At 67.6% G+C, this 55250-nt stretch carries 56 protein-coding genes, 1 pseudogene and 1 riboswitch (1 of these 58 running past the window's edge); of the genes and pseudogenes, 28 read left to right on the top strand and 29 right to left on the bottom strand.

Translation table 11 applies throughout. The annotated features are described in order from the left end of the window. The 5 genes from garD to kdgD all read right to left on the bottom strand — a co-directional run. On the bottom strand, positions 1-579 hold the 5' end (the start) of the coding sequence (garD, locus tag MFF22_RS09085; RefSeq protein ID WP_238248648.1) for a galactarate dehydratase. Its footprint begins 993 nt before the window's first position; the window shows 579 of its 1572 coding nt (coding positions 1-579); the start codon lies at positions 577-579; its stop codon lies beyond the left edge, outside the window. Between the two features lie 95 nt (positions 580-674). Next, positions 675-2246, bottom strand: coding sequence for an aldehyde dehydrogenase (NADP(+)) (locus MFF22_RS09080; RefSeq protein ID WP_238248647.1), 1572 nt, complete (start codon positions 2244-2246; stop codon positions 675-677). 25 nt (positions 2247-2271) lie between these two features. Continuing rightward, positions 2272-3624: a glucarate dehydratase gene (gene gudD, locus MFF22_RS09075; RefSeq protein WP_238248646.1), complete on the bottom strand. Its 1353-nt coding sequence runs from the start codon at positions 3622-3624 to the stop codon at positions 2272-2274. Positions 3625-3694: 70 nt separating this feature from the next. Continuing rightward, entirely contained in the window at positions 3695-5050 is a 1356-nt protein-coding gene (locus MFF22_RS09070; RefSeq protein WP_238248645.1) for an MFS transporter, read from the bottom strand. A gap of 118 nt (positions 5051-5168) precedes the next feature. Then, positions 5169-6083, bottom strand: coding sequence for a 5-dehydro-4-deoxyglucarate dehydratase (gene kdgD / locus MFF22_RS09065; RefSeq protein WP_238248644.1), 915 nt, complete (start codon positions 6081-6083; stop codon positions 5169-5171). Between the two features lie 107 nt (positions 6084-6190). Here kdgD and MFF22_RS09060 point away from each other — a divergent pair, with 107 nt between their 5' ends. Further along, complete coding sequence (locus tag MFF22_RS09060; RefSeq protein ID WP_238248643.1) at positions 6191-7084, top strand: LysR family transcriptional regulator; 894 nt, start codon at positions 6191-6193, stop codon at positions 7082-7084. Between the two features lie 24 nt (positions 7085-7108). On the opposite strand, the gene MFF22_RS09055 is transcribed toward MFF22_RS09060, so the two are convergent. The 3 genes from MFF22_RS09055 to MFF22_RS09045 form a co-directional block, all read right to left on the bottom strand. Then, the gene (locus MFF22_RS09055; RefSeq protein ID WP_238248642.1) at positions 7109-7906 is read right to left on the bottom strand and encodes a HesA/MoeB/ThiF family protein; all 798 of its coding nucleotides are present in this window, start codon (positions 7904-7906) and stop codon (positions 7109-7111) included. A 62-nt stretch (positions 7907-7968) separates the two neighbouring features. Further along, a complete protein-coding gene (gene infC / locus MFF22_RS09050) occupies positions 7969-8490 on the bottom strand; it encodes a translation initiation factor IF-3 (protein ID WP_238248641.1) in 522 nt (173 codons plus the stop codon). A gap of 271 nt (positions 8491-8761) precedes the next feature. Then, the gene (locus MFF22_RS09045; protein ID WP_238248640.1) at positions 8762-9985 is read right to left on the bottom strand and encodes a glycosyltransferase family 4 protein; all 1224 of its coding nucleotides are present in this window, start codon (positions 9983-9985) and stop codon (positions 8762-8764) included. A gap of 188 nt (positions 9986-10173) precedes the next feature. Between MFF22_RS09045 and MFF22_RS09040 the strand changes: the two genes are divergently transcribed. Next, complete coding sequence (locus MFF22_RS09040; RefSeq protein WP_306424669.1) at positions 10174-10917, top strand: alpha/beta hydrolase; 744 nt, start codon at positions 10174-10176, stop codon at positions 10915-10917. A gap of 2 nt (positions 10918-10919) precedes the next feature. Here MFF22_RS09040 and MFF22_RS09035 read toward each other — a convergent pair whose 3' ends face one another. Both MFF22_RS09035 and MFF22_RS09030 read right to left on the bottom strand, forming a co-directional pair. Further along, a complete protein-coding gene (locus MFF22_RS09035; RefSeq protein ID WP_238248638.1) occupies positions 10920-11204 on the bottom strand; it encodes a BQ00720 family protein in 285 nt (94 codons plus the stop codon). 121 nt (positions 11205-11325) lie between these two features. Next, positions 11326-11754: an Hsp20 family protein gene (locus MFF22_RS09030; protein ID WP_238248637.1), complete on the bottom strand. Its 429-nt coding sequence runs from the start codon at positions 11752-11754 to the stop codon at positions 11326-11328. Positions 11755-12173: 419 nt separating this feature from the next. Here MFF22_RS09030 and MFF22_RS09025 point away from each other — a divergent pair, with 419 nt between their 5' ends. The 7 genes from MFF22_RS09025 (at position 12174) to MFF22_RS08995 (ending at position 16322) form a co-directional block, all read left to right on the top strand. Then, positions 12174-12659: a hypothetical protein gene (locus tag MFF22_RS09025; protein ID WP_238248636.1), complete on the top strand. Its 486-nt coding sequence runs from the start codon at positions 12174-12176 to the stop codon at positions 12657-12659. A gap of 116 nt (positions 12660-12775) precedes the next feature. Beyond that, on the top strand, positions 12776-13168 hold the full coding sequence (locus MFF22_RS09020; RefSeq protein WP_370877542.1) for a Tat pathway signal protein: 393 nt from the start codon (positions 12776-12778) through the stop codon (positions 13166-13168). Positions 13169-13299: 131 nt separating this feature from the next. Beyond that, a complete protein-coding gene (locus MFF22_RS09015) occupies positions 13300-13989 on the top strand; it encodes a MotA/TolQ/ExbB proton channel family protein (protein ID WP_238248634.1) in 690 nt (229 codons plus the stop codon). A 42-nt stretch (positions 13990-14031) separates the two neighbouring features. Beyond that, the gene (locus tag MFF22_RS09010; RefSeq protein WP_238248633.1) at positions 14032-14526 is read left to right on the top strand and encodes an ExbD/TolR family protein; all 495 of its coding nucleotides are present in this window, start codon (positions 14032-14034) and stop codon (positions 14524-14526) included. Between the two features lie 4 nt (positions 14527-14530). Then, positions 14531-15523, top strand: a complete 993-nt coding sequence (tolA, locus tag MFF22_RS09005) for a cell envelope integrity protein TolA (protein ID WP_238248632.1) — start codon at positions 14531-14533, stop codon at positions 15521-15523. 212 nt (positions 15524-15735) lie between these two features. Beyond that, the gene (locus MFF22_RS09000; RefSeq protein ID WP_238248631.1) at positions 15736-16062 is read left to right on the top strand and encodes a hypothetical protein; all 327 of its coding nucleotides are present in this window, start codon (positions 15736-15738) and stop codon (positions 16060-16062) included. 8 nt (positions 16063-16070) lie between these two features. After that, the gene (locus tag MFF22_RS08995; protein ID WP_238248630.1) at positions 16071-16322 is read left to right on the top strand and encodes a BrnA antitoxin family protein; all 252 of its coding nucleotides are present in this window, start codon (positions 16071-16073) and stop codon (positions 16320-16322) included. Between the two features lie 133 nt (positions 16323-16455). Here MFF22_RS08995 and MFF22_RS08990 read toward each other — a convergent pair whose 3' ends face one another. Beyond that, positions 16456-17538 (bottom strand): adenylate/guanylate cyclase domain-containing protein, encoded by a 1083-nt coding sequence (locus tag MFF22_RS08990; protein WP_238248629.1) that lies wholly within the window; start codon positions 17536-17538, stop codon positions 16456-16458. A 166-nt stretch (positions 17539-17704) separates the two neighbouring features. Between MFF22_RS08990 and MFF22_RS08985 the strand changes: the two genes are divergently transcribed. After that, positions 17705-18544, top strand: coding sequence for an aldo/keto reductase (locus tag MFF22_RS08985; protein ID WP_238248628.1), 840 nt, complete (start codon positions 17705-17707; stop codon positions 18542-18544). A 45-nt stretch (positions 18545-18589) separates the two neighbouring features. On the opposite strand, the gene MFF22_RS08980 is transcribed toward MFF22_RS08985, so the two are convergent. Next, a complete protein-coding gene (locus MFF22_RS08980; protein ID WP_238248627.1) occupies positions 18590-20773 on the bottom strand; it encodes a transglycosylase domain-containing protein in 2184 nt (727 codons plus the stop codon). Positions 20774-21083: 310 nt separating this feature from the next. Here MFF22_RS08980 and MFF22_RS08975 point away from each other — a divergent pair, with 310 nt between their 5' ends. Both MFF22_RS08975 and MFF22_RS08970 read left to right on the top strand, forming a co-directional pair. Beyond that, the gene (locus tag MFF22_RS08975) at positions 21084-21572 is read left to right on the top strand and encodes a hypothetical protein (RefSeq protein ID WP_238248626.1); all 489 of its coding nucleotides are present in this window, start codon (positions 21084-21086) and stop codon (positions 21570-21572) included. Positions 21573-21614: 42 nt separating this feature from the next. After that, complete coding sequence (locus MFF22_RS08970) at positions 21615-21860, top strand: pilus assembly protein PilZ (RefSeq protein ID WP_238248625.1); 246 nt, start codon at positions 21615-21617, stop codon at positions 21858-21860. 34 nt (positions 21861-21894) lie between these two features. Here MFF22_RS08970 and MFF22_RS08965 read toward each other — a convergent pair whose 3' ends face one another. Continuing rightward, a complete protein-coding gene (locus MFF22_RS08965) occupies positions 21895-22296 on the bottom strand; it encodes an HNH endonuclease family protein (protein WP_238248624.1) in 402 nt (133 codons plus the stop codon). A 329-nt stretch (positions 22297-22625) separates the two neighbouring features. Then, a riboswitch (TPP riboswitch) is annotated at positions 22626-22731 on the top strand. 65 nt (positions 22732-22796) lie between these two features. Here MFF22_RS08965 and thiC point away from each other — a divergent pair. Beyond that, positions 22797-24686: a phosphomethylpyrimidine synthase ThiC gene (thiC, locus tag MFF22_RS08960; RefSeq protein WP_238248623.1), complete on the top strand. Its 1890-nt coding sequence runs from the start codon at positions 22797-22799 to the stop codon at positions 24684-24686. A gap of 24 nt (positions 24687-24710) precedes the next feature. Here thiC and MFF22_RS08955 read toward each other — a convergent pair whose 3' ends face one another. Next, positions 24711-25289 (bottom strand): TY-Chap domain-containing protein, encoded by a 579-nt coding sequence (locus tag MFF22_RS08955; protein WP_238248622.1) that lies wholly within the window; start codon positions 25287-25289, stop codon positions 24711-24713. A 269-nt stretch (positions 25290-25558) separates the two neighbouring features. On the opposite strand from MFF22_RS08955, the gene MFF22_RS08950 reads away from it, so the two are divergent. Then, positions 25559-25903 carry a FlaG family protein gene (locus MFF22_RS08950; RefSeq protein WP_238248621.1) on the top strand — a complete coding sequence of 115 codons (345 nt, stop codon included), beginning with the start codon at positions 25559-25561 and terminating at the stop codon, positions 25901-25903. Between the two features lie 5 nt (positions 25904-25908). Here the strand turns inward: MFF22_RS08950 and MFF22_RS08945 are convergent, their stop codons facing one another. The 3 genes from MFF22_RS08945 to MFF22_RS08935 all read right to left on the bottom strand — a co-directional run bounded on the left by MFF22_RS08945 (position 25909) and on the right by MFF22_RS08935 (position 27951). Continuing rightward, positions 25909-27051 carry a glycosyltransferase family 2 protein gene (locus MFF22_RS08945; protein ID WP_238248620.1) on the bottom strand — a complete coding sequence of 381 codons (1143 nt, stop codon included), beginning with the start codon at positions 27049-27051 and terminating at the stop codon, positions 25909-25911. Between the two features lie 128 nt (positions 27052-27179). After that, positions 27180-27578, bottom strand: a complete 399-nt coding sequence (locus MFF22_RS08940; protein WP_238248619.1) for a thioredoxin family protein — start codon at positions 27576-27578, stop codon at positions 27180-27182. Between the two features lie 70 nt (positions 27579-27648). Continuing rightward, positions 27649-27951: a hypothetical protein gene (locus MFF22_RS08935; protein WP_238248618.1), complete on the bottom strand. Its 303-nt coding sequence runs from the start codon at positions 27949-27951 to the stop codon at positions 27649-27651. Positions 27952-28231: 280 nt separating this feature from the next. Between MFF22_RS08935 and MFF22_RS08930 the strand changes: the two genes are divergently transcribed. The 5 genes from MFF22_RS08930 (at position 28232) to MFF22_RS08910 (ending at position 31703) form a co-directional block, all read left to right on the top strand. Next, a complete protein-coding gene (locus MFF22_RS08930) occupies positions 28232-28852 on the top strand; it encodes a TetR/AcrR family transcriptional regulator (RefSeq protein ID WP_238248617.1) in 621 nt (206 codons plus the stop codon). Positions 28853-28931: 79 nt separating this feature from the next. Continuing rightward, entirely contained in the window at positions 28932-29393 is a 462-nt protein-coding gene (locus tag MFF22_RS08925; RefSeq protein ID WP_238248616.1) for a DUF2852 domain-containing protein, read from the top strand. A 169-nt stretch (positions 29394-29562) separates the two neighbouring features. Continuing rightward, positions 29563-30198 (top strand): uracil phosphoribosyltransferase, encoded by a 636-nt coding sequence (gene upp / locus MFF22_RS08920; RefSeq protein ID WP_238248742.1) that lies wholly within the window; start codon positions 29563-29565, stop codon positions 30196-30198. Positions 30199-30275: 77 nt separating this feature from the next. Continuing rightward, the gene (locus MFF22_RS08915; protein ID WP_238248615.1) at positions 30276-31289 is read left to right on the top strand and encodes an NAD(P)H-quinone oxidoreductase; all 1014 of its coding nucleotides are present in this window, start codon (positions 30276-30278) and stop codon (positions 31287-31289) included. A 111-nt stretch (positions 31290-31400) separates the two neighbouring features. Next, complete coding sequence (locus MFF22_RS08910; RefSeq protein ID WP_238248614.1) at positions 31401-31703, top strand: hypothetical protein; 303 nt, start codon at positions 31401-31403, stop codon at positions 31701-31703. A gap of 123 nt (positions 31704-31826) precedes the next feature. Here the strand turns inward: MFF22_RS08910 and MFF22_RS08905 are convergent, their stop codons facing one another. The 7 genes from MFF22_RS08905 to MFF22_RS08875 all read right to left on the bottom strand — a co-directional run bounded on the left by MFF22_RS08905 (position 31827) and on the right by MFF22_RS08875 (position 37413). After that, positions 31827-32708, bottom strand: a complete 882-nt coding sequence (locus MFF22_RS08905; protein WP_238248613.1) for a 3-hydroxybutyryl-CoA dehydrogenase — start codon at positions 32706-32708, stop codon at positions 31827-31829. 275 nt (positions 32709-32983) lie between these two features. Next, positions 32984-33928, bottom strand: coding sequence for an electron transfer flavoprotein subunit alpha/FixB family protein (locus MFF22_RS08900; protein WP_238248612.1), 945 nt, complete (start codon positions 33926-33928; stop codon positions 32984-32986). A 71-nt stretch (positions 33929-33999) separates the two neighbouring features. Then, the gene (locus tag MFF22_RS08895) at positions 34000-34749 is read right to left on the bottom strand and encodes an electron transfer flavoprotein subunit beta/FixA family protein (RefSeq protein WP_238248611.1); all 750 of its coding nucleotides are present in this window, start codon (positions 34747-34749) and stop codon (positions 34000-34002) included. 164 nt (positions 34750-34913) lie between these two features. Continuing rightward, entirely contained in the window at positions 34914-35486 is a 573-nt protein-coding gene (locus MFF22_RS08890) for a cob(I)yrinic acid a,c-diamide adenosyltransferase (protein WP_238248610.1), read from the bottom strand. A gap of 45 nt (positions 35487-35531) precedes the next feature. Next, complete coding sequence (locus MFF22_RS08885) at positions 35532-36164, bottom strand: acyloxyacyl hydrolase (protein WP_238248609.1); 633 nt, start codon at positions 36162-36164, stop codon at positions 35532-35534. 136 nt (positions 36165-36300) lie between these two features. Beyond that, entirely contained in the window at positions 36301-36486 is a 186-nt protein-coding gene (locus MFF22_RS08880; RefSeq protein WP_238248608.1) for a twin transmembrane helix small protein, read from the bottom strand. 129 nt (positions 36487-36615) lie between these two features. Continuing rightward, positions 36616-37413: a zinc-ribbon domain-containing protein gene (locus MFF22_RS08875; protein ID WP_238248607.1), complete on the bottom strand. Its 798-nt coding sequence runs from the start codon at positions 37411-37413 to the stop codon at positions 36616-36618. A 201-nt stretch (positions 37414-37614) separates the two neighbouring features. Here MFF22_RS08875 and ftsE point away from each other — a divergent pair, with 201 nt between their 5' ends. The 3 genes from ftsE to MFF22_RS08860 all read left to right on the top strand — a co-directional run bounded on the left by ftsE (position 37615) and on the right by MFF22_RS08860 (position 40194). Beyond that, positions 37615-38307, top strand: a complete 693-nt coding sequence (gene ftsE / locus MFF22_RS08870) for a cell division ATP-binding protein FtsE (protein WP_238248606.1) — start codon at positions 37615-37617, stop codon at positions 38305-38307. Next, positions 38304-39266 carry a cell division protein FtsX gene (locus MFF22_RS08865; protein ID WP_238248605.1) on the top strand — a complete coding sequence of 321 codons (963 nt, stop codon included), beginning with the start codon at positions 38304-38306 and terminating at the stop codon, positions 39264-39266. Before ftsE ends, MFF22_RS08865 begins: the two co-directional genes overlap by 4 nt. A 262-nt stretch (positions 39267-39528) precedes the next feature. Continuing rightward, positions 39529-40194, top strand: a complete 666-nt coding sequence (locus MFF22_RS08860; protein WP_370877549.1) for a YdcF family protein — start codon at positions 39529-39531, stop codon at positions 40192-40194. 42 nt (positions 40195-40236) lie between these two features. Here the strand turns inward: MFF22_RS08860 and MFF22_RS08855 are convergent, their stop codons facing one another. From MFF22_RS08855 to MFF22_RS08845, 3 genes are all read right to left on the bottom strand, one after another. Beyond that, positions 40237-40566, bottom strand: a complete 330-nt coding sequence (locus tag MFF22_RS08855) for a hypothetical protein (RefSeq protein WP_238248603.1) — start codon at positions 40564-40566, stop codon at positions 40237-40239. Further along, positions 40566-41033, bottom strand: coding sequence for a PTS IIA-like nitrogen regulatory protein PtsN (gene ptsN / locus MFF22_RS08850; protein ID WP_238248602.1), 468 nt, complete (start codon positions 41031-41033; stop codon positions 40566-40568). The genes MFF22_RS08855 and ptsN overlap by 1 nt, the downstream gene beginning before the upstream one ends. A 146-nt stretch (positions 41034-41179) precedes the next feature. Further along, positions 41180-41776, bottom strand: coding sequence for a ribosome hibernation promotion factor (locus tag MFF22_RS08845; RefSeq protein ID WP_238248601.1), 597 nt, complete (start codon positions 41774-41776; stop codon positions 41180-41182). A gap of 167 nt (positions 41777-41943) precedes the next feature. Here MFF22_RS08845 and MFF22_RS08840 point away from each other — a divergent pair, with 167 nt between their 5' ends. From MFF22_RS08840 to MFF22_RS08810, 6 genes and pseudogenes are all read left to right on the top strand, one after another. Continuing rightward, on the top strand, positions 41944-42117 hold the full coding sequence (locus tag MFF22_RS08840; RefSeq protein ID WP_238248600.1) for a hypothetical protein: 174 nt from the start codon (positions 41944-41946) through the stop codon (positions 42115-42117). Between the two features lie 1495 nt (positions 42118-43612). Continuing rightward, positions 43613-44434: a hypothetical protein gene (locus MFF22_RS08835; RefSeq protein WP_238248599.1), complete on the top strand. Its 822-nt coding sequence runs from the start codon at positions 43613-43615 to the stop codon at positions 44432-44434. A 126-nt stretch (positions 44435-44560) separates the two neighbouring features. Continuing rightward, on the top strand, positions 44561-49048 hold the full coding sequence (locus MFF22_RS08830; RefSeq protein ID WP_238248598.1) for a beta strand repeat-containing protein: 4488 nt from the start codon (positions 44561-44563) through the stop codon (positions 49046-49048). Positions 49049-49183: 135 nt separating this feature from the next. Beyond that, positions 49184-51370, top strand: coding sequence for an autotransporter outer membrane beta-barrel domain-containing protein (locus MFF22_RS08820; protein WP_283206164.1), 2187 nt, complete (start codon positions 49184-49186; stop codon positions 51368-51370). An 821-nt stretch (positions 51371-52191) separates the two neighbouring features. Then, positions 52192-53003 (top strand): annotated as a pseudogene (locus tag MFF22_RS08815) (transposase); the annotation flags it as partial. 144 nt (positions 53004-53147) lie between these two features. Beyond that, entirely contained in the window at positions 53148-53453 is a 306-nt protein-coding gene (locus tag MFF22_RS08810; RefSeq protein ID WP_238248596.1) for a transposase, read from the top strand. Between the two features lie 435 nt (positions 53454-53888). Here the strand turns inward: MFF22_RS08810 and MFF22_RS08805 are convergent, their stop codons facing one another. Continuing rightward, on the bottom strand, positions 53889-54620 hold the full coding sequence (locus tag MFF22_RS08805; protein WP_238248595.1) for a class I SAM-dependent methyltransferase: 732 nt from the start codon (positions 54618-54620) through the stop codon (positions 53889-53891). Between the two features lie 340 nt (positions 54621-54960). Then, a complete protein-coding gene (locus tag MFF22_RS08800) occupies positions 54961-55170 on the bottom strand; it encodes a hypothetical protein (protein WP_238248594.1) in 210 nt (69 codons plus the stop codon). Positions 55171-55250 lie beyond the last annotated feature (80 nt).

Raw genomic sequence — 55250 nt, 5'->3', positions numbered from 1 at the left:
GGGGGCGTTGATGGCGACGCCGCAGCCATAGGCATGGGTCAGGCCGACCACGTCGTCCACGTGGGGGTAGCGCGGCAGCAATTCGTCCTTGATCCGGCGGATCGCGACGTCGAGGGTCCCGGCCACGCATTGCACGCTGATCGAGATCGCCAGGATGTTCTTGGTGCCGACCGTCCCGTCCGGATTGCGATACCCTTCGAAGGTGTAGCCTTCCAATGTGGGCAGGGCGGCCGGCGGGTGCGGCGTGAGATCGAGGGCGTCGAGGTCGGGGGCGGTGGGGGTCTCGACCCGGGATTCCTCCACCCAGCTGCCGGCGGGGATCGGCTCGATCGCGAGGCCGACGACCTCGCCGTAGCGGCGGACGGGCGCTCCGGCGGGAACATCCGCAAGGGCCACTTTGTGGCCCTGGGGCACGAACTCCCTAAGCACGACCCCGTCGGGCAGGATCGTGCCGGGGGGCAGGCCGAAGGCGTTGACGACGATGGCGACGTTGTCGTCCGGGTGGACGCGGATCGTCCGAGGGGCGTCGCCGGCTCCGGGCGCCGATGCCACGGACGACAAGCCCTGAATCGCGGTCATCTGCATCTCCATGGAAGCTGCCCCGGGCCGACCCCGCCGTCACGGGACTCCGCCGGCACCTGGGCCGCGCCGGCGGGAGGGGGGTTCGTCAGTGGTCAGGCTTCGTGGCGGCCGTCGATCCGCCGGGGGATCCCGAGGGGGTTGGCCTGCTGCAACTCCCTCGGCAGGAGGGTATCAGGCAGGTCCTGGTAGCAGACCGGCCGGAGGAAGTGCTGGATCGCGAGGCTACCGACGGAGGTGGTGCGGCCATCCGAGGTGGCCGGATACGGGCCGCCATGCACCATGGCATGGCCCACTTCGACGCCGGTCCCGAACCCGTTGACGAGGATGCGGCCGACCCGGCGTTCCAGCATCGGCAGCAGGGCGCGGGCGGCTTCGTGGTCGCCGGGCTCCATGTGCAGGGCCGCCGTCAGCTGGCCTTCGAGCCTGGCCAGCACGGCGCGGATCTCGCCGATGTCCCGGCAGCGGACCACGAGGGAGGCTGCCCCGAACACTTCCGCCTCGAGGCGGTGGTCGGCCAGGAACGCGGCGGCGCTCGTCGCGAACAGGGCCGCCTGTCCCTGCGTCTCGCCCCCGCCCCGCCCCCGGGCGAGAAGGGTCACGGCCTCGTTGGCCTCGAGGGCCGCGACGCCGGCACAGTAGGTCCGGTGAATGCCCGGCGTCAGCATGGTCTGCGCCGCCACGCCTTCCAGCGCCGCGGCCGCGCCCGAGAGGAAGGCGTCGAGGCCGGCTCCCTCCACGGCCAGGACCAGGCCCGGATTGGTGCAGAACTGGCCCGACCCGAGGGTCAGGGCGCCCACGAAGGCCTTGCCGATGGCGCCCCCCCGGGACGCGAGGGCGTCCGGAAGCAGGACCACGGGGTTGATCGAACTCATCTCCGCATAGACCGGGATCGGCACCGGACGTTCGGCGGCGAGCTTCATGAGCGCCGTCCCCCCCGTCCGCGAGCCGGTGAAGCCCACTGCGGCGATGCGCGAATCGGAGACAAGGCGCTGTCCGACGACGATGCCGTCATCGAAGAGGAGGGAGAAGACGCCTTCCGGCATCCCGCACTGGGCCGCGGCCTTGGCCACGGCCGCGCCGACGAGTTCGGACGTGCCCGGATGGGCCGGATGGGCCTTGGCCACCACGGGGCAGCCGGCCGCCAGGGCGGAGGCGGTGTCGCCCCCGGCCACCGAGAAGGCCAGGGGGAAGTTCGAGGCGCCGAAGACCGCCACGGGGCCCACGGCGACGTTGCGCAGGCGCAGGTCGGGGCGGGGGAGCGGCTGCCGGTCCGGCAGGGCGGGGTCGATCCGCACGCCGAGGAAGCTGCCCTCCCGGAGGACGCCCGCGAACATGCGCAGCTGGCCGACGGTGCGCCCGCGCTCGCCTTCGAGCCGGGCCCGGGGAAGGCCGCTCTCTTCCATGCAGCGGACGATCAGGGAATCGCCGATGTCGAGGATTGCCTGGGCGATCGCCTCCAGGAAGGCGGCCCGGCGCTCCGGATCGGTTTCCCGGTAGGCGTCGAACGCTTGGTCCGCCAGGGCACAGGCCCGGTCCACGTCGTCCGCGGTCGCCGCGTGGAACGTTGGCTCGATCTCCCGGCCGGTGGCCGCCGCCACGGCGCGGAACGCCGTGCCCTCGCCCTCGGGCCGGCCGCCGATGATGTTTCGTCCGGTGAGTGTCATTCCGTCCTCCATCGCGGTGTGCGCCTCAGCGCACGAGGCAGGGGCGCTTGTTGTCGAAGGTCCAGCCCGGGATCAGGCCCTGCATCGCCGCCGCGTCATCGCGGGCGCCGAGCCCGTGGCGCTTGTAGAGTTCGTGCGCCGCCTCGACCTCGCTCCAGTCGATCTCGATTCCGAGGCCGGGGCGCTCCGGTACGTGGACGAGGCCACCGCGGATGTGAAGGGGTTCCTGTGTCAGACGCTGCCCATCCTGCCAGATCCAGTGGGTATCGATGGCGGTGACCCGCCCCGGCGCGGCGGCGGCGGCATGGGTGAACATGGCGAGCGACACGTCGAAGTGGTTGTTGGAGTGGGATCCCCACGTCAGGTCGTGGTCCCGGCAGAGCTGGGCCACCCGCACCGCGCCGGCCATCGTCCAAAAATGCGGGTCGGCCAGGGGGATGTCGACGGAGCCCAACTGGATCGCGTGGCGCATTTGGCGCCAATCGGTGGCGATCATGTTGGTGGCGGTGGGCAAGCCGGTGGCCCGGCGGAACTCGGCCATCACCTCGCGGCCGGAGAACCCGCCTTCGGCTCCGCACGGGTCCTCGGCATAGGCCAGCACGTCGCCCTTGCCCTTGCACAGGGCGATGGCCTCCGCCAGCGACCACGCCCCGTTAGGGTCCAGGGTCACGCGGGCCTGGGGGAAGCGCCGCTTGATCGCGGTGACAGCTTCCATTTCGGCCTCGCCCGCAAGCACGCCGCCCTTGAGCTTGAAGTCGTTGAAGCCGTAGGCCTCGTGGGCTGCCTCGGCGAGGCGGGCGACGGCGTCGGGCGTCAGGGCCTCCTCGTCGCGCAGGCGCATCCAGCCGTCGCGGGCCCCCGGCTCGCGGTAGGGCAAGTCCGTGCGGCGGCGGTCGCCGACATAGAAGAGGTAACCCAGCATCTCGACGGCATCGCGCTGCTGGCCCTCGCCCAGGAGGGCGGCCACGGGCACGCCGAGATATTGGCCGAGGAGATCGAGGCAGGCGGATTCCACCGCCGTCACCGCGTGGATCGTCACCCGCAGGTCGAAGGTCTGGAGGCCGCGGCCGCCGGCATCCCGGTCGCTGAAGCGCGTGCGCATGGCGTTGAGGACGGCGTTCCAGGCGCCGAGCGGTTGGCCGACGACGAGGTCCCTCGCCTCCTCGAGCACGCCGCGGATTCCCTCGCCGCCGGGGACCTCGCCGAGCCCCGTGGCGCCGGTCGAGTCGGTGAGCACCACGAGGTTGCGGGTGAAGAACGGGCCGTGCGCCCCGGACAGGTTCAGGAGCATGCTGTCGCGCCCGGCGACCGGCACCACCGTCATTCCGGTGACGACGGGGGTGTGGCGTGCGGCGTGCGGGGTCTCTTCGAACGGCATGGGGGCCTCCCGGCTGGCTTTGGTCGTCAGGGAAAGACCGGCCCGCCGAGCGCGGCGGGCCGGGCGTCTCTCAGCCCTGCGGGGCGAGTTCGACGCGGCGGATCTGGCCGACCACGACGAGGTAACAGAACACCGCGGCCAGGGCGTTCGCGCCGACGAAAACCAGGGCGCCGTTGAACGAGCCGGTCTGCTGGACGATGTAGCCAATGACGATGGGCGTCGTGATGCCGGCGGTGTTGCCGAAGGTGTTGAATAACCCCCCGGACAGGCCGCCGCTCTCCTTCGGCGAGGTGTCCGCCACCACGGCCCAGCCCAGGGCGCCGACGCCCTTGCCGAAGAAGGCGAGCGCCATGAGCCCAACCACCAGGGCGTCGGCCTGGACGTAGTTGCAGCCGACGATCGCCATCGAGATCAGCATTCCGGCGACGATGGGGATCTTGCGGGCGGCGGTGAGGGAATACCCCCGGCGCAGGAGCACGTCCGAGAGGAAGCCGCCCAGGATGCCGCCGATGAAGCCGCACAGGGCCGGCAGCACCGCCGCGAAGCCCGCCTGCAGGATCGACAGGCCGCGCTCCTTCACGAGGTATACCGGGAACCACGTGAGGAAGAAGTAGGTGAGCACGGTGATGAAGTATTGCCCGAAATAGATGCCGAGCAGCATCCGGTTCGACAGGAGTTGCTTCAGGGTGCGCCCGGCCTGCCCGGCCCCGGAGGAGGCGACGCCTTCCATCGCCATCAGCGCGCCGCCCTGCCGGATGTAGTCCCGCTCGGCGCGTCCCATCATCGGGTGGTTCTCGGGCCCATGCACGAGCTTGAGCCACAGGAGCGCGAAGAGGACGCCGAGCAGGCCCATCACCGTGAAGACGTGGTGCCAGCTGAAGGTGTAGACGATCCACGCCATGAGCGGCGTGAACAGCACGGTCGCGAAATACTGCGCCGAGTTGAAGAAGGCGGAGGCCATCCCGCGCTCCCGGGCGGGGAACCACGCGGCGACGATGCGGGCGTTGGCGGGGAAGGCCGGCGCCTCGCTCAGGCCGACGAGGAGGCGGAGGGCGAACAGGAGGACGACCGCGGCGAGGCCGGTGAAGAAGCCGACCGCCCCCTGCATGAGGGTGAAACCCGACCAGATGGCGATGGAGGCGGCGTAGACCCACTTTACGCCGAAGCGGTCGAGGAGCCAGCCGCCGGGAATCTGCGCCAGCACGTAAGACCACGCGAAGGCCGAGAAGACGTAGCCCATCTGGACCGGCGTGAGGCCGAGGTCCTTGGCCATGTCGGGGCCGGCGATGGAGATGGTCGCCCGGTCGGCGTAATTGATCGCGGTGGCCGCGAAGAGCATCAGCGCAATGAGGAACCGCACGCGACCGCGCCGGACCCCCGAGGGAGCCAGCGCCTCCGCAGCCGCGGGGGATGTCGAGATGTCCATGGGCGTTCTCCCGAGAGGCTGCACCCCTTGATGGGGCGCTCGCTGCTCCGCCGTTGGCCGGCGTGTCGTGATCGTTCGCACAGGGTCCCGGGCGAACGGGTCGCCCGGGAGGGAGACGTCAGCGGCGGTCGCCGATCAGGGCCTTGAGCTCGGCCAGCTCACCCGCGTCGAGGTCCGTCAGCGGCGGGCGAACCGGGCCGGCATGGCGGCCGACGGCGGTCATCCCGGCCTTGACGATCGACACGGCGTAGCCCCGCTTCCGGTTGCGGATGGCGATGTAGGGAAGCACGAAGCTCTTCAGCTCGGCGTAGACCGCATCCCGGTCCCGGCGGCGGACCGAGTCGTAGAACGACAGGGCCCATTCCGGCAGGAAGTTGAAGATCGCGGAGGAATAGGTCGTCACGCCCATTTCCAGATATGGCAGGGCGAAGGTTTCGGCGGTGGGCAGGCCGCCGACGTAGGTGAGGCGATCCCCGAGCCCGGCATAGACCCGGGTCATCAACTCCACGTCACCGACGCCGTCCTTGAAGCCGACCAGGTTGGGGCAGCGCTCGCACAGGCCGGCGAGGGTCGTCTCGTTCAACTGTGCGTTGGAGCGATTGTAGACGATGATACCGAGGCTTGTGGCCTTGCACACGGCCTCGATATGGGCGGCGAGGCCGGCCTGCTCCGAGCCGACGAGGTAGGGGGGCAGCAGGAGGATCCCGTCGGCGCCCGCGGCTTCGGCGGCCTTGGCCATCTCGACGGCCAGGGCCGTGCCCTGTCCGGCCGGGGCGATCACCGGCGTCCGGCCGCGGGTTTCCTCGACGGCGGCGCGCAGGACCCGGTCGATCTCGGCGGGGGTGAGGGAGAAGAACTCGCCGGTGCCGCCGGCGGCGAAGAGGCCCGAGACCCGGTAGTCGGCGAGCCGGGAAAGGTTGTCCCGGTAGGCGGGCTCGTCGAAGGTCAGGTCATCGCGAAAATGCGTGATGGGGAAGGACAGCAGGCCCGAGCCGAGCTGCTTCGCCATTTCTTCGGGGGTCATCCGAGCCATCGTTCTCTCCCAGAATCGCGCCTTTGGGGCGTCTCGTTTTCGGGTACGGCCCGCGTGCTGTTGCGTCCAACGTTGATTTTGGCTCGATTATCCCGGATCCTGCATCAATGTTCGATCTGGGGCATGCGCGCAGCTTCGTGGCCGTGGCGGAGGAACTGCATTTCGGCCGGGCGGCGGCCCGGCTGAACCTTACGCAGTCGCCCCTGTCCCGGCAGATCCAGATGCTGGAGCGGTCCCTGGGCGTCGATCTGCTGGAGCGCTCGACCCGGGCGGTGCGTCTGACGCCCGCCGGCCGGACCTTCCTCGCCGAGGCCTACCGGGTTCTGGCGGCGGTGGAGAGTGCGGAACGCCTGACGCGCCGGTCCGCCCGGGGAGAGAGCGGCCTCGTGCGACTCGGTTTCACGGCGGCCTCGGCCTACCGTGCCCTGCCCCGCCTCGTGGCCCATCTCCGCGCCCATTTGCCGGAGATCGCCCTCGTGCTGGAGGAGATGGTGTCGGGGGAGCAGATCCATGCCCTCGAGGGCAACCGGATCGACCTCGCCCTCCTCCGTCCGTCCCCGGCCCTCGCCGAAGACGGGATCGACGCCGTCCCCCTGACACGGGAGCGGCTTATCCTGGCGGTGCCGCGGGACCATCCCCTGGCCAGTGGAAGGGCGCCCACCCTCCGCGATCTCGATGGAGAGCCCTTCGTCACGTGGTCGCCCCGGGGCGGACGCTACTTCATCGATCTGCTCGACGGGCTGTTCGAAGCCGGCGGCGTCCGTCCGCAGGTGGTGCAGAGGGTCAATCAGGTCCACGCGATGGTGGCGCTGGTGGATGCGGGTCTCGGCGTCGCCCTCGTGCCGGAGGGCGTGCGCAGCATCCGGATGGCCCATGTGGTCCTGCGCTCCATCCGGCTTCCCGCGACAGCGCAGCCCGAACTGCTGCTGGCATCCCGCCGGGACAACCAGAACCCCTGCCTCGACACCGTCCGCAGCGCGGTGATCAGCGCGATGGCGTGACCGATGTCGCGGTCGTGCCGACCGTCAGGGAGAGGGCCGGCTCCGGCGGTCCGCATCGCCGCTCAGGGGATTGTCGGGATCCCAGCCGTAGTGAAGCGTCTCGAAGCGCATCGCCCGGGCATCGACCATGAGGAGACGCCCGACGAGGGGCTCGCCGAAGTCCGCGACCGCCCGGATGACCTCCATCGCCATCAGGGAGCCCATCACACCCGCGAGGGCGCCGAGCACGCCGGCTTCCGCGCAGGGCGGAACGGTGCCGGGGGGCGGCGGGCTCGGGAACAGACAGCGATAGGTCGGGTTCGGGCGCCCGTCCGCCCCGGTCTCGTGGGCGCGGATCGTCGTCAGGGTGCCGTCGAACCGGCCCAGCGCCGCCGTCACCAGGGGGCGGCCGACATGGAAGCAGGTGTCGGAGACGAGGTAGCGGGTGGCGAAATTGTCCGACCCGTCCGCCACGAGGTCGTAGCGGGCAATGAGGCCGGCGGCGTTGTCCGCGGTCAGCCGGACGGCATGCCCCTCGACGCTGACATGCGGATTGAGGCGCCCGACCGCGGCCGCGGCACTCTCCACCTTCAACCGGCCGATATCCGGGGTGGCGTGGATCACCTGCCGCTGCAGGTTGGACAGGGACACCGTGTCGTCATCGACGATGCCGATCGTGCCGATTCCGGCGGCGGCAAGGTACTGGATCAGGGGCGCCCCGAGGCCCCCCGCGCCGACCACGAGGATCCGCGCCGCCTTGAGCTTTGCCTGCCCTGGTCCGCCGACCTCGGCCAGGACGAGGTGGCGGGCATACCGTTCGATCTCGTCCGGGTCGAGAGCCATGCGCTGGTGATCATCCCGCGCCGCCGGAGGGGCGGCGCGTGAACCATGGAAGGGCGCCGCGATCAGCGCGGCGCGAGGATCATGATCATCTGGCGGCCTTCGAGCATCGGCTCGCTTTCCACCTTGGCGATCTCGGCGGTCTCGTGCTTCACACGCTCGAGGAGCTTGAGGCCCAGATCCTGGTGCGCCATCTCGCGACCGCGGAAGCGCAGGGTGACCTTGACCTTGTCGCCCTCCTCGAAGAACCGCTGCACCGACTTCATCTTGGTGTCGTAGTCGTGCTTGTCGATGCCGGGGCGGAGCTTGATCTCCTTGACCTCGACCGTCTTCTGACGCTTGCGCGCCTCGTTCTGCTTCTTCTGCTCATTGAAGCGGAAGCGCCCGTAATCGAGCAGCTTGCAGACCGGAGGAACAGAATTCGGGGCGATCTCGACGAGATCGAGCCCCACCTCCTCGGCCAAGGCCAGGGCGTCAAAGAAGGGGACGACGCCGCGGTTCTGCCCGGTATCGTCGATCAACTGCACGTCTCGCACCCCGCGGATGTCGCGGTTGGCGCGCGGCCCGTCCTTCTGCGGGGCCGGCATGGCTCTCATAGGTCTACGAATGGCTGTGTTCTCCTGCTTCAACGGCAAACGGCGATCCCGATAGATCCCCCTCAGGATCCTCTGACCGCCCGCCGTCCCGGCTATTCCCGGATTTGACACCTTGCCGCAAGTGGGCCGCAAGTCAACGGGGTTCCGCGGGGGTTCCGTGACGAAATGGCTCACCGTTCAGCGCGCGGGGCGGCTCCGGGTTCCCGTTGATACTGTGGATGTGTGCCCGGCACACCTTCGCCGCAAGACCGGCGGCGCGGGCTCAGCCGTCGCGCCCCAGGAGTTCGGCGTAGACCGCGAGGGTGTCGCCGACCATCCGTTCCAGGGAGAAGTTGGCTTCCACGTGGGCGCGACAGCGCCGGGCCAGGGCATCCCGGGCGCTCGCCCCGAGGGCGAGGGCCTCGGTGAGCGCCGCAGCTAGGGCCGGCGCGTCGCCGGGGGGAACCCGCCAGCCCGTACGCTGGCCGGGGGGGACGTCCGGCGGGGCGAGCACCGTCTCCGGCACCGCCCCGAGATCCGAGACGACGACCGGCGTTCCGAGGGCCTGTGCTTCGACGGCGGAGCGGCCGAAGGCCTCCGGCTCGATCGAGGGCACCGCCACCACCGACGCCGCTCGGAAGGCGGCGGGCATGTCGGTACAGTGGCCGACCCGGCGGACGATGCCCTCCAGGCCGCGGGCGGCGACCAGGGCGTCGATCTCCCGCTCGTACGCGCTGCGCCCCTGGGGGTCTCCGGCGAGGATGACGGCGAGATCGGGCACGCCCTGCTCGCGCATCCGTGCGGCGGCCTCGATGAGCAGCCGGTGGCCCTTCCACGCGGTCAGGCGGGCCGCCAGGAGCACCACCCGCTCGTGCGGCGCCACGCCCCAGCTCCGCCGCAGGGCCTCGACCCGGGCCGACGCCACGGCGTGCGGATTGAAGGCGCCGAGATCCGTGCCCCGATAGATCACCCGCAGGCGGCCCGCCGCCTCGGCCGGATGGGATTGTTCGATCAGGCCGGCCGTATAGCGGGAATTGGCGATCACGACGTCGCCCCGCGCCATCACCGAATTGTACAGGACCTTCACCCCCGTCCGACCGGAATAGCTGCCGTGGTAGGTGGTGACGAAGGGCAGACCGAGGCGCCGGGCCGCGCCCAGGGCCACCCAGGCCGGGGCCCGGGAGCGGGCGTGGATGAGCTGCACGCCCTCCCGCCGGCACAGGGCGGCGAGCTTCAGGACATTTACTGCCATCCGTGCCGGATTCTTCGTGGCGGCGGGGAAGCGGATCCAATGGCCGCCTTTGGCCTGCAGCTCGCCGACGAGCCGGCCCCCTTCCGTTGCGACCAAGGCGCGCCCGCCGGCGGCGGTCAGACCGGCGGCGACATCGACCGTCGTGCGTTCGGCGCCGCCCGCATCCAGTTCCGGGATGATCTGGAGCACGCAGGCCCCCGCGAGCCGCCCCTCCCCCACCGGAAAGCCCTGAACGGCCCTCGCCTCTCCGGTCATGGATGGTCCCTCCGCGAGGAGCCGTCCGAGGCCGGCCGATCGGTGCCACGTATCCACGGAAAGACCTGTCCCCATTGATGCAACATGGCGCCCGCGCTTTACGGTCCGGTAAACGGTCTCTGAAGTGCAGACGTTCGTTTTGATGAGAATGTGGGAAAGGTCGGAGAATGGCGCAGTCGGAGCTTGTCATGACCGTGGAAGGGCACGGCCCGCCGCGGGATATCGCGGTGCGCCTGCGCGACGGCGCCGGCCCGCCCGTGGTCTGGCTCGGCGGCTTCCGCTCCGACATGACGGCGACGAAGGCCAGCGCCCTGGACGAGTGGGCGGAGAAGACCGGGAGGCGCTTCGTCCGGTTCGACTATGGCGGGCACGGCGCCTCCGGCGGGCGGTTCGAGGAGTGCACGATTTCATCGTGGCTCGACGATGCCAGGGCGGTCATCGACGCCCATGCCGATGAGGCGCCGGTCCTCGTCGGCTCGTCCATGGGAGGCTGGATCGCCTGCCTCGCCGCCCGGGAGCGCGCCCGACGGGGGAAGCCGACGGCCGGTCTCGTCCTGATCGCCCCCGCCCTCGATTTCACCGAGGAGCTCCTCTGGGCGAACCTTCCCGAGGCCCGCCGTCGGACGATGGAAGCCGACGGCTTCCTCAGCGTGCCGAGCGAGTACGACCCGCGGCCGACCATCCTCACCATGAAGCTGGTGGAAGACGGACGGCGCAACCTCATGCTCGGCGGACCGATCGAGCCCGGGTGCCCGGTGCATATCCTGCAGGGTGGGCGCGATCCGGACGTGCCGTCCGCTCACGCCTTCCGGCTGCTGGAGCGCCTGCCCGCAGAGGGCACGGTGCTCACCTTCATCGCAGACGGCGACCACCGCCTGTCCCGGCCGGGCGATATCGCCCGGCTGGTCGCGGCGGTGGCGGAGATCGCCTGAGGTCAGTGCAGGCTGACCGGCTGCAGGTCCTGCGCCAGGGCGTTGGCCAGGACCGTCTCGCGGGAGTCGGCGAGCATGATCGGCGCGCCGCTGGCCGAGAGCAGGGCGAAGAGGTCGAGGCCGGGGGTCAGGGCCGGCGCCTGCGGGAAGAGGCGGCGCACCTCCTCGGACCGGATCGGGCGGACATAGGCAATGTGCCCTTCGCCCAGGACGGCGAGGTCGGCCGGCTGGAAGGCCGAGCCGTCGAGGTCGGCGGGGGTGAGGGGTGCAGTGTTCAGTTCGGACATGGATGCCCTCCTTCGAGGCAGAGCGTCGGTCCCGGCCCCGAATGGCGACCGGGGGTACGACCGGGATGTAAGGATCGCTCCCGGCGGGATCAATCTCCCGGCAGTTTAGCCGCGCCCGCGGTTAGTCCCGCGCGAGGATGTCGATCCGGCGGACCACCCGCTCCGGCTCCGGCCGGACGAGATCGATGGACAGGAGGCCGTTCGACAGATCGGCGCCAAGCACCTCCATCCCGTCGGCGAGGAGAAAGACCCGCTGGAACTGGCGGGCGGCGATGCCCCGGTGGAGGAACTGCCGCTCCCTGTCATCGACCTGCCGACCGCGGACGATGAGCTGGTTCTCTTCCAGCATCACGTCGAGCTGCTCCCGGGTAAAACCTGCCACCGCAAGGGTGATGCGCAGGCGCTCCGGCTCCCGGTCCGTCCGGGCGAGCCGTTCGATGTTGTAGGGGGGGTAGCCATCGTTGGCGGCTTTCGACACACGGTCGAGGGCCTGTTCGATCTCATCGAAGCCGAGCAGAAACGGGTGGCCGAACGGCGACGGTCGGGTCATCGCGGAGGTCTTCCTCAGTGCGAGGCCTCAGACCTGCGGGCGACCCCCGCCCGCCCGGCCTTCGAGCGCCTCTCCGCCACGGAGCCCGCGCAAGGCAGCGCTCCGCCCGGCGGATCCGCCGGGACCAGCGAGATATGGCCGAGCCGTTCCGGGCCATCAAGGGACAGGGGGCTCACCGATCTCCCGCCGGGGCATTCGTATCGACATGCCGCAAATTCCGATCCTGGTTGGCGAATTGAACCGCCGCCGACCGGAATTGCCAGATCATCCCGCTAACAGTTTGGAACGTCTCTGATTTTTGCTCCGGCACTTGATGCCGGGCGTGGTTCTCGGTACCTCGGCGTCCCGAAGACGGCGCCGTTCCGGCTGCCGTTGCCCCGCACATTGCCGCGGGACGCTCTCAACCGGGGGAGGTCCGAGTGCAGCCGTCGAGTCCGCCTGCCCGCCCGTCCTTGCGGCGCGTCTCCGAAGCCTGCCGGGACGAAGCCGAGATCCTCGCCCTGTCCGTGGCCCGCTTCGTGGCGGCCGGTTACATGACCGGCGATGTCGCCTGCTGGGACGCGGCCTTCAACGGCGCCGAGGAATTGCTCGGCTCCCACGAGGGCGGTCGTTTCGTCGCCGGCATGGTCGGCATCGTGCGGGCGCTGCGGGCCGAGCGCGAGGGCGACTGGTCGTTCATGCCGGCGAGCTGTTGCCGCCTCACCGGACACGAATGCGCCCTCGTCGCGTTGATCGGCCGCGGTCGCCGGGGTGCCTGGGACGAAGTGGCGCATCAGGCTGCCGCCCTGGCTGGGCGAGAGAAGGCGCCGCGCCTCGCGGCGGCGGTCTGCGCCGCAGCCGAAACGATCGATGCGGCGGCCCTCCGCCTTTCACCGGCTTGCGGAAAGCCCGGCGTTCTCCACTGACCCGCTGCGTGCGGATTCCACGAAAGGTAGTTTCGACAGTGCTTGACCGGAGCCAATCCCCTTTCCGCCCCCGCGCTGCTCTCGTCTGGGCCGCGTTTGCGCTCGTCGCGCCGGGCGTGGCGGTGTCCGCCGTGGCGCAGGAGAGCGCGGGCGATAAGGCGGCCCCAATCAAGCTTCAGCTCAACAAGACCGAGACGGCCGGCGAGGCCTGCCGGATCACCATGGTGGTCGACAACAGCCGCGGTGCCGGCCTGAAGACCTATAAGGTCGATCTCTTCGCCTTCGATACGGACGGCGTCGCCCAGAAGCGCGTCGCGGTGGAACTCGCGCCGCTCCCCCCGCATAAGACCACGGTCAAGATCTTCGACTTTCCGGGCATTGCCTGCGGGAAGGTCGGGCGCATCCTGCTCAACGACGTGCTGGCCTGCGACGGCGGCGACGGCGCCCGCGAGGCGTGCCTCGAACGCACCGAGACCGAGAGCAAGGCGGGAATTCCGTTCGACCGCTGACGCGGCCGGGCACAGTGTGAACCCTGCGCCCGGGCGGCTTCCGTCCGGGCGCGCCCGGCTTTGATCGCGGCGCGACCGTGGAGCCGGACACGACGACACGACACCGCAAGACACGACGCCAGGAGCCCGACATGGATCCGACCCAGGCCGCCCCGATCGACACCCACGATTTCTCGTTCCTCGGCCTGTTCCTTCAGGCCGATCCGATCGTGAAGGGCGTGATGATCCTGCTGGTCATCGCCTCGATCGCCTGCTGGACGGTGGTCTTCGAGAAGATCGTCCGCCTCGCCGCCGCCCGCCGGCAGGCCCGGGCCTTCGAGACCATGGTCCGCTCCGGCGGTACCGTCGATCCGCAATTGAAGGGCATCGCCGGGCACGTCGCCAACGCCGCGATCGAGGCGTGGCGCGACCAGGATCAGACCGAAACCCGCGCCGAACGCCGGGAGCGGATCGAGCGGGCCATGCGCGGCGCCCTGGCGCTCGAGGTCAAGCGCCTGCGCACGGGACTTTCGCTGCTGGCGACGTCGGGCTCGACGGCGCCGTTCGTCGGCCTGTTCGGTACTGTCTGGGGCATCATGAACTCGTTCTCGTCCATCGCCCGCAGCCAGGATACCTCGCTCGCGGTCGTGGCGCCGGGCATCGCCGAAGCCCTGTTCGCCACCGCCATCGGCCTCGTCGTCGCGATCCCTGCGGTCATGGCCTACAACAAGCTGACAGGCGATGTCGGCAGTCTCCAGAGCCGCTTCACCTCCAGCATCTCCATCCTCGGCAACCGCCTCGCCCGGGACCGGGGCGGCCAGCGCCGCGCCGCCGCCGAATAGGCCGGGACGCGTCGAACAGGTCGGGAGGAGGGAGGACAGCCGATGGCAATGGGATCGATCCGGTCGGGCGACGCCGGGGGCGACGAGGACGGCCTCGACGAGGCACCGATGGCGGACATCAATGTCACGCCGATGGTGGACGTGATGCTGGTGCTGCTGATCATCTTCATGGTCGCGGCCCCGCTGATGACGACGGGCGTGCCGGTGCAGTTGCCGAAGACCTCCGCGCCCAAGGTCGCCCAGGCGAAGAAGCCCCTGGAGATCACCGTCGACAAGGACGGCAATCCCTCCATCGCCAAGGAGGTGTTCACGATGGACAGCATCGTGCCGCGTCTGCGCGAGATGGCCGCCGAGAACAAGGATCAGGTGATGCTGGTCCGTGGCGACCGCGACGTGCCCTACGGCAAGGTGATGGAGGTCATGGGCCTCGTCGGGCAGGCGGGCTTCTCGAAGGTCTCGCTGATCGCCCAGTCTCCCGGCGGTCCGTCGGCCACTCCGTCTCCCCCGACGCAGGCCCCCGCCAACGCCGCGCCCTGAGCCGATGACCGCACTGACTTCGACGCCTCTGCCGAACCGCCGCCCGACCGGGCTGGTGGCGGCCTTCCTCGTCGCCCTCGGGCTCCATGCCCTCGTGCTGCTGGGGGTGATGTTCCTGCACCTCACGCCCCCGGCACCCCCCGGCGAGCAGCAGGTGACGATCGACCTCGCCCCCGTGATGACCGAGGCGCCGACCCAGGCCCCGGCCGAGCAGCAGGCCGTCGAGGCGGCGCCCCCCGAGGTGAAGCCCGTCGAGCAGCCGGTCGAAGAGGCGACGCAGCCGCCTCCCCCCACGGAGATGGCCCAGGTGCCCCCGGAGGAGGCGCCCCCCGTGGCCGCGACGGAAGCCCAGCCCGTGGAGCCGCAGAACCAGGTGGTGACCTCGACCGCCGAGCAGGCCGAACCCCTGGCCGCGCCTCCGGAGGAGATCGCCAAGCCCGCCGAACCCGAGGCGCCGAAGCCCGATCTCGCCAAGCTCAAGGCCGAAAAGGACGCACGCCTGCGCAAGCTCCGCGAGGAGAAGCGCAAGGAGGAAGAGCGCCAGGAGCGCCTCGAGGAGATCCGCGAGGCCAAGGAAGCCAAGATCAAGGAAGCGAAGGCCAAGGCCGCCCGCGAGGCGAAGACCAAGGCGGCCCTCGCCCGGCAGGGGGAGACCCGTGATTCCGCGGCGTCGTCCCGTCAGAGTTCCGCGGGCCGGGCCGCCGCCGGCAACGACCCCAGCGCCATGCGCCAGTGGACAGGTGCGATCAGTGCCGCGATTCATGGTCGCATGAATCCCGGTGCGGCCTCCGGCACTGCCGGCGGCACCGCCGTCGTGCGGTTCACCGTGATGCGCTCGGGTTCGGTGACGAGCGCCGGGCTCGCCCGCTCCAGCGGGGTGGGACAGATCGACAGTGCCGCCCTCGCGGCCGTGCGCGGCAGCCTCCCCGCAGCCCCCGCCGGGGTCACGCAGCAAAGCCTATCGGTGACGATCCCGCTGAATTACCGGGTGCGTTGAGCAGTCATCGCTGCTTCCGGATTCGCCAGACCCCTTGTGGGCATGCTAAAGCCCATAACATTCCGGCTCGAACAGGCCGCCACCCGGCGGGTTGGAGCGGGCCGGGTCATCCGGCCCACTTCCTCCCCCCCTCGAACCGGCCGGACCTGCCCTGGTCGCCGCGTCCTTGCCGATGCGGCTGACACCGCCCGGGGCGGGACGAAAGGGAAGCAATGAGCGACGACATCGAAACCGACCTCGACGAGGCGGAGGAGATCCGCGCCGCGGAGACCGAAGCCCGCGTCCGGGCTGAGAATAAGGCCGAGCGCGCGGAGCGGGCCGAACGGATGGCCCGGGAAGGTGCTCAGGCGATGGCCGAGCATCGTGCCGCGCAGGTCGCCGTCGATGAGCGCACGAAGCGCCTCCGTTCGCTGCGTCTGGCCAAGGAGGCCTCCGACGCCCAGGCCGCCGCGACCGCGAAGCAGGAAGCCACCGAGGCCAAGGCGGCCAAGGATCGTGCCCGCAAGACGGTCGCCCGCAAGGCGGCCAAGAAGGATTGAGCCACACCATGGTGGAGACCCGCGACCGACGCCGCCCCACCGACGCCCGTGCCGCCGCGGAAGCGGCGTTCCGCAAGGCGACGACCAAGCCGGTGGCGACGGCCCCCGCCCCAGTCGCCCCTGCGTCCGCGCCGGGCGTGCGCGAGTCCGTGACCCTGCGCCTCGACGCCGCCGTGCTCGAACACTTCCAGAAGGATGGGCCCGGCTGGCAGGACCGGATCAACGCTGCGCTGAAGGCCCTCATCGTCCGCGAGGGCTGACCGGCGCTGCCCGCTTCCCCTGACGCCGTCGCACTCCCGCTTCAGCCCTTCCGCGGTCATCGCTTCGTGTCGCCTGTCACGGCTGTGACGACTGAGGGGGCCGCGGTGCGCCGTCGGCCGTCCGATGGATGGCCTACATCGACCCGGCGACGCGCAACGTCGCCGAGCTCGATGTGTTGGCGGCGGGACCCTCGATGGCCACTCCCCGTTCGAGGGTGGCGACCGTGAGGGGAGCGCCCCGCCCGCGCAGGGCATGGGACCCCAGGGAGCGGGCGCGGATGCCCGCCGGAAGGCGGCCGAGGCGGTCGAGGAGATCCTGGGAGATCAGGATGCCGACGCCCAGGGGGCGGCAAAGGGCCTCGATGCGCGAGGTGACGTTCACGGCATCGCCGAAATACGCGATCTTGTGCCGATCCACCCCGACTTCTGCTGTCACCACAGATCCCCCGTGGAGGGCCGCGCGCAGGCGGGGCACCGTGCCGAACCGCGCCACCCAGGCCTCGGCATCGGCCTCGATCCGGTCGAGGACGGAGAACAGGCAGGCGATGCATCTGCCGTCCGACAAACCCCGGTCCATGGGCCAGGTGATCATCGCCAGGTCGCCTATATAGTCGTCCACCGATCCGTTGTGGCGCCGGACGGGCTCGGCGAGGGCGGCGAAGACCGCGCCCAGGTATTCTTGCGCCCGCAGGTCCCCGTGGGCCTCCGCGAAGGCGGTGGAACCGACCACGTCGAGGAAGAGGAAGATGCGCTCCTCCTCCACCGGCCGGTGATAGCGGCCGATCATGAAGTTCACGAAGACCTCCCCGCCGATCAGGTCGCGCATGCGGATCACGAAGACCAGCATCGCCGAGACGCCGAGGGAGTAGGCGAGTACCCGGGGTGTCAGCTTCGTGGCGGTGGAGAGATCGTCTTCCGTCAGGCCCAGCGCCCACACCACGAGGCCGCCCAGGGCGCACCCGGCTGCGATCATCAGCACGTAGGCGAACTCGGCGGCTGGCACGTAGGCCCAGGCGGGCCAGCGGCGGATCCGGGCCTGCAACCCGGCGAGGATCAGCCCCCTGTCGAAGGCGAGCACCGCCACGCCCATGCACAGGCCGTAGGTGAGGCCAGCCAGCGGCGACGCCCCCGCGGCGAAGATGAAATTATACAGGAGCCCCGCCGCCCCCGCAGCGAGGACGATCAGCACCCAGAACCAGCGATGAGGCGGCAGCATCAACGCACCTCGCGGATCGTGTCGAGCGCAGAGGACACGGCTTCGATCCTAGCCTAAAGTCTACGAAAGCGCGTAGCGTCGGGACCTTGCTCACCCGGCCATGATGGCGCGAGTAAGGCGCCAGGCCGAGCCGCCGGCTGAGCGTCAGGACCGGGGAGGCAGCGGAATGCACGCGAGGGGCTTCGGGGCGGCGCGCGTGGCCGTGCCCGTCATCGGCCAGGGTACGTGGCGCATCGACGGCGCGGACCGCGCGTCCGCCATCCGGGCCCTGCGGGCCGGGATCGATTCGGGCATGACCCATATCGACACCGCCGAGATGTACGGCGATGCGGAATCGATGGTCGGCGAGGCCATCGGCGACTGCCGGGAAGAAGTCTTCCTCGTCTCGAAGGTGGTGCCGAGCAACGCGACCCGCAGGGGCGTCGTCAGGGCGTGCGAGGCGTCGCTCCGCCGGCTCGGGACCGACCGGCTGGATTGCTACCTGCTGCACTGGCCGGGCAACCATCCCCTGGCCGAGACCGTCGCGGGGTTCGAGGATCTCCGGCGGGCGGGCAAGATCCTGTCCTGGGGCGTCAGCAACTTCGACGTAGAGGATCTCGAGCGCCTCCTCGCCATCGCGGGGCCGGACCGCATCGCCTGCAATCAGGTCTTCTACTGCCCCACCGAGCGGGCGATCGAGCATGCCGTGCTGCCCTGGTGTACGGCGCACGGGGTGGCCCTCGTCGGCTATTCACCCTTCGGCAGCGGGGACTTCCCGGAGCCGGCCAGTTCCGGCGGGCGCGTACTCCAGAGCATCGCCAACGCGCACGGCACGTCGCCCTATGCGGTGGTCCTGGCCTTCCTCCTGCGCCTGCCGAATACCTTCACCATCCCCAAGACCGTCCGGCCGGAGCGGGCGGTAGAGAATGCGGCGGCGGCCGAGATCCATCTCAACGCCGCGGAGATCGCCCTCATCGAGGCACACTTCCCCCGCGGTCCGCGCCCGCCAATCCTGCCGATGCTGTAGGGCCGGCGGGGCCCTCCCGCCTGGGCGGCGGAGGGCGAGCCGGGCCTATTCGCCGATCCCGAACAGCTTCTCGATGAAGTTCGGCTCGGCGCGCTGCTGCCTCGTCCGACGGACGGGGGCCTCGGGCTGCGGCGCGGGGGCGACGTCGTCGCCGAAGATCTGGTTCAGGATCCCGGCCGGGCCGGCATTGGCCACCGAGGCGGTGGTCTCCGGCGCCTTCCGCCAACGGTTGAGGTTCGGAAGCGGGACCGGCGTCTGGCCCTTCAGCGCCTGGACCATGTAGGTCTTCCAGATGTCCGCGGGCAGGTTGCCACCGGTGACCTTCTTGGTGAGTTCGCCGTCGTCGTTGCCGAGCCAGACCCCGGTCACGAGGCTTCCCGAGAAGCCGATGAACCACGCGTCGCGGTAATCCTGGGTGGTGCCGCTCTTGCCCGCGAGGTCCCAACCGGGGATGTCGGCCTTCTTGCCGGTGCCGGACACGAAGACCTCGTGCATCATCGCGTTCATCATGCCGTCCGCATCGGGGCTGATGACCCGGCCGAGGCCGCTGTCGGCGCGCTTGTAGAGGACCTTGCCGTCCGATCCCTTCACCGAGGCGACGACGTAGGGGATGACCCCCGTGCCGCCGTTGGCGAAGGCCCCGTAGGCGCCGACCATCTCCAGCAATGTCACCTCGGATGTGCCGAGCGCGATGGAGCCGTTGGCCTGGAGGGGCGAGGTGATGCCGAGTCGCTGGGCGGTCTGCACCACGGCCTTCGGGCCGACCTCCTGGCCGAGCCGCACGGCGACGGTGTTCAGGGAGTGGGCAAGGGCCGTGCGCAGGGTCACCGGCCCCTCGTAGCGGTGGGAGTAGTTCTCCGGCGCCCAGTTCCCGATCTTGACCGGCGCGTCGTCGCGGACCGTATCGGGGGTCGCGCCGTGCTCCACGGCGGTGAGGTAGACGAAGGGCTTGAACGACGAGCCCGGCTGCCGCTTGGCGGTGGTGGCTCGGTTGAACTGGCTCTGAGCGTAATCCCGCCCGCCGATCAGGGCGCGGATGGCGCCGTCCGGGCGCATGGAAACCAGGGCACCCTGAGCGACATTGTAGCGGGCACCCTGCTTGTTCAGTTCATCAACCAGGGCCCGCTCGGCCGTGGCCTGAAGAGAGGTGTCGACGGTGGTCTGCACCGTGATGTCCGTGTCGAACTTGCCCACGTAGTCGTCGAGCACATCCATCACGAGGTCGGCCACGTAGTTCGCCGAGCCGCCGCCGCGGACACTCGCGGGCCGGGCCGGCTGCGCCAGGGCGACCTTCACGTCCTGCGCCGAGGCGAAGCCGAGTTCCTGCATCGCCGCCAGAACCTGGGCGGCGCGGGCCTGGGCGGCCGGAAGGTTGCGGTTGGGCGCGAGGCGCGACGGCGCCTGGACGAGGCCGCCGAGCATCGCTGCCTGGGCGAGGCTCACATCCTTGGCGGGCTTGCCGAAATAGCGCTGCGCCGCCGCTTCCACGCCGTAGGCGCCTGCGCCGAAATAGACCCGGTTCAGGTAGAGTTCGAGGATCTCGTCCTTGGTGTATTTGTGCTCCAGCCAGAGGGCCAGGATCGCCTCCTGGATCTTGCGCGAGGCCGTCCGCTCCTGGGTCAGGAACAGGTTCTTGGCGAGCTGCTGCGTCAGGGTGGAACCGCCCTGGGCGACGCCCCGCCGGGTCAGGTTCTGGCCGATGGCGCGCAGGATGCCGACGGGATCGACGCCGAAGTGCTGATAGAAGCGCCGGTCCTCGATGGCGACGAAGGCCCGCGGCAGGTAGGGCGGCAGCTCCTTGATCGAGACAACGCGACCGCCCGTCTCGCCGCGGTTGGCGAGCAGCGACCCATCGCTCGCCAAAATCGCGATGTTCGGGGGCCGCTTCGGCACGGCGAGCTGGTCGATCGGCGGAAGCTGCGACGCGTGGTAGGCGATGAGCCCGGCAAGGCCGATCACCGCCCAGAGCCCGAGCACGACACCGCCATAGACGATGCGGCCGATCCACGACCGCCGCGGCTTGCGCTTGGCGGAGGCACCCCTCCCTTGGGAGTTCCCGCGGGACGCGGATCGCTTGCCGGTCTGCCTGCTCACGCGCCCGTCGCTCCTCGTATCCCCGCCGCCGGCCCGGTCCTCGCGGGACAGGCGCAGGTCGAGATCCCCGCGCCGGCCGGGCTGGCCCTCCGGCACGTCAAAATTCGGCTCGCTCCTGCCACGCTTCTGCGCCATCGATACCCGCTACGAAGCCCGTTCGTCCGCGTTCCTGCGGGGACCCGACCGGTCCCGCGCCCTCGCCCGACGCCGTATGTCCCGCCGGATGCCCCGCAACGGGAGCCCGCCGCCGCCTGGAGCGGTTCGTTTACGGACGCGTTCTGAGACGCAATAAATGCGGCGGTTTAAGGGGCCGTTAAGGGACGCGTGGCGACCCTTCGATCGAGACTATGGGCAGAAAACAAATCAGTATTTGGAGGGGTCGCCCCTGGTTTCCGAATGGGCGTGTCCCTATGGTGCCGCCCGATTCGGAAGGGGAACGGTGATCGTGCGGGCAGGTTTCGTCGTGATGGTGCTCGCCGGCTTCGGGCCGGTGCTCTTCGGAGGACTTTCGGCCCGGGCGCAAGTCAGGCTCGACACGGTGAACACCGTGCCCTGTGCGGAAGAGGGCGGCGTCTGCCGGATGCCTTACCCGACGAACGTCTATTTCGGCGTGCCCGGCAAGACCCACGGTCGCCCGTTCCCCCAGGGCGGAGCGATCCCCTGCAACGTCCAGAGCTTCGGCGACCCCGCCCCGAACCAGCGCAAGGCTTGCTGGTACGCCCCACGCATCGCCGGGAACGGTGGCGGCGGCTACCGCAACGACCCCTTTCCCCGGCGCGACGACCGGGACGATGACCGCGCCCGCGACGCGTATCGGTCGAGGGGCGAAGATCGGTACCGGGATGAGGACCGCGGCTATGATCGCCCCCGCCGCCAGTCCGACGATGACGGCTATCAGCGCCGCCGTTACCGCAACGCACCCGACGACGAGTGAGCCGGTCGGTTTCGGGGGGGCGGGTGTGAGAGGGTTCAAGGGATGTCCGACGACCGGCGCGGCACCTACCGCCGTAACGCCTTCACCTTCGGCGCGATCGAGATTCCCGGCGGAAAGGTCGATTGCCTCGTGTGGGACGTCAACGATACCGGCGCGCTGATTGAGGTGGACACCCAGGTCGAGTTGCCGGACGAGTTCCGGGTCAGCCTTGCCCCGGAGGCCGAGGCCCGGGCCGCGACCCTGGCATGGCAGAGGGGCAAGCGCGCGGGGATCGTCTTCAATCCTTGATCGTCCCGCCGTTCTCCGCTGGGAGGGCGGCGCACTACTCCTTCCGCCGTCCCGCCCGGCGGTCCCGGGTCAGGCGGGTGGGCACGTAGAAGTCGTCCGGCTTGGTGCGGACCCAATCCACGAAGCGGGCCAGTTCCGGATCTGCCCGCAAGGCGTCGATGTCGGCGAGCCGCCGGGCGATCTCGGCCTCGCTGTAGCGGGCGTGGATGGCGGAGTGGCAGACTTGGTGCAGCCGCACCGTCCCCCGATGGGTGCCACCCTTCAGCTTCGGCGTCAGATGGTGGAGGCTCGATTTCGCGCCCCGCGGGATCGGGCGCTGACAGAGCGGACAGATGACCGGCGCCTCCGCCTGGGGGCCGTGGGTGCTGGGGTCGTCGTCACGCCAGAGGCGGTCGCGTCTGCCCAAGTGTTCCCTCCGCCTTGTCCCTGTTTCCATCGCCCGTGTTCTACAGCGTCCGCAACGGCGCCGTTGTCGCGGACGAGCGGCCGCCTGTTCGTTCCTTGATGAACAGCCCGACCTCCCACCCTCGCCCTCATCCTGAGGTGCCAGCGCGAAGCGGCGGCCTCGAAGGAGGGTTCCAGGGATCGCCGCGAGAACTGGACACCTCCTTCGAGGCCGCCGACGCGGGCATCTCAGGATGAGGACGAGGGTGCGGAGAAACGAGGGGCCGCCCCCGGTACGACCCGGTCGACAAGGGCTCTAGACTGCTGTCATGCACCCTCCACCGCCGGCATTGACAATGTCCGGCAAACCACGGAGGCTCCGGGCATTCCGAGGGGAGCCCTGTACGGGGCTGAGATTGGGCGAGGCGCCCTGACCCTTGAACCTGATCCGGTTCGTACCGGCGGAGGGACGGGAACTCGCGGCCGGTTGGATGCCGCACCTCACCCAACGTCCGTGCGCAATTGGACCGCTCCAGCGCCAGGAGAGGCCAGATGAACGCACCCGTGCTGCCCAAGGATGTGAAGGGAAGCCCCGAGACCGTGACGACCGGTCCGGTCACCGGCTCGCATAAGGTCTACGCCGCCGTCGGCGGACGGGACGACATCCGTGTCCCCTACCGGGAGATCACTCTCACCGACCCGAACGAGGCCCCCGTGCGGGTCTACGATCCGTCCGGCCCCTACACCGAGACCGATGCGCGCATCGACCTCTCCGCCGGGCTTCCGCAAATCCGCGCGCCGTGGATCGCTGCCCGCGGCTACGCCACCGCCGAGCCCAGGGCCGTGAAGCCCGAGGACAACGGCTTCGCCTCCGCCGACAAGCTCGTGGCCCCCTGCCCCGCCGAGCGGACCCTGCGCAAGGCCGCCCCCGGCCAGATGGTGACGCAGTACGAGTTTGCCCGGGCCGGCATCATCACCGAGGAGATGATCTACGTCGCCCACCGGGAGAACCTCTGCCGGGAGCAGATGCTCGACCGGGCCGAGGCCGCCCTTGCCGACGGCGAGAACTTCGGCGCGGCGGTACCGCCTTTCATCACGCCGGAATTCGTGCGCGACGAGATCGCCCGCGGCCGGGCGATCATACCGGCCAACATCAACCACACCGAAGTCGAGCCGATGGCGATCGGCCGCAACTTCTTGGTCAAGATCAACGCCAACATCGGCAACTCCGCCGTCACCTCGTCGGCGGCGGAGGAGGTCGAGAAGCTGGTCTGGTCGATCCGCTGGGGTGCGGACACGGTCATGGACCTCTCCACCGGCCGCAACATCCACAACATCCGCTCGTGGATCATCCGCAACTCGCCGGTTCCGATCGGGACGGTGCCGATCTACCAAGCCCTCGAAAAGGTCGGCGGCGACCCGCTCAAGCTCGACTGGGAGGTGTTCAAGGACACGCTCATCGAGCAGGCCGAACAGGGGGTCGATTACTTCACCATCCATGCCGGCGTGCGCCTCGCCCACGTCCCGCTGACGGCGCGGCGGGTGACCGGCATCGTCTCGCGGGGTGGCTCGATCATGGCGCGCTGGTGCCTCGCCGGGCACCGGGAATCGTTCCTCTACGAGCGGTTCGACGAAATCTGCGACATCATGCGGGCCTACGACGTGTCCTTCTCCCTGGGCGATGGTCTGCGCCCCGGCTCCATCGCCGACGCCAACGACGCCGCCCAGTTCGCCGAGCTCGAGACCTTGGGCGAACTCACCAAGATCGCCTGGGACAAGGGCTGTCAGGTGATGATCGAAGGCCCCGGCCACGTGCCGATGCACAAGATCAAGGTCAACATGGAGAAGCAGCTTCGCGAATGCGGCGAGGCGCCGTTCTATACCCTCGGCCCGCTGACCACCGACATCGCCCCGGGCTACGACCACATCACCTCCGGCATCGGCGCGGCGATGATCGGCTGGTTCGGCACGGCGATGCTCTGCTACGTCACCCCCAAGGAGCATCTCGGCCTGCCCGACCGCGACGACGTGAAGACCGGCGTCATCACCTACAAGATCGCCGCCCACGCCGCCGACCTCGCCAAGGGGCATCCCGCCGCGCAGCTGCGCGACGACGCGCTCAGCCGCGCCCGGTTCGACTTCCGGTGGGAGGATCAGTTCAACCTCTCCTTGGATCCCGATACCGCCCGCACCTACCACGACGAGACGTTGCCGAAGGACGCCCACAAGGTCGCCCATTTCTGCTCGATGTGCGGGCCGAAGTTCTGCTCGATGAAGATCACGCAGGATCTGCGGGCGGAGGTTCTGGCGATGGAAGAGGCCGGGCAGGTGGTGGGGCAAGCCCCCGCGATGTCCGAGGCCGAGGCCGAGGCTGGAATGCGCGAGAAGTCGCGGGAATTCCTTGCCGAGGGCGGCAAGCTCTACGTCGACGCGGCGGAGTGAGCCGAAGACTATCTGGCGTGCCCGTCACGAGGCGGGCACGCCGCACCTGTCTTCCGCGCCTCTGCCGAGGGGTGCGGTGACTTCGATCCTGGTTCCCATCCGCGCTCCGTAGGCGCGAGCGAGGGTCTCGAGCATCATGTCCGCGGCGATCTCGACCCGCGGCGGCTCGCCGAGATCGACGGTCCGAGTAAAATTATGCTGTGGATCGGCCTGGGTAAAACCCAGGCTTTTCAAGGCCGCGCGACCCTCTTCCGTCAGCGGATGGTCGGCCTCCCCCACGGGACCATAGGCCCCCGACGATGCCTCGCAGAACATTCTGACGTCCCCATCGAAGAAGATGCACTGGACGTAGCGCTGGGGTGCCTTTTCAATACTCACGATCGCGAAGCGGTTGCGCGATGTGGTTTTCGGCCCGCGCTGGTGGATGCGTTCCAGTGCCGTCAGAACAGGGCAACGGTAGGTGCCGACGAAGTCCTGACGTGGTGCGGCGCAGCCGGCTACTGTCATTGCAATCGCCGCCATCGTCGCGATGAACGCTGGACGACGACTGTCGAGCGGGCATCGGCCTGCATCTTGGCGACTGCTGAGCTGTGCGGGAATCATCGGGCTTCGCTTTGAGGAACCTCAGTGCTCCGAACTATAACGGGTGGGCTTCGCTACCGGTATGATTAACGGAAGTTGAATGCCGCCTCAGAGATGCAATCGCGGCGAAGGGGGTCGCTTGATGAGCCAGGATTGACAGGAATTGTTAGGGAGATATTAGGTGAAAGCTAGAAACCAGCTGTCGAACACGGCGAGGGCATGTCCGAATTAAGCGGCGCTTAATGGCGTGGTGATGCAGTCGCTCGATCACAGGATCGTAGGAGCCTGTCATGGAGATACGAAGCATACCGAGCGTGGTGCAGGGGCCGCAGGGCATCGATGCCATTGGTGCCACCGCCGCGCCCGCGCCCCAGACGGCCGAAAATCAGCCCCCACCGTCGAAGGCGCTCGAACCGGCTGTGAAGGTCGATATCGGCAGTGATTCTCACGAAGCGCGCTTCGTGAGGGATCTCGATACAAGCACCATCGTGTTCCAGGTGGTGGATCAGACATCGGGGGATGTGCTCGCACAGCTCCCGAGCGAAACGGCGTTGCGCAACCGTGCCTATGCGAATGCCGGCGCGCAGACCGCGACCGGCGGTGCCGGCGCCGGTGCCGTCTCGCGGGTGGCCTGACCCCATCAGGCCATCCGTTCCGCGGCGGTTCCCGCCGGGATGGTTCGACCCGGATTTCGCCGCAACCCGGTGAGGATGCGGATCGGCACGAGGCCGAGTCGCGCAAGACGAATTTGTCCCGGCAACTGGCGGGGCCCGATGGGCTTGTAGGCCAACCGGGGGCTCGCCTTCTCAGCCTCGGCAATGGCGTGGCCCAAAGGTAGCGCCGCGATACGGGCAGCCTCGTCCGGCCCGATCCCGAGCCAATCCGCCCAGGCCGTCTCCCGGCCCAGCGTTCCCGCGTCATGCATCCGCCGGAACCTCGCCCGCCAGAGGTAGCGCCGCACGCACCGCGCAAACACCTCCATCCGCGCGTCGCAGAGGGCGTCCGGCTCCTCGCAGCGGGATCGGATCGTGTCGGCGACGCCCCCCGGCGCCCGGCCGGTGAGTCGGGCCGAGATGGTGACGCAGAGATCGGGCGCGTGGCGAACCCGTTTTCCGTGGGCGATCAGCCGGGCGATGAACGCGCCATCCTCGCCGAGGGGGATCTCCGGCATGCCGCCGACGGCGATGTAGGCATCGCGGGTCACGGCCAGGGTCGCGCCGATGGTCGTGCGGTGGCACGGCCAAGGGTCGTGCGGATCGGGATCGATTCGCGCTTCGGCCTCGGTGATCAGGGCGTCGTAGAGGTCTTCCAGACGGGCGCGCGCATGGAGCGAAGCGGGCAGCAGCTTCCCTTCCTCCTCATCGAGTTCCACCCGCCCGGCCACGGCATCGGCTCCCGCGGCGATGGCCGAGAGGGTTCGGGACACCCAAAGCGGCGGAACCCTGCTGTCGGCATCGGTGGAGAGGATCACCCCGCCCCCCTCCCCGAGCCAAGCCGCAGCGGCATCCATCGCCCGGCGGCGAGCCCATCCGGCATGGGCGCCGGAGAAATCCTCGGTCAGCACCCGGACGGGGACCGACAGGGAGGGCAGCAAGCCGGCGACGATGGCCTCGGTGCCATCGGTGCAGTTGTTGAGATACAGGACAACGCCGAGTGAACCTGGCGCAAGATCGACCTGCCCGTCGATCGCCCTCAGGCAAGCCGCGATCCGCTCGGCTTCGTTGCGCACCGGAACCGCGACGACGGCGGTGGGATTCGCGGCGGGGATCGGCATCGCTGACATCTCGTCCGCGCCGGAAGCACTGGCGCGTGTAGGCTTATCGGCCGGCCGAGATGAACGAAGACAAAAGGAGACGCGGCCGAACCCTCACCATCCCCGGCGAAGGATGAACGCGCTGTCTCTACGCCCGGTCAGAGCGTCTTCTCGACGAGACCTTCGATCCATTCCGGCTGAGTCTCACCCACCGACCGGCCGACCTCCGTCTCGCCCTTGAACGCGATCAGGGTGCTCTGCATCCGCGCGTTGAACTGCCTGAGGACATCCTTCCGGCTGTCGAAGTCGACGTCGAAGACCTGAAGGTCCTTGAAGCGCGGATCGGCTGAAAGCTTGGCGATGATCGGCTTCTGCGTCTTGCAGATCGGGCACCACGGCGCGCTGACCTCCACCAGGATCGGCTTGCCGCTCTTCTGCGCGGCCTCGAAGGCGGCAGGGCTGAACGGCTGCATCTCGCCCGCCGTCGCGGGCGCGGAGAGTGCAAGGGCGGCGCAGGCGAAGGGGACGAGCGCGAGGATTCGGCGGCGTGTGGTCATGGCGTTTCCCACGGGCTCTCGAGGACCCTGGTCATAGGGTACACGAGGACGGCGCTGGAGCGCCCGGCCATCACGCCGCACCCGGAGGCGGCTCCGTCTTCTCCTCCGCGGCGAGGGCCGCGAGGTCGGTTGCATCCACCGCCTCCATGAGGCGGCGGATCTTCAGGGCTCGGGTCGGCCGGCCCGCCCGCATGACGAGAACGATGGTTTCCATGTCGGGGCAGCCCGGATCGAGGCAGGCGATCTCGTTGACGGACAAAGCGTCGCCGGGACCGAGGGCCAGGGCGGTCGCGATCTCCCCCTTCAGGCGGGCGGCGATGGCGGCCCGCTCGGCCGACCGGGCACGCCATGCCTTGAGGCTCACGAAGGCCATCGGCGGCTACTCCCCGCTTCACAGGCGGCTGCAACACCGCCTGTGCTTGAAACAATGTTGCGTCGGCTTCGTCAACCGCGCCCATCGCTCCCGATGATGGCCTGCGGCCTGCGCGTGAAATGGATGATTTTCCCCCGCTCCCTGGGGCAGTCTGCGTGGTTGTCTTGCAACGAACGCGTCCCTCGCCCGTAATGCCCTGCGGCAACAGCCGGAGGTTCTTCATCGGGCGGATGGACCTGCGGGATCGGCATCATGGGTTCGGAGCGGGAGTATCGGTGTCTTGCGGCACTGGCAGGACGGGCCGGGGGACCGGCGTGGCTATCACCACGGTAATCTCAAGGAGGCGCTTGTCGAAGCGGCGCGGCGGTTCATCGCCGAGCGCGGCATCGGCGGGTTCACCCTGGTCGAGGCCGCGCGCCTCGTCGGCGTGACCCCGGCCGCGCTCTACAGACATTTCCGGGGGCGTGAAGCGCTGCTCGAGGAGTTGGCGGGGCGTGGCTTCAATGAGCTGGCGAGCCGTCTCGCCCGCGCCCTCACCTCCCGCGGCACACCGCTCGAACGGTTCACCCGCATGGGCGAAGCGTACCTGACCTTCGCCGAGGAGGAGCCCGCCTATTATGCCGCGATCTTCGAGACCCGCGGCATCCACGCCTCACCCGAGACGGAGGGCCGCCCGAGCCCCTTCGACCTCCTGGTTGAGGCGTTGCAGGCGACCTTCGCGGACGGGTTCGGCGGTGTGGCTCCCCGGTTCATCGCCCTGGAGGTTTGGGCGCTGGCCCACGGCCTCGCCACCCTGGCGGCCGCCGGGCATTTGCCCACGGGGCCCGGCATCCCCGATAAATTCGAACTGCTGCGGGCTGGTGTTCTCGCCCTCGTCCACGGGGCTGCACGCCGTGATTGAAGGTCTATTTGGGGGGCCTTGAAACCCGTTTGCGCGATCCGCATGTTAACGCCGTTCACATGATATGCGGAGCTTGCCCGTGAACACGTCCTCGACCTCGTCCTTTACCGGCGGCCGCGTGTGCCGCTCCGGTCCCTTCCCGCGCCGCTCTCTCGAAATCGGCGCCATTGTACTGGGTTTCATCTACTGGTGGCCCGTCGGCCTCGCGTTGCTCGCCTGGAAGCTCACGGGCTATCCGGCCTTCAACGAGATGCGCGACACCGCCCGCCGCAACTTCGGCGACTGGAAAGAGAACCGTCCCGTCTCGCGCTTTGCCCGCGCGTTCGAGGCGGCCAACCGCGGCACAGGCAACGCCGCTTTCGACGAGTACCGCCGTGCGGAGTTGGACCGGCTCGAGGCCCAGCGCCGGGCCCTCGAAGAGGAAAGCCGCGCCTTCGCCGCCTTCGTGGAAGAGCTGAAGCGGGCCAAGGACCGCGAGCAGTTCGACGCCTTCATGGCCCAGCGCCGGGCGGGCGGGACCGATGGTCCTCGGACGGTCTGATGCAGACGACAGGGGCCCGCTTCGGCGGGCCCTTTTTTTGTTCGTCAGCCCGCGGGACCCATCTCATGACGGGTCGTGCGGGATGAACGAGAGGACGACCACCATCGCCCGTTGCGCCGGCTCGCCAGCTTCGGCAATGCTCGCGCATCACGGCACGCTGGGGGAGACGATGTCGAGCGGACGCGTCACGGTGGTCGATCATCCGTTGGTCCAGCACAAGCTGACGCTCATGCGGGACAAGGAGCGCTCGACCCAGGGTTTCCGTCGCCTCCTGAACGAGATCGGGATGCTGCTCGCCTACGAGGTGACGCGGGACCTGCCCCTCGAACCGGTCGAGATCGAGACCCCCATCGGGGGCATGGTCGGCCGCCAGATCCAGGGCAAGAAACTGGTGCTTGCGCCTATTCTGCGGGCCGGTGTCGGCTTCCTCGACGGGATGCTGTCCCTGCTCCCTTCGGCGCGGGTCGCCCATGTCGGGCTCTACCGGGATCCGGAGACGCTCGAAGCGGTCGAGTATTATTTCAAAGCGCCCTCGGACCTCGCGGACCGGACGGTGCTCGTCCTCGACCCAATGCTGGCGACGGCGAACTCGGCCGTGGCCGCCCTCGACCGGTTGAAGGCCCGGGGCGCGGTGGATCTGCGCTTCGTCTGCCTTCTCGCCGCGCCTGAGGGCCTCGCCCGCCTCGCGGCGGCGCACCCGGATGTCCCGGTCTGGACCGCCGCCATCGATAGCCACCTGAACGATCACGGCTATATCGTCCCCGGCCTCGGCGATGCCGGCGACCGGATGTACGGCACGCGCTGAACCGGCGTTGCCGGAACCCATCCGCCGCGCAGATGTCACCCCCTGTGAATGGCCAACGAGCCACCGGAGAAGCCGATATGGGAACGCCCGCCCTGCCCGAGACGATGCGCCGGATCCGCTATGACGGGACGGGCGGCCCGGAAGTCATCGCCGTCGAGACTGCGCCGGTCCCGCAGCCAGGTCCAGGGCAGGTGCTCATCGAGGTCGTGGCCGCCGGGGTGAACCGTCCCGACGTCGCCCAGCGGGCGGGCAGCTATCCGCCGCCGCCCGGCGCGACGGAGATACCCGGCCTTGAGGTTGCGGGCCGTATCGCTGCCCTTGGCGAGGGTGTGCAGGGCCTTTCCCCCGGTGACGAGGTGTGCGCCCTGGTGATCAGCGGGGGCTATGCCGAGTACGCGGTCGCCGAGGCCGGGCATTGCCTTCCGCGGCCCGGCTCCGTGTCCCTGGTCGATGCCGGGGGCCTGCCGGAAACATTCTTCACCGTGTACTCCAACGTGATTCAGCGCGGGCGGCTCACCGAGGGCGAGACGTTCCTGGTGCATGGCGGGTCGAGCGGAATCGGCGCCACGGCGATCCAGATGGCCAAGCTGTTCGGCGCAAAGGTCTTCGCGACCGCGGGCTCGGCGGAGAAGTGCCGGTTCTGCGAGGAACTCGGGGCCAGCGCCGCCATCGACTACAAGCAGGCCGACTTCGCCGAGGAGATCCAGCGCCTCACCGACAAGCGCGGCGTCGATGTGATCCTCGATATGATCGGCGCGAGCTATCTTCAGCGCAACCTGAAGTCACTCGCCCCCGATGGCCGCCTCGTGATGATCGCCCTGATGGGCGGCTACAAGGTGGATGGGCTGAACATCACGCCGATCATGCGCAATCGTCTGACGTTCACCGGCTCGACCCTTCGCCCCCGGCCGAAGGCGGACAAGGCGGCCATCGCCGACGGCCTGCGCCGGGATGTCTGGCCGCATCTCGCCGAGGGCCGGATCCGCACCGTGACCCACGCCACCTTCCCCTTGGAACGGGCTCGCGAGGCCCACGAGCTGATGGAATCGAGCACTCACCTCGGCAAGATCCTGCTCACGACGGGCCACTGACCGAAGCTCTACGGCGGAACCCCCTGTCCGCCCCCGCGTTGCCGCCCGATAACGAAACCGTGTTGCGGGCCGCCTCGGAGGCGGATCCCGCGACGCCAGCGAGGGATACACATGGCCGAGCAACTCACCCCGAAGGAGAGCCGACAGGGCGAGCGCGGCAAGTCCGTCCTCTGGGTTCTCGTGGGGAGCCTCGTGCTACTCGCGGTGGCCACGATCGGCCTGCTGACCTGGAACGGCGCCAATTCGCCCAAGGACTACGCGTCGCAGAGCCAGGACGCGTCGCGCAAGGAGATCACCGGGTCGGTGAACGGTTCGTCCAACCCCTCAAGCTCCAACTCGACGTCTGTCCCCGGCGGCAACCCGTCGTACCCGCAGCCGTCGCAGCAGAACGCCAACGGCGGCACGGCGAAGTAACCGCCGGCCGTCTGCTTTCTCAAAGGCAGCGTCGGGCAGGGCTATCCGGGGAAGCGCGGCGTCATCGAACGCCCGTCCGCCCTGGATGGCCTGCCGTCGTTTACGTGTCGGAATTTCCGGCGGTCAGCGGGTCGGAACCGGGTTCACGCCCCGGTAGTCGTAGAAGCCCCGCTTGGTCTTTCGGCCGAGCCAACCAGCCTCGACATATTTCACGAGAAGCGGACACGGCCGATACTTCGAGTCGGCCAGCCCCTCGTACAGAACCTGCATCACCGACAGGCAGGTATCCAGGCCGATGAAATCCGCAAGCTGCAGCGGCCCCATCGGATGGTTGGCCCCGAGCTTCATCGCGGTGTCGATGGATTCGACTGAGCCTACGCCCTCATAAAGCGTATAGATCGCCTCGTTGATCATCGGCAGCAAAATGCGGTTGACGATGAAAGCGGGGAAATCCTCCGACATCGTTCCGGTCTTACCGAGCTTGTTGATGAAGACCTTGGCCGCTTCGTAGGTCGTATCGTCGGTGGCGATGCCGCGGATCAGCTCCACGAGCTGCATCACCGGCACAGGGTTCATGAAGTGAATCCCGATGAAGCGCTCGGGGCGATCCGTGGAGGCCGCCAAGCGCGTGATCGAGATGGACGAGGTGTTCGTCGCCACAAGCGCTTCGGGGCTCAGCACCGGGCAGAGATTGGTGAAGATGTCGCGCTTGGTCGCCTCGTTCTCCGTCGCTGCCTCGATGACGAGATCGCAGGGCGCGAGTTCGGCGAAGCTGCCGACCGGCTTGATTCGCTCCAGGGCGGAGCGACTGTCGTCCTCGGCGAGGGAGCCCTTCGAGACGAGGCGGGCATAGCCCTTCTCGATCGTGTCGATGCCGTTCGTGAGTCTTGCGGGATCACGGTCGTTCAGGATGACGTCCAGACCCGCGGCGGCGCAGACCTGCGCGATGCCACTGCCCATCTGGCCCGCGCCGATGATGCCGACCCGCTTGATCTCGATGCCCATCTGAAGACCTTACCCCCGAACCGTGCCTGTCCGCTGCCGGCCTGCGGCTGGCTTTGGCCAACCCTCAGCGACCGTGGGGCGGCACGTTGAACCGACCGCCCTCTCAGCCTTTTAGACCAATCTCAACGAAGTAAGGAACCTAAACGAGGCTGGCGGCCGATCAATCCCCGTAACCCCGTTGTCATTGCATGGCCGTCGGCACGCCGAATTGGCGGATATCAGGGGCGAGGCCTCGTCCGCAGACTGCCCCGCCCCGGTCCGGATGCGTCCTGACCTTACTTGGCCTTGGCGATTTCCGACTGGAAATCCGGAACAACCTGGAACAGGTCGCCCACGAGGCCATAGTCGGCCACCTGGAAGATCGGCGCGTCCTCGTCCTTGTTGATCGCGACGATGACTTTGGAATCCTTCATGCCGGCAAGGTGCTGGATCGCGCCGGAGATGCCCACGGCCACGTAGAGATCGGGGGCCACCACTTTGCCGGTCTGGCCGACCTGCCAATCGTTCGGGGCATAGCCCGCATCCACCGCGGCCCGGGAGGCGCCGACGGCGGCGCCAAGGGTGTCGGCCAGGGGCTCGATGAGCTCATGGAACTTGTCAGCCGAGCCGAGGGAGCGACCGCCCGAAACGATGATCCGCGCGGAGGCCAACTCCGGCCGGTCGGACTTGGCGATCTCCTCGCCCTTGAAGGTCGAGCCGGCGCCGGACGCCGCGGCGGATACCGCTTCGACGGAGGCGGCCGAACCACCCTCGCCCGCCGCCTTGAAGGCCGCGGTACGGACGGTGATCACCTTCTTCGGTCCCGGGGCCTGCACCGTCTGGATCGCGTTGCCGGCGTAGATCGGCCGCTCGAACGTGTCCGCCGAGACGACCTTGATGATGTCGGAGACCTGCGCCACGTCGAGCAAGGCTGCGACCCGCGGCAGGACGTTCTTGCCGGTGGTGGAGGCCGAGGCCACGATGGCATCGTAGGGGCCGGCCACCGCCGCGATTAGGGCCGATACCGGCTCGGCGAGGTCGTGGTCGTAGGCGGCATCCTCGGCGAGGAGGACTTTCTCCACGCCCTCCAGCTTGCCCGCGGCCTCGGCCACGGCCTTGGCGGAGGCACCGGCGACGAGGGCGTGGACCGGCGCGCCCATCTGGTTGGCGGCGGCGAGGGCCTTGAGCGTCCCGTCCTTGATCCGACCGTCCGCATGTTCGACGAAGAGAAGCGTGGTCATGTGCGTTCAAACCCCGGTTGCTGGGGCTGCGCTCGACCGCCAAGCGGGAGCGCAGCCTTCGTTGCGATGATCTAGATGACGCCGGCCTCGACCTTGAGCTTCTGGACGAGCTCGGCGGCCGAACCCACCTTCACACCCGCCGACCGCCCCGGCGGCTCCGCGGTCTTCAACACCGTCAGCTTCGGGGTCACGTCGACGCCGAGGCCTTCGGGGTTCATCTCGTCCAGGGGTTTCTTCTTCGCCTTCATGATGTTGGGCAGGGAGGCGTAGCGCGGCTCGTTCAGGCGCAGGTCGGTCGTCACGATCGCCGGCAGCTGGAGCGATACGGTCTGGAGCCCGCCATCCACTTCGCGGGTGACGTCGATCGCGCCTTCGCCCATCTCGATCTTGAAGGCGAAGGTGCCCTGCGGCCACCCGAGGAGGGCCGCCAGCATCTGGCCGGTCTGGTTCGAATCGTCGTCGATGGCCTGCTTGCCGAGGATGACGAGTTGCGGCGCCTCCTTCTCGACCACGGCCTTCAGGAGCTTGGCGACTGCCAGGGGCTCACAATTGACGTCCGTCTTCACGAGGATCGCCCGGTCCGCACCCATGGCCAGGGCGGTGCGAAGGGTCTCCTGCGCCGCCTGAGGGCCGATGGACACCGCGACCACTTCGGTCGCCTTGCCCTTTTCCTTCAGACGGATCGCCTCTTCGACGGCGATCTCGTCGAAGGGGTTCATCGACATCTTCACGTTGGCGAGCTCGACGCCCGAACCGTCCGCCTTCACGCGGATCTTCACGTTGTAGTCGACGACCCGCTTGACGGGCACCAGAACCTTCATGGCGGTCTCGATCCTTCCCACTATTGTTCTTTAATCCGCGGGAAATGGCCCGGCACAACCGGTGGGCAAGGCCTACCTCCGCGGAAGGCGGCGGGACCGTAACGGCCACATTTCTGCCTTGTCAACGCGGGGCTGCGCCGCCCCGGCGATCCGCCCCGGCCGGCTCAGCGGTTCGCGCCCGGCACCCAGAGCACATCGTCGGCGCCGTTGCGGTTGGCCGCCCGGCTCGCAACAAAGAGAAAGTCGGACAGGCGGTTGAGGTACTGGATCGCCTCCGGCGATACCACCTCCCCCTCCGCTTCGGAGAGGTGGACGGCGAGCCGCTCCGCCCGGCGGCACACCGTCCGGGCCAAGTGCAGGTAGGCCGAACAGGCTGAACCGCCGGGCAGCACGAAGGACTTGATCGCCGGGATCGTCGCGTTCAGGGCGTCGATATCCCGCTCGAGCCGCTCCACTTGGCTGGCGACCATGCGCAGGGGCTCGTAGGGCAGCGGCTCGGGCCCTTCCGGCGTCGCGAGGTCCGCCCCGAGATCGAACAGGTCGTTCTGGACGGCACCGAGCATGCGGTCGAGATGCTCGTCCGCATGCAGCCGCGCGAGGCCGACGCAGGAATTCGTTTCGTCCACCGTGCCGTAGGTCTCGACGCGCAGGTCCGCCTTGGACCTGCGCTGCCCATCGGCAAGGGCGGTGGTGCCGTTGTCGCCGGTACGAGTATAGATCCGGTTCAGCTTGACCAAGGGTCGCTCCCCCCGCGCAACGCGCGCCGGGTCAGCGGGCGCGCCTTAGAACGTGTAGCCGAGCTTGCCGCCGAAGTTCGTCAGGCCGCGGTTGTTGGCGCACAGGCCGGCGTTCGACATATGCTCGACGGTGGCCATGATGGACCAATGCTCGGTCAGGCGATAGCCGAGGGCAGCCGCTTCCCGGAAGAGCGGCGAGCAGCCCAGCGTGTTGAAGCCATAGGGCGTCAAGACCTTCGGGCCGGTATAGCCGTTATGGGCCGCGCCGCCGAAGAACCCATCCAGGAAGATGCGGTGGCCGAGGGTCTCGGGCAGGATCTCCACGGTCCAGGTCGCGCCGAGATAGGCGTAGCTCGTCCGGCCGCCGGTGTTGTAGCTGCCGCCCACGGTCGGCCGCGGGATGAAGGCCTGCCAGAAGGGATCCTGGAAGACCACCGGCTTGGCCAGCAGCACTTCGCCGTTGACGTTCTCCGTGCTGAACCCCCGGGCCTTGCCCTCGGCGCTGCCCGGATCCTGCACCGCGCCGCCGATCCTGATCTCGGACACGAAGCTGAGGGGCTGCACCGGGGCCGCGTAGGCCACCGGGGCGCGGTAGGTGCCAAGATCGGCGGCGGCGGCGGGCACGAGGGCGGCGCCGGTGACGAGGCCAACGACGAGGACGCGGAAGGAGGCGGTCATACGGTCTCGGTGGGCAAACGAGTGCAACTCAATGCGCCGAGACTACCACGGAGCTCAGCCGTTGCGCCCGGTTTCATCCGCCGCCCCTTGGAAATGCCAGGGATGCGGCGCCCGGGTCACAGTGCGCCTCGGCCCCTCAGGCGGAACGCCACCACACCACGCCCATGATCAGGACGATTGCCACGAACTGCAGCAGCACGCGCAGGCGCATCAGCCGCTGGGAGACGTTCGCGCTGCCACCACGCATCATGTTGGCGAGGCCGAGCACGAGGACCATCGCGACGGCGAGACAGGCGATGAGGACGAGGGTGTTGGACGACATCGCGGTAAATCCCGGGCGGCGCGGCCTTCGGCGCAGGGCGCATCAGCACCTATAGCCGGCAGCGCGCCGCCGCACAGCCCGCGGGGCGCTGCGGAGTGTCGCGGTGCTGTGGCCCGGCCTCCGCTTCCCTCAGTGCCGGTCGGTTGTCTCCGCATCGGCGAAACGGAGAAGGACCCCCCGGCCTGCGGCCGGCGGATCGGCGAGCCGGGCCCGGAAGCGGGCAGTTTCTCCCGCGCCCAGTACCGACCGCGGCGCCCGGGCGGGGAACACGCGCAGGGGTTTGCCCGCGGCATCGCTGATCTCGATCTGCAGGCCCGGCACAGGCACGTCCCCCTGCCCCACACCCACGAGGTCGCCTTCGACCACCAGTTCGGCCCCACGGTCCTCCGCCGCCGGGCTCTGGAAGGCGACCACGTCGCGGATTTCCAGTCCGCGGCGGTTCACCGGGAGGCCGATAGCCGAGAACAATGACGCGGTTCGCGGCACGAGGCCGACCACGCTCGACCGGGCGAGGCAGGCGATCGGCAGGGCGGCGAGCAGGACGAGGAGGCCGATCGCAGGCGGCGACAGGGGAAAGCCTTTTCCGGATGAGGGCCGCCGCTTCGCCCCGCCTTTCCTGGCGGGGGCTTTTTTGCCGGGGGGCTTCCGCTTGCGGGGTGCGGGCTCCTTGTCCGCGCCGTCGCCCTCGGGGACGGCGTTGTCCCGGACGGCGGCGGTGGCTTCCTCCCAGGCGGCGTCGGCCACCGGGTCGGACGGGGCCTCGTCCTGCGTCGCGAGGGCGGCCTCCGGGGCCTCCTCTTCGGCGGCGTCGGGGGTGATGAACCACGTTTCCCGGCACGCGGCGCACCGAACCGACTTGCCCTCCGGTCCGATCTTGGCCGCATCGATGCGATAGCTGCTGGCGCAGGTCGGGCAGGTGATCAACATCGGCGGGGTACTCGATGCGGCCGCTCCCGCCATCCGCGACGGCTGGCGGCAGAAAAACTCTTGAGAAATGGTGCCGGAACGGAGTTAACCTCGCGTGAAGCCGCCAGGGCTGCCGCCGCGCCCGCGGAGCGGCCCGCGCGGTGGTTCTCAATCCCTGCCTTCGGGCGAAGCAGCGGGACTGCGTTGAACGTTCAGGCATCCATGAAGAGCCTGCTGCCGGGGGCCGAGCGGCCCGTGGTGCAGTTCGAGCATGTCGGCATGCGCTACGGCCTCGGGCCGGAGGTGCTCTCCGACGTGAGCTTCCGCATCGCGCCCCACTCGTTCCAGTTCCTGACCGGACCGTCGGGTGCCGGCAAGACGACGTTGCTGCGCCTCATCCTCCTTTCCGTGCGACCCTCCCGGGGGACGGTCGCGATCTTCGGCGAGGAGACCTCGGGCATCTCCAGCGAGAAGCTGACTTTGCTCCGGCGGCGGATGGGCGTGGTCTTTCAGGATTTCCGCCTCCTCGACCACTTGACCACCTATGAGAACGTCGCCCTCCCCCTCAGGGTGCAGGGGCGCTCGGAGGCGAGCTACCGGGCGGAGGTGGTGGAATTGCTACGCTGGGTCGGGCTCGGCGAGCGGATGCACGCCCTTCCGCCCCTCCTCTCGGGCGGGGAGAAGCAGCGCGCCGCGATCGCCCGGGCGTTGATCGCCCGGCCGGACCTGTTGCTCGCCGACGAGCCCACGGGCAACGTCGACCCCGCCCTCGGCCGGCGCCTGCTGCGCCTCTTCCTCGAACTGAACAAGCTCGGCACGTCCGTGATCATCGCCACCCACGACTTCGGCATCATGGATGCCGTCAATGCCCGGCGCATGGTGCTGAACGCCGGCCGGCTCCGGATCGAGGAATGAGCATCGCGGCCAAGGCGCGGGCCCGCGCCGCAGCGGCGTTCCCCGCCGATCCGACGCTCCCGGCCAACCTGCGGCGCAACGCGCCCCTCGTCCCGACGGATACCGCCGCCGGGCGCTCGCTGGCAGCGGTCATCGCCATCCTGACCTTCCTGGCGGGGCTCTGCGCCGGGGGAGCCGAGATGGTGGCCACCAACGCCGCACAATGGCAGACCAGCGTCGCGCAGGAGGTGACCATCCAGGTCCGCCCCGGCCCGGGCCGCGACGTCGATGCCGACGTGGCCAAGGCGGAAGCCATCGCCCGGGAGGAGCCGGGCATCGCCCGGACGCGGGTCTTCTCGAAGGCCGAATCGGAGCGGCTGCTCGAACCTTGGCTCGGTACAGGCCTGGACCTGTCCGACCTGCCGGTCCCGCGGCTGATCGCTCTCAGGATGTCGGGGGACGGCGTCTCCCTGGGGCATTTGCGTAGTCGGTTGTCCGACACCCTGCCCGGCGTCGCCAGCCTCGATGACCACGCCCTCTGGCTGCAGCGCCTGTCGGTGGCCGCGAACGCCTTCGTGGGAGCGGGGATCGCCTTGGTGGTTCTGGTGCTCGTGGCGACGGGTCTCGCCGTCACCTTCGCCACCCGCGGGGCCATGGCCGGCAACAAGGAGGTGGTCGAAGTGCTGCACTTCGTCGGCGCGGGGGACGACTACATTGCCCGCGCCTTCCAGGCGCGTTTCTTCGGGCTCGGTCTTCGCGGGGGCGCCATCGGGGCAGCCTGCGCCATCCTCGCCTTCCTGATCGCCGGTCTCTTGACCGGCTCGGCAACCGCCGGACCCGCGGGCCAGGAGATCGAAGCCCTCTTCGGCGCGTTTCGGATCGGCTGGCGTGGGTACCTGAGCATCGCCGTGATCGGGGGAATCGCCTCCGTCGTGACCGGAGCGGTGTCCCGTATCACCGTCCGGCGATACCTCGCTTGATTGCGCCTATAGTCGCGGCCGCAACTTCAAGAACGAGAACCTCCGGGCACTTTAAGTGTTTGGCAACCTGTTGGGAGAGTGATCTGTGGGCAGCCGAAGGGGCTGCCTCCACGTCGCCGCATTCGGCGCTAGGCTCCGGAGGATGAACACGCGGATGACGCGCGCCCCCGTCTCCCTCGCGACCGACGCCATCGGCTGGGTCTGGACCGTCCGCACGCCCGAGACGCCCTTTCCCCCGACGCGCCGGACGGCCGGCGATGTGATGGTCCATTGCGGCGTCGCGGTCGCCGGGCTCTGCTTCGTTGCCTTCGTGGCGGGCTTTCTCGCCTTCGTCGGGACCGTCGCCCGCCAGGAGCGGACCCCGGAAGGCCGCACCGACGGGATCGTGGCCCTGACCGGCGGGGCGCAGCGAATCGGCGACGCCATCGATCTGCTGGCGGCCGGCTATGGCCGCCGCCTGCTCATCACCGGCGTGAACGAGCGCACGAGCCGGGAAGAGATCGCCCGTCTGAACCCGACCCAGCGTGAGTTGATCTCGTGCTGCGTCGATCTCGATTACCGGGCGCGCAACACGATCGGCAACGCCATCGAGACCCGGCGGTGGATGCGCACCCACCATTTCAGCACCGTGGCCGTGGTCACGTCGAACTATCACATGCCCCGGACGCTGATCGAACTCGATCATGCCCTTCAGGAGAGCGAGCGGATCGTCCCCCATCCGGTGGTGACGGAGGCGTTCGATGCCGATTCGTGGTGGCGCAGCCCGCCCGCCGCGCGGCTGCTCGCGTCGGAATACGTGAAGTTCCTGGTGAGCTGGGTCCGCACCCGCTTCGAGGCGGATCCGGAGCGTTCCCGGGCGGCGATCCTGATCGGCCGCCGCAAGCCGGTGAAGATGGTCGCCGAGCCGCTGATGCGCGGGATCGACTGAGCGGACGGGCCGAACCCGGCGGGTGTGCCGGTGGGGCGGTTCTTACTGCCCCTTGCAGCGGTCGCGGATCGCCTCGGCGAATTCCTTCTCCGAACCCTGGACCTGAGCGAGCCCCGTCGTTCGCTCGGTGCCTGACAGGCACCGGGCATAGACGGCCGCCACGCGGCGCATCGTATCCACGTGCCGGCGCCAGACCCGACAGCTCTTGGTCAGGTCCGATAGATCGGCCTGCTCCAGCTGATCGATGGCCTGCCGCTGCATCGATTGCGCGACCACCACATCCCGGGGACAGGTCGTATCGCTACCTTGGGCGTGGGCGGGCATCACCACGCCGGCAAGGGCTACGGCGACGATCAAACGGCGAATCGGCATCAGGCGGCCTGGGACGCGGCGTTGCGGGTCAGCAGCGCATAGAGGGCCGCCGCATCCCGCGCGGCGCGGATGCTGGACAGCATCCCCGGCTCGCGCAGGACGCGCGCCACCTGGGCCAGCGCCTTCAGATGGTCCGCGCCGGCTCCTTCCGGAGCGAGGAGGAGGAAGGCGATATCCACGGGCTCGCCGTCCAGGGCTTCGAAATCGACCGGCCGGTCGAACCGCGCGAACAAGCCGAACAGCCGGTCGAGGCCGGGCAGCTTGCCGTGCGGGATCGCCACGCCCTCACCGATACCGGTCGAGCCGAGGCGCTCCCGCTGCAGCAGCGTCTCGAACACCGCCCGATCCGAGAGCATGGGCAGACGCCGCACGGACTGGCTCGCCAGGTCCTGCAGCACCTGCTTCTTCGAGCGGGCGCGCAGGGAGGCGACCACCGACTCGGGGTCCAGAAACTCGAGAAGTGGCATGGAACGACCGTAGCTCCGCCGCCTAGCTCCCCCGGGGAGCCGGCCCCCTCAAGATCGCCGTGCCCATCCGGAGACGGACACGCCTTCGTCCAATGAATGGACCCCGAAGACGGTTCCGGCTCTGTTCTGCGGTCGCCTGCTGAGTGTCAGGCGCCGCCGGCCGGAGGATCGACCCAGCCGATCGCCCCGTCGCTGCGCCGGTATACGATGTTGACGCGTCCGGTACCAGCGTGGACGAAGACAACAACCGGCGATCCTGTCATGTCGAGGGCTGTGACCGCCTCGCCGACGGTCCGGCGCTCCAGGGCGCGGGTGCTTTCCGCCACGATCGGCGGATGCGAGTCGCCCTCGGGCTCCGGGTCGGCATCCTCGTCGTCGGGTGGGGCGAGCACTGCGTAAGCCGCCTCGATGGCGGTCCCGTTCCGGGCGGCGGTCGCATGCTCCTTCAGGCGATGCTTGTAGCGGCGCAGGCGCGTTTCCAGACGATCGGCCGTCTGCTCGAAGCTCACCCGGGGGTCGTGGGCCGCGCCTACCGCTTCCATCGTCAGCCCCGAGACGAGGTGCAGCACGCAATCGGTGCGGAAGGCGCTGCCGTCCCGGCGGAGGGTGACGTGGCCGGTGCAGCCATCCTGCATGTGCGCGTCCAGATACTTCGACAGCGTCGCCGCCATCCGCTCTTCGACCCTGGCACGCAGACTTTCGCCGAGATCCACGCCGTGGCCCGTGACGCGCAACGACCTCATGATCCCTCCCATGCTTGTGCAGGCTAAGGAATTAGAGACCCGATTCCACGCAAGTCAACGGAGCGTCGGGCTTTTGGTCCGTTCCTATGACCAAGCTGCAAGCGCCAGTTGCAAACGATTAACCCGTTCGATCCTAGGTTGGTGAACGTATGGAGTAGGGCACCGCGATGACCGTTCTCTTCGTCCTCGCCGTCATTCCGCTGACCGTGGCCATCGTCCTAGCTCGCGGTGAGCCGGTCCGGACGATCAGCTGCCTGGGCGCGATGAGCGTCGGTTGCCTGATCGCCTGCTACAGCCTTTTTGGCGCGCTGCGTGGGCGGCTGACGGGCGAGATCCGGTAGAGGGCCTTCGCGGGCTCCGCTTGCGTCGCTCACTCTGACCAAAAACCTGCGGCCGGCCGGGATTAACCCGGATCTAATAGATCGCTCGCCCGACCTGGAGACCATCCAGGGTATCCAGAGCCTCTTTTGCGAAAAGCTCCGCAGATCGTACCCCTCCATCGTGCAAGCCCTGGCCGAGTCCGACGTCTGGGCCAATCTACTCGCGTAAGTGAAGAGCCCGCGGTTAGCACCGCGGCAGGCCGTTGGCCGCCGAACGGACTCCAGAGCGGGCGGAGGCGAAGCCGCCTCCGCTGCGGCTGCCGACATTCCAGATCACGTCCTTAGTCAATGATCTGATGCCGCCGTCGCCGCGCGTCCGGCGCACGTTGACGCACTTCAGGCGGGCGACCTTTGGAGAGGCCGGCATGCCTCGTGGCGCCGGGGAGCCCGCCATCTCGAACCACAGGGACGACGCGGGAGAGCCTGTCTGGTCATCGAAGGCGGCGTGGGTACTCGTTATCAGGACGAACGCCGTGCGGGCCGCCATCGGACGCTCCGGTGACTGAGGGACCCCTCTCACACGTGGTCCCGCCTTTGGTGGCCGAGGGGCAATGCCGCGAACTTTGCGAAAGCCGACGGCCCGACCGTTGGTTCGGCCTCGGTGGCCTTCCGCCCCGACAGCGCCATAGCAAGCAATGACTGTAGATTGTAGGGCTAAGAGCCATCAATATCTGATGATATTCGAGCCTAAATTTAAGATTTATCTTCGTTATTATAGCTCATCTGCATGCCGTATGGCGTAACAACCGCAGGTTTTCCGATGAAATATGGCACATATAGATCGATTCAGCTGATAAAAGCGGAGTATCGTCTTCAGATTGTAAGGTCCTGCGCCTAGAAGCGATGCGAATGCTTATCGTGGCTATGCCTTAACATCGGCGTGGCCACTGTCGGAGTTTGCCGGATGCCGAACATCAACGAGAGCGCGAATCGCCACGGAGCGGGTCGGTTCCGGGTCGGCTGGATGGTCGCACTGCTCGCGTCCACCGCCCTCGTTGCGGTCCCCTCGGCTCTTTCACCGCTTGGGACAGGCGGGGCGGCCCTCGCAGGCGGCGGCGTAGGCGGTACGTCCAGCTTTAATGGGGGAGGCACTGCTGGGGCTACGAACAGCACTGGCGCGGGCTCGCCGGGTGGTAACGGCACCACTTACAGCGGTGGTGGTGGTGGCGGCGGCGTCGGTGCCAACGGTGGCGCTGGCGGGGCGCCAAGCAACTCCAACGGCAACAACGCCGGAAGTTGCAGCGGCGGAAGCAGCGGCGGCGGTAGCGTCAGCAGCGGCGGCGGCGGTAGCGGCGGCGCGGGGGCGACAGGAACCGGAAGTGCAGGGGGAGATGGCGGTGATGGGCCTTCGACCGGCGGTGGCGGTGGCGGCGGTGGCGGCGCGAATGGTTATGTCGGCACATCCGCACCGACTGGGGCCGTAGCCGGCGGCGCCGGCGGGAATGGTGGTGCCGGTGTGGCCAATGGGACGAACTACGGCGCTGGCGGTGGCGGTGGTGCAGGCGGCTACGGTGCCGTCTTCACGGGTTCCGGCTCCTACACGATCCAATACGACATAATCGGTGGCGCCGGCGGCAAGGGTGGTTCCGGCAGCAGCAAGACCAGCGACAATAATCCTGGTCACGGAGGAGACGGCGGCTACGGGCTGCTCCTGACCCAATCGGGCGCCGCAATCACCGTCAACGACGGTGTGACCGTCATGGGCGGCAAAGGTGGCGCAGCGGATCGTCATTCCGGGAATGTCGACAACTCTGGGGCGGGTGCACTCGGTATCAGCGGGACCTCTTTCACGCTCACGCTGGCGCCTACAGCTACCGTTGCAGGTGGGTCGGGGTTGGGGGGAATCGCTCACGCAATCCATTTCGATGGAGGCAATAGCACTCTCGAGTTGAAGGGCAATGGCCTCACAAAAGTAAATTCCTACGCCACTATCGGTGGGTTGGTTATTGCTTTCGGAACGTCAAATACTTTCAAGATTTCGGGGCTTGGCGGCTATTTTGACCTGACGAAAGTCGATGGCGATAAAAATAGCACTCTTGCGACGTTTGGAGGTTTCGACAAGATCGAGGTCGCACCGGATGCCTCGTCGACGTGGATTGTGGACGGGGCACAAGGAACCTTCGGAACCGGCAATTGGAAGGTGACGCAAGGCACCCTCCAATTGGGAAGTTGGCTTGATAGCGCGACATTGAACGGCGGAGTCGATGTGCTTGCCGGAAGCACACTCGCTGTCTTCGCGGCCAAGACCAGTACTGTATCGGGAGCCATGTCGATATAATCCGGCGCGAACCTGTCCGTGAAAGCCGGAATGAGTACGGGGCAAACGTTGGTCGTTGACAGCCTGACTCTCTCGTCCGGGTCGACGCTCACTCTTCACCTTTGTTCACCGCAGAGCACTGCGCTTATGAAAGTCAACAACGCCTTCAGCTATAATTCCGCTCTCACAGTCGCCGATGACGGTCGCAATCTCGCCGATGGAACATATGCCGTTATAAATTACAATGGCGCCGCTCCAGCAAAAACAGATCAGTTTTCATCCGTGACGGGTCCTCAAGGCTATGTATTGACCTTAGTCGCGGACGCGGCAAATAAGTTACTGAGCCTCAACATCCTTTATCCCGATCCGTACTGGAACGGATCAATAGTCGACGGAACTACCACAGCAATTGTCGGCGGCGACGGTACCTGGAAGGTCGACTCTGCATACTCGAACTGGACGAACGCTTCAGGTACGCTTCATAGCGGCTTCAAAGTTGGCAAGTCGGCAATCTTTGCCGGAACGGCCGGCACTGTGACGATCGACAGCGGAGGTCCGATATTGGTCAACGCCGCAGGGCTGATCTTCAACGTGGATGGCTATAAACTCACAGGCTCATCCCTGTCGTTGGTTGCGATGTCCGGCACGCCGAAGATTACCGTCAATGGCGCCACGACGACCGCAACCATCGGCACGACACTTCGTGCCTATTCGGGAATCGAGCTGGACGGCGGCGGAACGCTGATCCTCACGGCAGACAGCACCTACACAGCCAAGACCACGATCACCTCCGGCACCTTGCAGCTCGGCAACGGCAACATCGTCGGTTCGGTCAAGAGCGATATCGTGAACAACGATAAGCTAGTTGTGAACCGCAACAACCAGCAGAGCAACGACACTTGGACTTACAGTAACGTCATCTCCGGCACCGGCTCCCTGGATAAGACAGGGACCGGCACCCTCGTCCTGACGGGCGCGCAGACCTATAGCGGCGGAACGACGGTCGATGGCGGCACATTCGTGCTCGGCACGAAGGACGCGACGGGCTCGCTGCAAGGCGACGTGATCGTCAACAAAGGGGGCACATTCCAGGCCGGAACCGTCGGCGGGAGCGCCGCCGCCGCGGGAAGCATCGCCGGCGACCTGAGCGTCAAGTCCGGCGGTACCCTCGGCTTGCAGCCGAGATCGGGCAGCAGCACCCAGTCGCTCAGCGTCAAGTCTCTCACCCTTGCCGCGGGTTCGACGTTCTATGCCTCCCTCGGCGCGCCATCCTCGACGGCGCTCATCGGCGTGGCGACGACCTTCAGCTACAAGGGCACGTTCGGAATCGTACCCCTCACCGGGTTCGCCGAGGGCACCTACACGCTCATCAAATATGCAGGGGCCGATCCCGCAGGGAGCGATGCCTTCTCCAGTATTACGGGCGGTGGAGGTCGTACTCTTTCCGTCAGCCTCGACACGACCCACAAACTCCTGCTCCTCACTGTGTCCGCCCCGCCGCCCTACTGGAACGGCAACACGACGTCGGGCGCGACGACCGCCGTCGTGGGCGGCGACGGGACGTGGAAGACCGATCCGGCCGTTACGAACTGGACCAACGAGGGCGGCACGAGCCACGACGCCTATGGCGCGAACAAGGCGCCGATCTTCGCCGGCACGGCGGGCACGGTCACCATCGACAGCGCTTCGGGCGCATCCCCGGTCTCCGTGAAGGGCCTGACCTTCAAGGTGGACGGCTACACCATCAAGGGCGACACGCTGACCCTCGCGGACAATGCGGCGGCGCCGAAGGTCTCCGTCAATGGCTCTGCCACCGCCACGGTCGCTGCGACGCTGGCCGGGACGGACGGTTTAGAGCTGCTCGGCGGTGGCACGCTGATTCTGTCGGCCAACAATACGTACGCGGGCAAGACCACGATCACGGCCGGCACCCTGCAGATCGGCGCCGGCGGCACGACGGGGTTGGTGGCCGGCGACATCGTGGACAACGGAAAGCTGATCGTCGACCGTAAGAACGACGCCGACAGCGGGACATGGGCCTATTCCGGCATCATCTCCGGCACGGGTTCCCTGGAGAAGCGCGGCACCGGCACCCTGACCCTCACCGGCCTCAATACTTACACGGGCGGTACGACGATCACCGGGGGCACACTGCAGATCGGCGACGGCCACACCGCAGGCGCGATCGCCGGCGGCATCACGAACAACGCCAACCTGATCTTTGCCAACGAGACGAATCAGACCTTTGCCGGCCTCATCTCCGGCAGCGGCACCGTGACCAAGACGGGCGCAGGCACGCTGACCTGGACCGGGATGACCAGCGCCACGAATGGCTACACCGGTACCACCACCATCAGCTCCGGAACCCTGGCTCTTTCGACCAACAACACCACCCTGCCCGGGGCGGTGACGGTCGCCTCCGGCGCGACCCTGAATATCGTCGCGATGAGCACGATCGGCTCCCTGGCGGGTACGGGCTCGGTCACAGTCGGCAAAAACGCGACGCTGTCGCTCGGCGGCGACAACAGCTCGACCGAATATTCCGGGACGATCTCCGGTTCGGGGGCTCTGGTAATGAACGGCACCGGCACCCTGACCTTGCGCGGTACCGGTAAGGTCGATCTCAAGGGCAATACCCTGACGATCGAGGCTGCGGGTACGGCTTATCAATTCTCCGGGACGATCACAGGATCCGGCGAGCTCAAGAAGACCGGTGATGGGTATTTTATCCTATCAGGATCGAACACTTTCACTGGGCCGTTGACGATCTCCGAGGGTAAGCTCGCCGCGAGCGGAACCATTATCAACCTAGAGTCGACCGACAGCACCCCGGTATCGCCTTTGGCGAGCACCGTGGCCGTGACGGTAGAAGCCGCCAGTACGTTCCGGGTTCTGAACACGTCGCTGGCTATCAGCTCCCTGACCGGCAGCGGTACGGTGACTGGCGGAGCGAACATCCCGTTGGCCGTTTTGAGCGTCGGCGGGGATGCCGACATGACGTTTTCCGGCGTCCTTGCCGACGACGATGAGGGCGGCACGCTCGGCCTCGTCAAGGCCGGCAAGGGGACCATGATCCTGTCCGGTGCGAGCACCCTGAGCGGCGGCACGACGGTGGCGGGCGGCACGCTCGTGGTGAGCGGCGGCCGAAGCCTCGCCGGGAACGTCACGGTCCAGAAGGCCGCGACCCTCGCCGGCGATACGGTCGGCCTGACGGTGGGCACCATTGGCAGCAACGTGGCCATCCAGGATGGCGGCACCCTCAGCGGGGTCGTCGGCACCACCACCCTCAAGATTAAGGGCGATCTGACCCTCGGTTCCGCAGCGAACACCGCACTTCTTCTAGGCGCACCCTCGGCGACGGCGGCGATCGGTGTTACCGGCAAGCTGACCCTGGACGGCAAGCTCAACCTGCAGCCGGGCGCTGGCTTCGGCAGCGGCACCTACCGGCTGTTCGACTACGCCAGCAGCCTCAGCGGTGCCGGTCTGACGATCGGCACGGCCTCGGATGACGTTCTCTTCGCAGTCAACACCTCGACTGCGGGGCAGGTGAACCTGCTGGTCACCGCCGGGCAATACTTGAACGGTAACAGCACCGGCGGAGGCGGTACCGGCGTCACGGGCGGCAACGGAACATGGGACGCTACCGCGAAGAATTGGACGAACGGCCAAGGTAGCACCTCCGAGATCTTCGGAGCGAACGGACTGGGGATCTTCTCCGGCACGGCGGGTAAGGTGACAGTGGGCAACGGGACCACGCCGAGCGTGGCCGGCCTTTCCTTCAAGACGGACGGCTACGAGATCACCGGCGGCTCGATCGCCCTGGTGGGCTTCAACAACAACACCACGACCCGCAACTCGGTGGACGACAAGACCGTGGTCGGTGGCGGGACGGCGACAATCTCATCGACACTCACCGGCACCCAGAAGATCGACAAGGCCGGCAACGGTACGCTGATCTTGTCCGGCAACAACGACGCCTATACCGGCAACGTCTTGGTCTCGGCGGGCACCCTCGTCGCGAGTGGTGGCCACGCCATCGGCGATACAAGCAGCGTGGACGTGGCCTCCGGCGCGACCTTCAAGCTCGCGGCCGACGAGATGATGGGCAAGATCACCGGCCCGGGGTCGGTCGTCCTCGACAAGGCGTCACTGACGATCGGCGTGGACGGCAAGGATTCGAGCCTCGACGCGGCTTTGTCGGGCAATGGCAGCCTGATCAAGACCGGCAACGGCACGCTGATCGTCTCCGGTCAGAACTCCCATACGGGAGGCACGGAAGTAAACGGCGGCACGATGGCCCTGACGGGAAGCGTGACCGGCGACGTCAAGGTGCAGGACAAGGGCCAACTCGGCGGCACGGGCACCGTCGGGGGAACGGTTCATGTCCTCGATGTCGGCACCACGACCGGTCGCTACGGGAAGGGTCTCTATCGGATCATGAGCTACACGGGCGCTCTGATCGGAAACGGCATGACCGTAGGCGCGCTCGATCGCAGCGTGAACGTGCCGGACATGGCCATCCAGACGGATACGGTCGGAAAGACGGTGAGCTTGCTCACCAGTCCGGCTGATGCGTCGTTCTGGAATGCTGGGAAGCCGGGTTCCGGTGTGGTCGAAGGCGGTAGCGGCACGTAAACGGCCGACACGGTATGGACGAACCAGAAGGGCACGACCTCGACGGGTATCCTGCAACAGGCCACGGCAATTTTTACGGGAGCGTCAGGCACGGTGAAAGTCGATGGAACGGCTGGGCCGGTCTTGGTATCGGGAATGCAGTTCGCAACGACCGGCTATTCCGTACATGGTGACGCCATTACGGTCTTGGACGACGGGATGACGATCCGTGTGGGTGATGGGACAGCGGTGGGAGCCGCGATCACGGCCGTGATCGACTCGCCTTTGAAGGGCAGGGGGCACCTTACCAAGACGGATCTGGGCACGCTGGTCCTGACTTCAACCAACAGTCACGAGAGTGGGACGTCGATCGAGACCGGAAAGGTGAAGATCGGGCATGCGCAGGCGCTGGGCACGGGGGCGGTGAGGCTGAACGAGGGGACGACCCTGGCCTTCGCCGGGGATCTGAACCTGGCCAACGCCATCAGCTTCCCGCAGAAGGGCGACCCGATCATCGACACCGAGGACCATACGGTGACGATCTCCGGGGCGATCTCCCGGGTAGGCGACCTGTCGAAGGTCGGCACCGGCACTCTCGTGCTGAGCGGAGCCAACACCTATACCGGGGCGACCGACGTGACGGCGGGCCGCCTGCAAGTGGACGGCTCGATCACATCCTCATCGGGGGTGACGGTGCGCGGCGGGGCGAGCCTGGGCGGGTCGGGCACGGTGCCGGGGCTGACGGTTTTGTCAGGGGCGACGGTGGCGCCGGGCTCGGCGTCGGGGATCGGGACGCTGACGGTGGCGGGTCCGGTGAGCTTTGCGGCGGGCTCGACCTATCGGGTGCGGATCGATGCGGCCGGCCATACGGACGCGCTGACCGCCACGGGGGCGGCGACTCTCTCGGGCGGGACGGTGGACGTCCAAGCAGGGTCGGGCACCTACGCGGCGGGCCAGGGCTACCGGATCCTTAACGCATCCGCAGTGAGCGGCCAGTTTGCAACTCTCCAAACGACGACGAACTTGGCGTTCCTGCAACCGTCGCTAAGCTACGACGCGACGGGTGTAAGCTTGGGCTTCACTCAAGCCACCACCGGAAGCACGTCCGGAAACACGGTTGGCACCTCCGGCAATACGGTTAGCACGCCCGGCAATACCGGTGTCACGCCCGGCAATACGGGTGGTACGACCGGTGGAACGGTTGGCGGTGGCGGGAACGCGGGTGGGGGCGTCTCTGTGGTGCACTTCGCCTCTGTGGCGGGCTCGAGCAACCAGCGAGCGGCGGCGTCCGCAGTGGAGGCGCTGGGGTCGGGTCGGGTCTATGCCGCCGTGCTGTCACAGTCGGCGGCGGGTGCCCGGCAAGCCTTCGATGCGGTGTCGGGAGAGATCCATGCCAGCGCGCTGACCGCCGGGATCGAGGACAGCCGAGTGGTACGCGAGGCGATAACGGGCCGTCTGGACGAGGCGGCACGTGGGACTTCAGCGGATGCACAGGCAACGTCACGGTTCGCTCCGGCGGTATGGGGGACGGGCTTCGGCACGTTCGGCCGCACGGGGAGTGACGGCAACGCGGCGGCGCTGAAGCGTTCGGTGAACGGGTTTGTGCTGGGCGCGGATGGGCGGCTGGACACTGCAGAATTGTCGGCCTGGCGAGTGGGTGTGGCCGGGGGCTACACGGATGACACGCTGGCGGTGAACGCGCGCTCGTCGCGAGCTGATCTGAAGACGGTGTTCGGCGGAGCGTATGCGGGGGCTCTGCTGGGGTCGGTAGACGTGAAGCTAGGTGTGATGGGGGGCGGGACGCAGACGACGACGCAGCGCACAATCCTGTTCCCCGGGTTCATGGACACAGCTCATGGCCGGCGGGACGGGACGATCGTGCAGGGCTTTGGTGAGGTGGGATACCGGATCGGCGTGTCTGCGGGGTTCGTGGCGCCGGTGGTGCAGGCGGCGGCGATCCGGTTGGGCCAGGACGAGGTGCGCGAAAGCGGGGGCGCAGCGGGTCTGCGGGTGCTGGGCCGCTCGACGTCAGTGGGGACGACGACGGCGGGGGTTCGCGGCGAACTGGCGTTGTCTCCGGATCTGCCGCTTCTGGCGCGGTGGTCTGTGGGGTGGCATCACGCGTATGGCGACGTGTCTCCACGTGTGCTGGTAGCGTTTGGGTCTGGTGGGAGCGCGTTCGCTGTATCGGGTGCGCGGATCGACGGGGACGCGGTCATGGCGGAAGCAGGCCTGGCGTACCGGGCGAGCGACACGGTGAGCCTAGGGGTGAACTACGCGGCGCAGGCCGGCCGTCACGCCTCGGACCAAAGCGTCAAGGGCAACGTCGAAATCCGCTTCTGAGGCGTTGCGCGATAAGACTGTGTTGCTCACGCTCGCAGGGACCGAGACGACGGCTCGTCCGGATGTCTGCATTCGGGGCACTCGCGAGACGCGTTCCGCAACGTGCTCGGGCTTGAGCGCGAGGCGGGCCGCACGGCGCGCTTTCAAGGGCGCCGTGCGGCCCGCCGTCACGAACTCTTGCAGCGGATCGAGGCGCCGCTGGCGTGGTGGGGCGATCGCACGCTTGAGGACATCGCCAGTGCCCTGTGCACGGCCGACGTCGATGCCCGCATCGGGACGGCAGGAAAAGCACACGCCGAGCCGGGCTCGGTCGCGACGACAACGCTCGCCCTAACGGCGTCGGGCCTGTGCGGTGCGGACATTCCCGTCCGGCCAAGGCGGGCGCTATGTCCGTTGGCGGCTTACGGCACAGCATCACGCGCACGACGGTCACGTGGGGCGTCCAGGCCAGGATGGACCTGTGGGAGCGCTCGGGCTGTATCGTGATGACGGTCGAGATGATCGAGAGTCGCTGCGGGCACACCTCCACAAACCATATGGAAGACGCATGTGCGGTCTTTGACGGGCAGCGTCGGAAGCGAGCAGCGTGGAAAGTGCCGGATCCTATGACCGACAGGATTGATTGGTCACTTTTTGCGCCAATCTCTGGCCGAGCCAGTGGTCGGCGGTTTGCTCTCTGAGCCGGGAAGACCCTTCCCCAAGGGGGTAAATGGTCGGAGTGGCAGGATTTGAGCCTGCGACCTTGACCCTAACCCGGCAAACTGGTCCAGGCCGAGCACAAATTTTTCGGGCATCCTGAACCCTGAAGGAGGGTGGATGCCATGCCTCGCAAACGCTTCACGAATGAACAGATCGCCTTTGCCCTTCGGCAGGCGGAGAACGGCGCGACGGTGGACGAGGCCTGCCGGAAGATGAGCGTGTCCGAGCCGACGTTCTACCGCTAGAAGAAGCAGTTCGTCGGCATGGGCGTGCCGGAGATCCGGCGGCTGAAGCAGCTGGAAGACGAGAACAGCAAGCTCAAGCGGCTTGTCGCTGACCTGACGCTGGATCGCTCGATGCTGCCGGACGTGACTAAACGAAAGTGGTGAGGCCCGCTGTTCGACGTGAGGTCACCGGACACCTGCGGGCGGCCTACGACATCGGCGAACGTCGGCCTCTTCAGGCGACCGGCTTCGGTCGCTCGTCCCAGCGCTACAGGAAGCGGTCGGATCCGCAGGCGGCGATGCGCATGCGGCTGAAGGCATTGGCGGCGGCGCGGGTGCGCTATGGCCACCGGCGGCTGCACATCCTGTTGCGGCGGGAGGGCTGAATCGTGAATCACAAGCGCACCTACCGCCTCTACCGGGACGAAGGGCTGTCGATCCGGCCCAAGCTGCCCAAGCGCAAACGGGCCTGGCGCTACCGCCAGGGGCGACCGGCGATCGGTGGTCCCAACGAGGTCTGGGCGATGGACTTCATGTCTGACGGCCTGTTCGACTGACGGCCGTTCCGGATCCTGACGGTGGTCGACTGCCATACACGAGAGGCGCTCTCACTGAGACCGAGAGCCAACTTCCGCGCCTTCCAGGTTGTCGAAGCACTTGACGCCCTGGTCAGGCTTCGTGGCCGTCCGAGGAGCCTCCCGGTGGATAACGTCCTACGTAGCGAGAGAGGACGGCTGGCTGATGCCCAGGGCCTGGGTCGCTCTCGGGGCAAATTGAGCACCAAGATCCATCTGACCTGCGATGCGCTGGGCAATCCCGTTCGGTGGCTGGACGGACCCGGCTAGCAAGGCGCGGTGGTCCGGGCCGCCGCCCTGATAGAAGGTCTGGGCTGCGACCTCGTCATCGCCGACCGCGCCTACGACGCCGAGCACTTCCACGACGCGATCCTCGATCAGCCGGCACAGCCCGTGATCCCGCCGCGTCCCAACCGGCGCCGCCCCCATGCTTACGATCACCATCTCTACAAGGAGCGCAATCTGGTCGAGCGGTGCTTCGCCAAGCTCAAACAGTTCCGTCGCGTAGCGACCTGCTACGACAAACTGCCCCTCAACTTCCTTGGATTTATCACCCTGGCCGCCATCGTCATATGGTTAAAATAGTTAAAGCCTCACCACACTCTAGTCGCCCTAAAGCGGATCAAGGAGCGCCAGAACCCGCTCGTCGCCGTCGGCCAGTCCGCTCAGGCAGCGGCGGAGGCGCGGCATACCAACGTGATGCAGGCTATTGCGACCTTCGTCTCCCGCTCGGGAATCGATAAGGACAGCCGAGCGTTGTACAAGCGGATCGACGCAGCCGAGAAGCGCCTCGACACGACGCAGAAGTGGGTCTGGAGCGCGATAGCTGCTGCGGTGTCGGCCTTTAGCTCGAAGGTGCTAACGAAGATCGGCCTGATGCACTGTTCGCCGCTTGACACTCTACTTCACACCTACGCAGGTGCCCATAGCGGCCGAGTAGGCGACCTGTCCAAACCGGACCGAGATGTTCCGGGAGCATTCTCACCCCACCCGGCGCGTGCCGAGGTGGGCTTTCTTCTTTCACACGTCCGATGCGCGGCGAACGACGCGGCGTAGCCAGGGCTCCGGTCCGACCGGGTCTCTCTCCCCAACGCCGATCCAGCCTGGATCGGTAGAGATCGGTGGGCCGTGATTGACTTTGCGAGCAATCGTTAGGCCCATCGAGACCGGGTCTTTTATGTTCGGCGTCTGCTTCGCGCGCGGCGTTTCGAATGTAATTACCTCAAACCGCGGCGAATCATAAAGCGCGCGAGCCGCTTGGGCGACACCGTCATGAAAGAGGGTGTCGTGCATGATGATGTAGCCACCGGGGCGGACCAGCGGTTCGAAATTCACCAGCTCTAGGTTCGCTGTCTTGTATGTGTGCTCGCTGTCTACGATGAGCAAATCGTACTCCTGGCCCACCAAATAGGGCAAAGCCCCGTAGGAGAAAATACTCAAATATTCGATATACTTTTCCAACTCTGTCCCGATCCAGAGATGATTCTGCGGGAGGGGATCAATGCCATAGATTTTGCCGCCGAGACCGTTATCGTGCATGGCCGCTGCAAGATAGCACGTCGACAACCCTTGATAGACGCCGGTCTCAATGACACGCGTGGGCCTAATCATCCGGCACAAATTATACCAAATCTCTAGAACTTCTAACTCCGTATGAATTCCATCCGGTTCTCCATTGTTTTTTTTATAGTAACCCGTCTGACTGTCATACGTATTGACAACATCCATGATTTTTTTAGGAAGATTTATCATTTCCGCCCATCTCAATTTGGCATATATAGTTGAAGACAAGCCAGCTTTATCGAACTTTTATTATCAATATGGCCGAGCCGTCAAGTTTTTGTCGTAGTTATCGCGATCAACAGAGATAGTCAAGATTTGTAGACTGCGGCATTGCTAAAATGAATTTCAGCTTATGAGTATTAGCTTGACAGGTAAGGTCGACTAAAAAGGTATAAAACTTACAAATTCGCATCGATGAATTATGCGATACGAAATATTATTATTGGGTTATACAACATTGCGTGTGGCTTGAATGCGAATTTTCACGCCTCAATATACCGGGCAATGTTAAACGCTTGCGCTCCAGACCCTACGGCGCATCGCTCCGCAGCGGCCACACTGGCTCCATCTCCGGCCCCTTCCGCCCGCAGGCGGTGCAGCGCAGGTACAGCCCGACGTCTCGGACAGCCATCGTGGTCGGGAAGCGGTCGATCGGAAGCTCGCCCTCGTGCCGGCAGGGTGGCGTGCAGATCGCACGGATGGCCCGGACGTGGTTCTGGATCGCATTGGTCAGATCCATCGGCCGAACCTCACGCCCGTCTCGGTCATAGGCTCGACGCAGGTTTCGGCGGTGACGTGGAACGGGATGGCCTCTCCCGT

The sequence above is a fragment of the Methylobacterium persicinum genome, from assembly GCF_022179525.1.
Taxonomy (GTDB): Bacteria; Pseudomonadota; Alphaproteobacteria; order Rhizobiales; family Beijerinckiaceae; genus Methylobacterium; species Methylobacterium persicinum.
This window is presented reverse-complemented; position numbering and strand designations above follow the sequence as displayed.

What these genes read in the sequence shown, in the direction of transcription:
- MFF22_RS09080 (WP_238248647.1), bottom strand. Translation starts at nt 2,246, where the DNA reads ATGACACTCACCGGACGAAACATCATCGGCGGCCGGCCCGAGGGCGAG.
- gudD (WP_238248646.1), bottom strand. Translation starts at nt 3,624, where the DNA reads ATGCCGTTCGAAGAGACCCCGCACGCCGCACGCCACACCCCCGTCGTC.
- MFF22_RS09070 (WP_238248645.1), bottom strand. Translation starts at nt 5,050, where the DNA reads ATGGACATCTCGACATCCCCCGCGGCTGCGGAGGCGCTGGCTCCCTCG.
- kdgD (WP_238248644.1), bottom strand. Translation starts at nt 6,083, where the DNA reads ATGGCTCGGATGACCCCCGAAGAAATGGCGAAGCAGCTCGGCTCGGGC.
- MFF22_RS09060 (WP_238248643.1), top strand. Translation starts at nt 6,191, where the DNA reads ATGTTCGATCTGGGGCATGCGCGCAGCTTCGTGGCCGTGGCGGAGGAA.
- MFF22_RS09055 (WP_238248642.1), bottom strand. Translation starts at nt 7,906, where the DNA reads ATGGCTCTCGACCCGGACGAGATCGAACGGTATGCCCGCCACCTCGTC.
- infC (WP_238248641.1), bottom strand. Translation starts at nt 8,490, where the DNA reads ATGCCGGCCCCGCAGAAGGACGGGCCGCGCGCCAACCGCGACATCCGC.
- MFF22_RS09045 (WP_238248640.1), bottom strand. Translation starts at nt 9,985, where the DNA reads ATGACCGGAGAGGCGAGGGCCGTTCAGGGCTTTCCGGTGGGGGAGGGG.
- MFF22_RS09040 (WP_306424669.1), top strand. Translation starts at nt 10,174, where the DNA reads ATGACCGTGGAAGGGCACGGCCCGCCGCGGGATATCGCGGTGCGCCTG.
- MFF22_RS09035 (WP_238248638.1), bottom strand. Translation starts at nt 11,204, where the DNA reads ATGTCCGAACTGAACACTGCACCCCTCACCCCCGCCGACCTCGACGGC.
- MFF22_RS09030 (WP_238248637.1), bottom strand. Translation starts at nt 11,754, where the DNA reads ATGACCCGACCGTCGCCGTTCGGCCACCCGTTTCTGCTCGGCTTCGAT.
- MFF22_RS09015 (WP_238248634.1), top strand. Translation starts at nt 13,300, where the DNA reads ATGGATCCGACCCAGGCCGCCCCGATCGACACCCACGATTTCTCGTTC.
- MFF22_RS09010 (WP_238248633.1), top strand. Translation starts at nt 14,032, where the DNA reads ATGGCAATGGGATCGATCCGGTCGGGCGACGCCGGGGGCGACGAGGAC.
- tolA (WP_238248632.1), top strand. Translation starts at nt 14,531, where the DNA reads ATGACCGCACTGACTTCGACGCCTCTGCCGAACCGCCGCCCGACCGGG.
- MFF22_RS09000 (WP_238248631.1), top strand. Translation starts at nt 15,736, where the DNA reads ATGAGCGACGACATCGAAACCGACCTCGACGAGGCGGAGGAGATCCGC.
- MFF22_RS08995 (WP_238248630.1), top strand. Translation starts at nt 16,071, where the DNA reads ATGGTGGAGACCCGCGACCGACGCCGCCCCACCGACGCCCGTGCCGCC.
- MFF22_RS08990 (WP_238248629.1), bottom strand. Translation starts at nt 17,538, where the DNA reads ATGCTGCCGCCTCATCGCTGGTTCTGGGTGCTGATCGTCCTCGCTGCG.
- MFF22_RS08985 (WP_238248628.1), top strand. Translation starts at nt 17,705, where the DNA reads ATGCACGCGAGGGGCTTCGGGGCGGCGCGCGTGGCCGTGCCCGTCATC.
- MFF22_RS08980 (WP_238248627.1), bottom strand. Translation starts at nt 20,773, where the DNA reads ATGGCGCAGAAGCGTGGCAGGAGCGAGCCGAATTTTGACGTGCCGGAG.
- MFF22_RS08970 (WP_238248625.1), top strand. Translation starts at nt 21,615, where the DNA reads ATGTCCGACGACCGGCGCGGCACCTACCGCCGTAACGCCTTCACCTTC.
- MFF22_RS08965 (WP_238248624.1), bottom strand. Translation starts at nt 22,296, where the DNA reads ATGGAAACAGGGACAAGGCGGAGGGAACACTTGGGCAGACGCGACCGC.
- thiC (WP_238248623.1), top strand. Translation starts at nt 22,797, where the DNA reads ATGAACGCACCCGTGCTGCCCAAGGATGTGAAGGGAAGCCCCGAGACC.
- MFF22_RS08955 (WP_238248622.1), bottom strand. Translation starts at nt 25,289, where the DNA reads ATGATTCCCGCACAGCTCAGCAGTCGCCAAGATGCAGGCCGATGCCCG.
- MFF22_RS08950 (WP_238248621.1), top strand. Translation starts at nt 25,559, where the DNA reads ATGGAGATACGAAGCATACCGAGCGTGGTGCAGGGGCCGCAGGGCATC.
- MFF22_RS08945 (WP_238248620.1), bottom strand. Translation starts at nt 27,051, where the DNA reads ATGTCAGCGATGCCGATCCCCGCCGCGAATCCCACCGCCGTCGTCGCG.
- MFF22_RS08940 (WP_238248619.1), bottom strand. Translation starts at nt 27,578, where the DNA reads ATGACCACACGCCGCCGAATCCTCGCGCTCGTCCCCTTCGCCTGCGCC.
- MFF22_RS08935 (WP_238248618.1), bottom strand. Translation starts at nt 27,951, where the DNA reads ATGGCCTTCGTGAGCCTCAAGGCATGGCGTGCCCGGTCGGCCGAGCGG.
- upp (WP_238248742.1), top strand. Translation starts at nt 29,563, where the DNA reads ATGTCGAGCGGACGCGTCACGGTGGTCGATCATCCGTTGGTCCAGCAC.
- MFF22_RS08915 (WP_238248615.1), top strand. Translation starts at nt 30,276, where the DNA reads ATGGGAACGCCCGCCCTGCCCGAGACGATGCGCCGGATCCGCTATGAC.
- MFF22_RS08910 (WP_238248614.1), top strand. Translation starts at nt 31,401, where the DNA reads ATGGCCGAGCAACTCACCCCGAAGGAGAGCCGACAGGGCGAGCGCGGC.
- MFF22_RS08905 (WP_238248613.1), bottom strand. Translation starts at nt 32,708, where the DNA reads ATGGGCATCGAGATCAAGCGGGTCGGCATCATCGGCGCGGGCCAGATG.
- MFF22_RS08900 (WP_238248612.1), bottom strand. Translation starts at nt 33,928, where the DNA reads ATGACCACGCTTCTCTTCGTCGAACATGCGGACGGTCGGATCAAGGAC.
- MFF22_RS08895 (WP_238248611.1), bottom strand. Translation starts at nt 34,749, where the DNA reads ATGAAGGTTCTGGTGCCCGTCAAGCGGGTCGTCGACTACAACGTGAAG.
- MFF22_RS08885 (WP_238248609.1), bottom strand. Translation starts at nt 36,164, where the DNA reads ATGACCGCCTCCTTCCGCGTCCTCGTCGTTGGCCTCGTCACCGGCGCC.
- MFF22_RS08880 (WP_238248608.1), bottom strand. Translation starts at nt 36,486, where the DNA reads ATGTCGTCCAACACCCTCGTCCTCATCGCCTGTCTCGCCGTCGCGATG.
- MFF22_RS08875 (WP_238248607.1), bottom strand. Translation starts at nt 37,413, where the DNA reads ATGTTGATCACCTGCCCGACCTGCGCCAGCAGCTATCGCATCGATGCG.
- ftsE (WP_238248606.1), top strand. Translation starts at nt 37,615, where the DNA reads ATGAAGAGCCTGCTGCCGGGGGCCGAGCGGCCCGTGGTGCAGTTCGAG.
- MFF22_RS08865 (WP_238248605.1), top strand. Translation starts at nt 38,304, where the DNA reads ATGAGCATCGCGGCCAAGGCGCGGGCCCGCGCCGCAGCGGCGTTCCCC.
- MFF22_RS08860 (WP_370877549.1), top strand. Translation starts at nt 39,529, where the DNA reads ATGGTCCATTGCGGCGTCGCGGTCGCCGGGCTCTGCTTCGTTGCCTTC.
- MFF22_RS08855 (WP_238248603.1), bottom strand. Translation starts at nt 40,566, where the DNA reads ATGCCGATTCGCCGTTTGATCGTCGCCGTAGCCCTTGCCGGCGTGGTG.
- ptsN (WP_238248602.1), bottom strand. Translation starts at nt 41,033, where the DNA reads ATGCCACTTCTCGAGTTTCTGGACCCCGAGTCGGTGGTCGCCTCCCTG.
- MFF22_RS08845 (WP_238248601.1), bottom strand. Translation starts at nt 41,776, where the DNA reads ATGAGGTCGTTGCGCGTCACGGGCCACGGCGTGGATCTCGGCGAAAGT.
- MFF22_RS08840 (WP_238248600.1), top strand. Translation starts at nt 41,944, where the DNA reads ATGACCGTTCTCTTCGTCCTCGCCGTCATTCCGCTGACCGTGGCCATC.
- MFF22_RS08830 (WP_238248598.1), top strand. Translation starts at nt 44,561, where the DNA reads ATGAAAGTCAACAACGCCTTCAGCTATAATTCCGCTCTCACAGTCGCC.
- MFF22_RS08820 (WP_283206164.1), top strand. Translation starts at nt 49,184, where the DNA reads ATGCAGTTCGCAACGACCGGCTATTCCGTACATGGTGACGCCATTACG.
- MFF22_RS08805 (WP_238248595.1), bottom strand. Translation starts at nt 54,620, where the DNA reads ATGATAAATCTTCCTAAAAAAATCATGGATGTTGTCAATACGTATGAC.
- MFF22_RS08800 (WP_238248594.1), bottom strand. Translation starts at nt 55,170, where the DNA reads ATGGATCTGACCAATGCGATCCAGAACCACGTCCGGGCCATCCGTGCG.